The following is a 54922-nucleotide window of genomic DNA, read 5'->3' on the forward strand; positions in this document are numbered from 1 at the left end:
TGTTTGGCCAGGTCTACGCAGATGGTTTTGCAAAGCTCCACATCAGTGGAAGACAGGGAATCGTGTTTCGAACTATGCTTTTTCATGGTCTCGCCCTCGCTGCCGTTGGCTTCTTCGAACACCACCGTGGCACTGTGATGCCTCGGCGGGGGCGAGTCCATCGATTACACCTATCGAGGGTGGACATACATTGGTGATTGGGCACAGGCCGTCGTGTAGGAGCGGGTTCACCCGCGAAAGGGCTGGGCCTGCTGGCCAATTTCCACCCGCCGTTCAGCGTTGCCGCCGCTACCGTATTCGCGGGTAAACCCGCCCCTACACCTGATCAGGGTTGGACACACACCTTGGTGATCGGGCGCAGGCCGTCGTAGGTGCGGGTTTCCTCGCGAACACGGGCGAAGGCCGTGCTATCCACCGCGTTGTCTGTTTCGCCAACAAGCTCGCACGTTCCAGGATATGGCGGTCATTCGGCCGCCAACCGCCCCTTGTTCTGCCGGTCGGCCTTGTACTGCATGGCCACTGCCGGTGCCGGCTTGGCGGCACCGGTTTCCAGCCATTGACGCATGCGGCTGGCATCGGCGAAGTGGGTGTACTTGCCGAAGGCATCGAGAATGACCATGGCCACCGGACGGTTATCCATGCGAGTCAGCAATACCAGGCAGTGCCCGGCCTCGTTGGTGAAGCCGGTCTTGGTCAGCTTGATATCCCAGTTGCTTTTGTTCACCAGGTGGTCGGTGTTACGGAAGCCCAGGGTGTAGTTGGGCTTGCGGAAGGCGACGGTCTTTTCGCGGGTGGTCGACAGCTCGCTCAGCATGGGGTACTTGCGCGAGGCCATCAGCAGCTTGGCCAGGTCGCGGGCAGTGGATACGTTCTGCGTCGACAGGCCAGTCGGCTCAACATAGCGGGTGTGGGCCATTCCCAGGCTGCGGGCTTTGGCATTCATTGCCTTGATGAACGCCGGATAGCCGCCGGGGTAGGCGTTGGCCAGGCTATTGGCCGCACGGTTTTCCGACGACATCAGGGTAATCAGCAGGGTTTCGCGGCGGTCCAGCTGGCTGCCCAGGCGCACGCGCGAGTACACACCTTTCATCTCCGGGTTGTTGGCAATGGTCATGGTGAGCATTTCATCCATGGGCAACTTGGCATCCAGCACCACCATCGCCGTCATCAGTTTGGTCACCGAAGCGATCGGCACCACGCGGTCGGCATGGCTTGAATACAGCTCCTGGTTGCTGTTCAGGTCGATCAGCAGAGCGCTGCCTGAAGCCAGATGCAGTTTGGAGGGGTCACGTTGAACCTGGGCCGGGGGTTGTGCAGCAGCAGTCGACGGAAGGGTCGCGGTACCTGTGAGCAACAGCAGCAGGCTGAGGATGGACAGGGATGTTTTCACGTTGAGGCTCACTAAAAGTTGGTATGTCGTTGGCTGTGCAAGGGTTTTCCCCCTAAAAAACCGATGCATTTTGGAGTATGGCTGAATTGCTGTCGAATGCCTTATGCCTAAAGGGCGCAAAGTGAACGATATTTAATCCTGTACCCATTACGTTCTTTTCCAGCTTCGCCAGTTCCGTCCAATCGTTGGCAGAATTCAACCACTTGGCGTAGGTCGAGAGAAGCACCTGCACCGAGCGCCCAAGCTGCCAAGCAATGAACGCTGGATTCGTGGTGACGAGCCTGAAGGTTGGAAGATGAATGGCGACTCCGTCGAGACGCGGCGCTTCTGCTTCGAGCGGTATTGCGCGATCTCTCTGGCCCTTGCCAGTGCGCCAAAAGCCCGGCTGTTCAACATTACGGTGCGGGTGTATTTCGTCTTGGTCCGCTCGACTGCCTGCTTTTCAACCACGATCCGGCAGATGTGAGCCGTCTTTTTCTCGACGTCGACCCCATCCCCGGTGAGTTGGCAGAGGACTTGTTTGCGCTCAAGCAATGAGTGGCTGCATTCGACCTACATCTGCCTTTAAAAAAGGACAGCTAACGGCCAGAAGAGGACCGTCGAAGACATTACCTGATGGGCTGATTTGTGGAACGAGGCGGTCATCCATGTTCCGCTGCTAGCATTGATCTGAACTGAGAAATGAGCGCTGAAGATAATCCGGCACCTTCGAACACTGCGCAGGTGAAGCTAACGGGTGCAGGGCCTGGAGCAGTTATGATGCGGTCTGCAACCACAGCTACTGCACTGCTTCGATAGCGCGTGTGCCCGTCATAACCTACGGCATGTTTTTGCAGAAAGTCAGCGCTGTTCGAGGTATGAGGAACCGTGTCGAGTAGCCCGGCTCTCGCAAGTGCCAGCGTTCCACCACAGATGCCAGCAATTGTCGCTCCACTTGAACGACTAGCATGAAGAAAGTCTCGAATATCCGGAGCTTCTGTACGCTCCCAGACCATTCCTCCAATCACGACAACAACGTCCGGTTTCCAGTCCAGGCATTGTTGCAAGCCACTATCGACAGTTACAGCCAATCCGCCCTGCGAGTGGAGCGGCCCTGTAGTAGGTGCGAAAAACCTGACATCGATCCCATAAAATGGAGACGCAGTTCCAGCAATGAATGCGTATTCCCAGTCAGCAAAACCCGGTGTCAGTATCAAACCCACGCGTGCCATCAGCCAGATTCCTCCATGAATGCCGATAGCGTACGGCGGCTTCAAACAGACATCAAGGTTCAGCTAGCGGTGCTCATAGAAGGGAAGATGATGTTCCCGGTCGCGATATTGGATTCAATATCGAAATTAAGAATACTGTACTGCTGGCACCAGGACCTTAGAGCAATTTGAAATTTGTCAAGTGTCGGCAAGCTTGATTGACTACGATGATGAGGGCGAAAGCGAAGCTGACGCATCTTAGATAACACGCCATTGACTCCAGACCGCCGGGGGCATTTAGTGAGCCCCTCAGACTTTGTCTTCAGTAAGTGACCGCTTTTGGCCGATAACTGTTCTCCACGAAGGACAACAATGGGTCGGTTAGCGCCTCTGGATTGGGTTGACCATCCTTGTCCTACCTCACATGGAGGACAAGCCATGAACGCCATTACGACCAGCAGCCATCAGCCTTGGAACAAAGGAAAATTGGTCGGGCAGAAAGCTCCGCTCCGACTGAAAGATATCTGGGCCATTCGGGTAAGGCTCCAAATCGCGGAGGAAACTCGTGATTTAGCCCTTTTCGATCTGGCCATCGATAGCAAGCTACGAGCCTGCGATCTGACCAAGCTTCGCGTACGCGACGTTGCTCATGGGGAGCACGTGTCATCGCGGGCGATAGTGATGCAGCAGAAAACCCAACGTCCCGTACAGTTTGAAATTACAGAGCAAACGCGGCTGGCCCTACAGGCCTGGATGCATCAAGCCCAACTCCACAGCGAGGATTGTCTTTTCCCAAGCCGGCTACACGCCTCAGTGCATCTCTCCACCCGGCAGTACGCCCGAATCGTCAAAGCGTGGATAAAGTCTATTGGGCTAGATCCTGCTATGTACAAAGCTTGAAAGCACGGTGCGATACCTGGGCATTGAAGTCGATGACGCATTGGAGATGGCAGAGCAGACGGAGGTCTGACAGCGTCCAGCAACGGTCGAGGTATGACCGTCGCGATTCGACCCAAAGCTGTCCTTCGCAGAGGAACTCGCTTTCAGCATCGTGCATGCTGGAACAGGTTAGCCACATCAAACGGACTCGCTAGCTGAGGCCGCAATCGGCTAACTCGTGGCGAGCGAGTTCTATTGCCCAAACCTGACGCCCCTGAGCTTTCCAGGCGGATTGAAATGCACAGAGTTGTGCGTCGTTTAGGATCAGCGCGGGAACAGCAGCGTCACTGCAAAGCGAAAGCCCCAGCCTTCGGGGCCATTATCCGGTGAGTCGAGCCAATAACGCGGGCCCGCCTGGACGGTAATAGGGTGCCCACCCACTTTCAATAGTTGGGTCACCATCAGGTTGATCGGAATTGACCATTGTTTGGATTGCCAGTCGTAGGTCGACTCACTGTTGATGCCAAATGTGGTCAAGGTGCTGTTCGTGTAGGAAAGAAACGGCTGCATGAACGTCTGGTTGACCTTCTCCTTGCCATCTGCGGGGCTGCCTTCCAGCCCCCAGATATGATTAGCCAATATCCCGTGCGTCCACCCGTTGGACTGCTTCAAGGCCACCGCAGTTGGTCCGAGCCCCCATTGCTCACTGCTCAGCACGTCGTTGCTGCCTGTCGGTATCAGCAGCGCCGGCCCTGCGCCAAGGATCCAGCCGCTGGCAGTAGGTTGCTTAGGTGAGAAGAAAAAGCTCTGGGTCACATCGCCCACACCTGAGGTGTCCGCCGGGCCACCCAAGCCGTGTTGATCGATCACGGGCAGGATGGTCCTGGAGATCAGGTTCCAGTCATCATTCAGGCTGAACGGCAGCACTGGCTGGATATTGGTCAGGCTGCGCTTGCCATCGCCATCCGGGCCCAACTTCTGATCCCAGTTGTATTGCACTGGCAAGCTGTACATGGCCGCAACCGGGTTCAGCGCTTTCTTGGCAAGCTCCGCTGAGTCCTCGGCTTGCCCATGCTCGATGTGGGCCAGTAACGCAAGTGCGTAAAGCGCGTAGCATTTCCTTTCCAACATGGTATCTCCCCTCAACAGAAAGCAAAGTCTCCAAACCGGATCATTCATTCGGCTATCCGCTGTGTTTCGTCATATCAGGCTGCTTTGGCGGGAGTGGACCAATGAAGATGCGTTTAAGGCGATCGCGGCCAATGACGCGAGCCAGTTCAGCGATGACGCAATACATGAATATCAAGGTGATCAGCAAAATCTGAACAGCCCAGAAGCGAGGCCAGTTTATCGATGACCACAACATCGCATTCGCATCCACCAGGCCAGCCGCCTCTTTCCAATACTCGTACAGTCGCTCCAGGTAATGCACGATCAACGCGACCAAGGCATACATGAAGGTCTTCCAAGCGACATTCCAGATCAGCGGCTTGTCGGGGAAGCGATTGATGAAGGGCAGCATATCGGCCACCAGCACAGACTTGCCCAGTATCAGAGCGGCAATGAGCACCGACGCAGAGACAGGCAGTTCCACCCCCGACCCCTTGATCATGAGTGCGCGAATCAGCGCAACGATGTGCAAAATCACGAAAAAGAACACGGTGGGAGGAAGCACTTTCAGGAATTCATGTTTAAGCTTGAGCATGACCGTTTTCATCGGGGCATCCTTGAAACATCGAATCCGTGAATTAAATGCCGATGCCCCCTGACGTACAGCCACGACAGGGGGAACATGCGGGTTACTTTTTCAGTGCCTTGAATGAACTGACCATGTCCTTCGCCCAGCCATCGAGCACAGCACGTGCGTCCTTGGCCTGCATGATCTGCGAAGAGTTATCGAGCTCAGCGCCTGCACCCTTGCGCACCACTTCGGCCACCACTTCATTCGAGCTTCCGTCAATGAATGCGGCCTCGGTGGCGACACTGGTGTCCTGGTCGCGAATACCAGTAGCCGTACTGATGCCGGCGGCCACCAACGCGATCGGGATAACCTCATAGGGGCGTAGCCCTTTGGTTTTGGCGCTTACCCCGGTAATCGCCGGGCGCACCACCAGTACACCTGGCCCGGAGCTCGTCGCCAGCGGCAGCACGGTGGAAAATTGGTTTTTCAATGCCTGATCGTAATATTGGGTTATACCTTGCAAGGTTTGCTGCGGAATTTTTGCAGTGGGTTGCGGCTTGGGATAAAACTGGCTGGGTTCGACATAGACGCTGGTAAATTGGTTAGCCTTGATCCCAGGCTTGATCCAGCGCATCACCTCCGCGCCCGACGGTGATTTTTCCTCTTTGAGCTTGCTGTAGTCCTTCAGAAACCCGGAGTATTCATCAGGCTCCACGTATTTGCTCGCACAGCCATGCAGTAACAGCGATGCGAGGCACACGGTTGCAATAAACGACCTACTTTTCATGCAACTTCTCCTTCCAGGTTGAAGCGGTTATCAAGGATGAAATTAGAATCGCCACGTTGCGCCGCCGCCGATGATGTGCAAGGCGGCGTTATCGAAACTGCCTGATAACGTATCGCCGGAGCGTGCCTTGGTCTGCTCCACGTCCATATCGCCGAGCCAGACCAACGTGTAGGCCAGGTGCAGGTCCAACCCTTCTTCAATCTGATAGTTCACCCCGGTCGCGAAGCGCCACGTCTCGCCCATTGGGTTGTCCACCGTACGGTCCTTGTCATCGACAGCCGAGCTGTCATACCCCACCCCAACGCTCCAGCGCAGCTGGCGGGTCGCCTGGTACTGCGCGCCGACCGAGGCGTGCCAGGTGTCCTTGTACTGGCGATCGACCGTGCGGCTGACCCCGGCGGCGTTGGCATCCACCTCCACGCCGATATCACCGAATTCACTCCAGTCCTGCCAACCCAGGCTACCCAGCAGCGTCCACTGATCGTCCATCTGGTGGGCCACACTGAGTGTCGCGGTCTGCGGCACGTTCATGTCCAACTCCAGCGTGTCCACCGCCAAGCGGCTGAGGGCGGCGTTGATCAGGGGGTTGTTGATGTTGCTGACATGCGGGCTGTCCTCGAACTCCAGCTTCACCTTGCTGGTGTAGGCCAGGCCAATGCGCGTGCGGGGGGCGAGCTGGTAAAGCATGCCCAGGTTCACACCAATGCCGAAGTCGGTGTCCTTGTATTCAAGCTGGCCGTCGGGGCGCTCGACCAACCCCAGCAGGCTGTTGTTGATGGCCATCTCGGTGCGGTAATAGCCCAGCATCATGCGGGGGCCGATGCCCACCGTGAGGTCATCGGTGAACTTGTAAGCAAAGGTGGGTTGGAACGACACGCCGATCACGGCCGCTTCCTGGGTAAAGTAGCGCCCTGCCCAGTCATCGTCGTAGTCCAGTGCCAAGCCAAAGTTACCGTACATGCCAAATCCGATGGCCGAGCGCTCATCGAGCTGGTGGCTGATGAACAGGCTGGCGCCCGGCAAGTATTGCAGGGCATTGCCGCCCTCGTTGCCGTCGAACTGGTTGTTGCTGTCGCGTGAGTAACGCAAGTCGCCGAGGATGACCTGTGCGTTGGCGCTGATCTGCGTGCCAGGCAGCAGCGCAATGCCTGCAGGGTTGCTCATCAACACGCTGGGGTCGGTGGCGAGCGCCGCCGAGCCAGCGTTGGCCAAGCCGTTACTTTCCTGGCCGGCCTCATAAATGAAGATACCTCCAGCTGCCACGTTGCTGGTGTGGAACGCCAACAGAATTATTGCCGCGGGCATCCACCATCTCGCGTGTTCTATACGATCAGTCGCGGTCATAGTCCTTTACCCCACACTTTAAAAGAGCAGAACACCGATTGCTCGGTGTCCTGCTTGACGCAACCTGCGCCAAGGGAGCAATCAAGGTGTAACGATCGGGAACCAGAAGTCGAAGTTGTCCATGTAGCTCATCAGCTCCTCAAGCTTGCCTTCGGTACCCTCAACTTTCACATCGCCAGCGCTCACAGCATCCTTGAGTGTGGTTTCCTTGAGCATCAGCTTATTCAACGTATCCCGTGTGAGGCTGACCGTGGCATCGGCGTTGTCGGCTTGCGAACCTTCCGTGTGGTTGAGTACGCCATTGACCATTTCCACCAGGTATTTCTGCTTAAGGTCTGTGAAGTCGAAGTTAAGGGTAATGTGCTTGTCTTCGACCTCTGGTCCTTTCAGGCGCATGGCGAGGTAATCGAAGAACAGATCGAGGTCCATTGCCCGCACGGTATCAGGGCTAGCCGTGTCTGGCGTCGGCAACTGTTTCACCCCGTCGCGCAACTCCTTGGCACCCGTGAGGTAGAAGTTGCGCCATGGTCCACTTTCAGCCTGGTAACCCAATTGTTCCAGCGTGTCGGCCTGCAGGTTCTTAGCGGCCTGGTTGGTAGGGTCGGCAAAGACCACTTTGTTGACCACTTCGGCTACCCAGCGGTAGTCGCCTTTGTTGTAGTACTCCTTGGCCTTCTTCAGCACCGCGTCGGCGCCGCCCATCATCTCGACATAGCGCTTGGACGATTCTTCCGGCGGCAATTCATGCAACGTCGCCGGGTTGCCAATAAACCAGCCCAGGTACAGCACATACGTGGCCTTGACGTTGTGATTCAAAGAGCCGTAGTAGCCGCGGTTGGAGAACCGTGAAGCGATCGATTTCGGCAGTTTCACCTGCTCGGCGATTTCGGTCATGGTCAGACCTTTGTTAGCCAGGCGCAGGGTTTCATCGTTGATGTAGCGGTACATATCCCGCTGTGACGACAACTGCTCGTTGACCTCTTTGTTGCCCCACACAGGCCAATGGTGCATGGCATACATGACCTGGACGTCCTTGCCCCACATCTTCAGCGCTTGGTTGAGGTACTTGGACCACGGCAACGGCTCGCGAATCTTCGCGCCACGAAGTGAGTAAGTGTTATGCAGGGTATGGGTGGAGTCTTCAGCGGTATTGAGCGCTTTTTTCTCGTGGATGTAATAAAGCATCTCGGCTGGCGCCTCACTGCCCGGCGCATAGAGGAATTCGTACGTCAGCCCATCAATCGTGCGCTTCTCGCCGGTTTTCTCAATGATGTCGGTCGGCGGGATCAGGGTGACCGTGCCGGCAGAAGTCGTCGTCCCCAACCCTGCTCCCAGTTGGCCCGTTTCATTCGGCGGCAGCAGGTTGCCGTACATGTAACTGGCCCGGCGGCTCATGGCGGTACCGGCCATCACATTCTCGGCAACGGCGTGCTCCAGGAAGCCTTTGGGGGCATAGACCTTGACCTTGCCTGCCTTGACATCCTTCTCGTCGATCACACCTCGAACACCGCCATAGTGATCCACGTGACTGTGCGTATAGATCACTGCTACGACGGGCTTCTTCGGTCGATGTTGATAGTAAAGGTCGAGTGCGGCCTTGGCAGTTTCCGCCGAAATCAGCGGGTCAAAGATGGTGATGCCTTCCTTGCCTTCAACAATGGTCATGTTCGACAGGTCATAGTTGCGCACCTGATAGATACCATCGGTGACTTCAAACAGGCCAGAAATATTGATCAGTTGTGACTGGCGCCAGAGGCTGGGGTTGGTGGAAGCAGGTGCGGCCTCGCCTTCTTTGATGAAGTTGTACTTGGCCGGGTCCCAGATCAGGTTACCCGACGCGCCCTTGATCGGCTCTTTCGGCAGGGGCGCGATAAACCCTTTGTGGGCCAGTTCGAAGGACGTTTTGTCGTTGAACGGCAGCTCCTTGAGCAACGCATCGTTGGCTTCTTTCGTTGCAGCTGTTGCCGGTTTGGCTTTCTCTTCAGCCCAAGCCTGTGAAACCATTGCGATGGCAGTGGCTAAGAAAAAGGTAGAGCTAAGCTTCCAAATTCTCTCCGCCGAAACGGTGCGGCCTTTACTACTGAACCTTTTCATAAACACAGTCATTTGCCAGCTCCTTGTGACCAATGCGCTGTACCTTTGAGGCAACTGCCAGCTAGGGTTTCATGTCGCATAGAGAGCGTAGACGTGGATGAGAATATTTCCTCTAAATTTGATAAGTCTCATTAAATCAATCGGGTACGAGACCTCCGGTGGTGAGAGTGTGACCAGCCCGGAGGGTAAGAAGAGAAATGACAAGTTGATTCAGCGGGTACTGCAAACTCAGCGACATCGCTAAAGTCTCGTTTAGTCAACACCGCATCTATCACCCGTAGGCGCACTAATTATGCGAAGTGATTCGTCTATTCAGACAAAAATCCCTCGGACTCGACATCTGTATCAATCAACCAAAATGACGGCCAGGCTACTCTAGTAAAGATTTTCACCAGGCTCAGTCGCCCCACTTGCCCAGCCTTGCGCGCAGCGCACTGCGAGCATCTTCGTCATGAGCCATGAGGTGACCATTTGCCTGACCTGCGAAGTTCTTTTAGACGCGCTGGTCAACCGGGGCAAGCGCTAATACTGCGTCGGCACCCCAACTGCAGCGGTCTCGTTGAGGTTCAAGATAGTGGGTCAGCCAATCGGACTATACGGTGTACCTGTGAGAACCGTGCTCGCCGGCGATGGATAGCACCGGTTATGAATGTCTGCTTTGGGTCGTTAGCAGTCGCCCGCGACTGACCGCTTTCGACCCAAAGCAGACATCCCTCGATCGTATTGGTTACGGAGCGCTAGAATCGCAGCACTGGAAAAGCGGAGCGCACATGGACAAGCAGGCTAAAAATATACTTTTCAAAACATACTGGGGTAGCAATGGCTGGCTTCCTGCCCCGAAGACGGATCCTCAAGATTTCGCGTATGCAAAAGCGCAGGGCCTGATGTTTGAACCCGCCAGCATCGGCCATGACCAGTGCTTAGACGAGGTACTGGATATGATCATGCGAATCCCCCCAGCCAAGGCCGCCCGCGCGTTTGTAGCCAGCCTTTCCAGAAGAAGACTGGACTGGCGGTCTGGCGTGGCTTCATATCATCTCGCCTGCCAGATGGTTCCTCATCAGTACACGCCGACTGTTTGTGGTCACAGTTACCTCCCCGACGGTACGCTCACGACCACAAGCTATACGTGCGCGGTCTGCCGCGATGTGGTCCCCGGCCTCACGGTCGGGGAAGATCAATACACGGATGTGGACCTCAACGTCCTTAATTTCGAGCGCATAAAATGGGGCGGAGTCCGCCACGGCCAGTTGATCTACACATGGTTCGACCTCCAAGAACTGTTGCGTGACGACATCCCCAATCCGACGGAAGAGGATTTAGCAATTCTCCGAGCGATCCTTGGGATCATCGACCTAAGCAAACCTGGCGACCACGCCGGCAGCTTGGAGAAGCGGCTGGCAGACGTGGTGAAGTCTTCAAAGAACGAGCGGCGGGTGATTATCGACGTCCTGGCGCACTTGGGCGTGCTCAAACCAGCGTCTTTCGAACGGCCTATTCACAGCAGAAGCGACTGGTCGGAAGCGGCTGCATGCTGGCGTGGAGAGGACAAGTTTGATCACGAGGCCGTGTGCAAACATTTCGGCCGGTGGCTCCAGACGGAGGTCAATCATTAGCGACTGATTTCCGATAGTAGCCATTCGTGAACGGCCGGTATGGGGCGGAAGCTGCCGATCGCGATTGACGGCTTTCGACCCAAAGCGGTCTCTCGCCCAGGGCATAAATCGACCCAAAAGCTGCGAGGCAGTTCACGGCCAAAAGCGGCCCTTGATTATCTACGAAGTCAGGGCCCATTCAGTAGCCGTGGAAAGAAAGTCGGTGTTGGTTATCAGAAAATCCTGCAGGCAGCAGTTGCGGAATAGTCAGAGCCAGCGGCGAACCTCGGCCTTGTAGCGGCGGTAGTCGTCGCCGAACTTGGATTCGAGATAGCGCTCCTCGCGGGCGATTACCTGTCTCTGGATCACAATCAGCACCAATGGAAGCAAAGCCAAGGCGATTGCTCCGTCGAAGCCGACCGCAATGCCGGCATAGACAAGCGCCATGCCGAGATACATGGGATTGCGGGTCCACCGATAAGGGCCGGTCGTTGCGATGAGGGTCGTTGGTTGCGACGGCGGAATGTTGGTGCCCAGACGCCGGAACAGCCCCGCCGCCGCAAACATCATCACCGCGCCGGCAGCGAACAGCAGCGCGCCCGTCGCGACCAGCAACCACCGGTCGATGCCGAAGTAGCTCAGGGCGAGGAACCGATCCGCCGCCAGCCCCAACAGCAACGCTCCTAGATAGATGAAGGGCGGAGGTAAGCGCACCCCCGCGCTGTCCGGTTCGACGGCCATGTTCATTTCCTCTCTAAGCGCTCAAGCCAGCATCGACTGCTGGGCAAAAATACCCGCCATCGCGCCCTGCGATGATGCCTGGGTGACCGAGGGCAATATGGGCGTGGTGAGATCGCCGGCGGCATAGACGCCGGGTGTGCTGGTTTGGCGGCGTTCGTCGACCTTGAGGATAACGCCGGTTGGCGTATCCATCGTGGCGAGGCCCAGCGATTCATGCAGGTTTGCGGATGGCTTGTTGCGCGGATGAGCAAACAGAATGTCGACCGCAACAGTGGAGCCAGTGTCGAGATTGACAGTAGCGATATGCCCTTGGTGATGGGCGATCTCAACGATACGCCCGTCGATGACAGATATGTTGCGGTGAGCCAGATCGGCCTGGATATCAGGCGCAATGTCGTGACCATCGGCAAAGACAGTCAACCTGTCGGTCCAATCGAGGAACAGCCTGACCTGGTTGTGAGATTGCGGGCCGGACCACACGAGGCCCCAATGTTGCCCGGCGACTTCAAAGCCGTCGCAATAGGGGCAGGGGACGATGGACGTGCCCCAGCTCTCGGCAAAGCCTGGAACATCAGGCATCTGATCTGCGACGCCATAGCTTAGGATTACGCGGCGGGCCTTGAGGCTTTCGTGATCGTCAGTGACAACGCAGAAATCGTCGATTACGCCAGAAATTTTCTCCGCCCGGGCATTGACCAGCCTGACCGTTGGATAGCGCGCCAACTGCTGCCGCGCCGCGGCCAGGATTTCCAGCGGCGGTGTGTGATCGTGACCAAGCAGACCATGTGAACGGCCGGCAAAACGGTTACGCGGGCAGCCGGTATCGAGAACGATGACCTTGCGACGGGCACGGCCGAGCTGTAAAGCGGCGGCGAGACCGGCAAAACTTCCGCCGATGATGATGACGTCATTCATAGTGATGGGCTCCGCTGGAGGGTAGGTTCAAACCTAGGCTTTGGATTGCAAATTTAAGATACCGAGTGGTATCGTATACCTTAAATTAAGATACTGCAAAGTACCAATATCATGACTGAGACCATACAGGGCCGGCGCGGCCGGCCCACCAACGAGGCGCTTGCCCAAACGATACTCAACGCCGCGAGCGAACTTTTTGTGGAATTGGGTTTTCAAGCGACGACGTTGGACAAGGTCGCCCAGCGGGCGAAGATATCCAAGCTCAGCATCTATAGGCGCTTCGAGAACAAGGAGGCGCTGTTCAGCGCAGCCATCACGGCTGGTTGCCAGGCGTCGTTTGCACCACAGGCCCTGCTTGAAGGTGCCGAAGGTTCGGTCGAAGACCAACTTATGGCGGTGGGAACATCACTGCTGCGCACGCTGTTGAGACCAGACGTCAGCAGTATCGAAGCCATGGTCATGGCCGATAAAACGAGTCAAAACGCCTTGAGCAAGCGCCACTACGAAGCAGGCGCCGCCCATGTCATCGCCGACATCGAGATCCTGCTGCGCCAACTTCACGCGAAGGCGCTTCTCAACGTGCCCGATTCCCTCCAAGCCGCCCGCTTGTTTGCTGCGCTCTTCAAAGGGTCCGATCTACTGATGATCGCCCGCTTCGATCAGGCGAGAGCAGAGGACGAAAACGAAATCGAATCCTACTGCCGGTCGGCCGTCGCCATGTTCATAGCCGCGCACGGTCGCAGCGACCGCGCAAGTGGATAAGCATTTAATTGCTCCAGGGCAGCTTGGCCTAGGCTTGGTTTTGCGCTTCAGGATTCGCAGCGGAATCACAGGCTGCGTCCGATAACTACGCAGTACTGACGCAAGTGCTCAGCATCGCAGCCTGAATCGACCATAGACTCGGAGACTCCTTCAAGCTGCTGGCTGCTATTGACCGTTTGCTGTCCTTAGCGAGAGACCGCTATGGGTCGACAGCGGACTGTGGGAGGTGGGTGTAGCTGACGACCCAGGACGGATCTTGGTTGGCTGAACGCCTGGATGGGGGAATAAAGCTGTCTAAAACCGCCCGAAAGCGTCTCGGTTTTATTGGGCCAAAGTCGCTGAAACTGGCTGAACCCTATTAGACAGGCCAGATGCTCAGGCCGCTTGCGGTGCGGTCTGAGGCTAGATTCCCACGCTACTGCTGCATTGTCGGGATGTGCTGGATGGACGTACAGCCGGCGCGTACCAATTTTTGTACCAATGGCTATGTTTTTGAGTGGGATGCAGTTCAGCGAAAAGTCCCGGTATTGAGGTTCTCGCCCGTGTCCGGTGATCTGATATAAAACCTTTCTGGACAGGGTAAGCGCACACTTGATGTAGCTCAGAGCTTCTGAGCATTGAGAGGTGCGTATGACCATAGATAGGGATGGAATGGATTGTGATCAGCAGGCTATCAGGCCGGCTGAAAACAATGGTCCGCCAGGCAGTCAAGACTCGGAAGGTAAAAGGGAGCAGCCCGAGGATCGCGACGATTCCGCACATAATCGGCCCTTTCGAGGCAGGCAGAGACCAGGCCCGCCGGACCCATCGCGGGCATCCAATGCCGAGCGTTATAGTTATCACAAGCGCCCACTGGAGTAACTGCCAGTACAGTGTGTAAAGGCTGGCGGAAGTACTGTTCAGCCCAGCTGATAGAAGCCCAGCCCCGCGCTGGGCTTTTTGCATTCATGTGAGACGCCATGAGGGCGTGTGATAGCAGGGCTGGGCATCGACGTTCAGCGGTGGATGAGCGAGAGCTCGCTGATGATGCAGATCGAGCCGTCCTCGGCGGGCGTTGCGTCGGTGTAGTCGACCTGGTTGTAAACCCCGCCGTGGAACTCGAACAGGTGCGAAGCCCAGGTACTGTCGAGCTGCAAATCGCCCGACGAAGCGGATACCCCGTTGCATTCGGCCGTCACGGTTACCACGCCTTCAGACGTCGTGTGAATGCTGATGTGGAACGTCGCACCCAGTGGCACCCCCTTCAGGACTGTTGAATTCACCGGGTCGGTCTGGTTGAAGGTGCGTCGAAACCCCAGTGTGATGTTGCCCTTGTTCCAGAACACCTTTACTGGCGGGCCGTCATCCCCGCGTACGTGCATCTGGGCGATGACCACCTTCCGCGCCGAGTTGACCTTGGTCAGCGTCATGGTCTGGCGATTCCAGTGATCCTGGGCGCTGGCCAGTGTCCAGTTTTGCGTTTCTGTCCATTCGCAGCGTGTCCTGTGGGTGCTTTTGCTCGAAGCACCTTTGGTAGGGGCTGAGAACTGGATCGAGCCATCGCTGAGCACCGTCACGATGCTGGGAAAGCGGGCAATCGCTTCAGCACCGTTCAGCTCCAGAGCAACGGGGTTGGTTGAGGAGACGGGTACCGGCGTGGCGATGGTGAGGTGGCTGATATCTACGGCCATGGGGAACTCCTGGCGAAAAGGTTTAAGTGGCATAGCCGCCGGACAAGCGACGGCTGCACACAAAGTTAGCCCCGGGCTAAATATAGGTCAATAGCTGATAGCTAAATTAATTTCACTTCACGGGAAATTACCTACAGGCGAAATTTTCCGCAGTGGGGGCTTTACGCAGGATTTGGCGGTGAGCTAAGCTTTCGCTGAGCACTGTACGAATATACAGCTATCAGGATGAGAATATGGCAAGCCACATGAAGTCGGAACCTCAACAGCGCCAGGAAATGACCGGAATAGAGCGGCTTAGCCTGCGGGTATCGTCCATGATCAACCACCCGCTCGCACAGACGCAGCGCTGGGTAGTGGTGCATCGTCTGGATACCGACGGTGAAGCGGAATGGGAGGAGGTGATGGGCCAGCTGCTGGAAATGCCCGAGTTGCAGCTGACGTTCAATGATGACGCCAGCGTGACGGTGCGATGGGCGCGCAGTAGCGTGGAAGAGCGTGATGATTTTATCGTCGAGCGCGACTGCGAGGCTCAGGTCGAGGAGGCTGCACCGTTCTGAGCTTCAGCAAAAGCCCGCCGCTCAGGGCGGGCTTCGGTTTATACAAGATGGGCATTCCACACCAGCAGGACCCTGGCCTGTATGTAGGTCTCTTCCCGACGAATCATGCGGTCTTTGTGCCGCGAGTTGTCGGAGATCATCTCGAAGTGGTCCTCGTCCGCGATCTGTAGCCGCTTGATGTAGATGTGGTCGCCCCAGGAAAAGAAGTAGATGCCATCGCCGACGAACTCTCGGATGCTGACGTCGACGATCAGCGGGTCGCGGTGCCTGATGGTCGGCTCCATCGACTGGCCCCAGCCGGTCACCATCTTCAGGTGATGGTGCTCGCTGAACGTCACGCCCAGTTCGCGCAGGTGGCTGGGGCTGACGCGAACGTCCTTGAACATCTCGGGGTAGTCGTGGGGGATCTGGCCGCCGCCCATGGCTGCCCGTACGTCATAGTGGGCAATCCACACTTCGTCACCGACCAGGCCGGGGCGCAGCGGCTCGGCTTCCAGCAGCGTGGCATCTGCAGGCTCTTGCGCCGCAGCCAGCAGCCTTTGCCGGGTTTCTTCAGCGATACCTTTGCCGCTTCGGGCAAGCATCTGTTTGACCAGGTCGGCTGCAGAGAGCTTGTTGTCACCTGGCTCGACAGCCGCCTGTGCGTGTTCGCCTGGCGACAGCGCGTCGAACCAGCCCCGTGGCAAACCTTCGATGCCCTCGATGCGGCGGGCCACGTCATCGCCCAGGTTTTTCACGGTCTTGTCGGAAAGGATCTGGCTAAGGTGTGCAGGCGCCATTCCCCAGCGCTCTGCGCAGGTGCCCTTTCTCTGGCTGCCGATCAGCTTCACCAGGTTGTGCTTGCGAATTTGGTAGATGTCCATGGGGTGAAGCATGCCAGTGTTTAGCTTGCTGCTAAATGTGCGCATGGCTAAATCTACTCTTGTGGTGTGCTTAGCTGTAGGCTAAATTAAGCGCACGGACAAGGAAAGCTAGCGAGACATTTTTCTCCAGGGCTGATCACATCATCATCTGTAATGAGGTTCACATGGATCCGACCGACCTCGGCCCGGGCACCGTCACTTGGCTGGGCGGGACGGGGACTGTACTGCTGGGTGCGTTTCTGTGGCTGCGTAAATGGTTGTCGAGGGATGCAGTCGACCGCGCGATGGACAACGCTGAAATTGCTGTCATCCGCCACCTGACAGAGCTGCTGGACATTGAACGGGATGCCCGAAGGGAGGCGCAGGCAAAAGCTGAACTGCTCGCCAAGGAACGAAACGAGCTGGTGATGACCGTAGGCCAGCTGCAAGGCAAGGTCATGGTGCTGACCAGCAAGCTGGGCAGTAGCGGCCAAACATGAGGTGGCAGCCCGGGCGATCTGTGAAGAAAAAAAGCCCGCCAAATTGGCGGGCGACAAGGGCGTAGGGAGCAACGCACAACAAATTCGGTTCAGGCAGCCAAAGTACCTGGTTGCAATTGTTCGGCCAGTGCCTGGGCTGAAGCGAGCGTCGGCATCGGGCCGCTCACGGCTTCGCCGTTGCGAACCAGGTACCAGCACGCCAGCAGGCCCTGCTCACGCAGTGAGGCGGGAACGGCGCTACCGACAACGGACATGATCTGGATAGTGGCCATGGGGACCTCCTGTGAAACATGGCTCTACCATACGCAGCAGCCGGGATTGTTTGAAATCAACTTCCTCGATAGTGATCATTGCTCCTATCAACCATTACCAGCGCGGTGGCCCGTAATACACCGGTGGCGGCCCATAATAGGTGCGGTAGCCCGGTGGCGGCGGGGGAGGCGCGTAGTAGGGCTGGTAGTACACCGGCTGTGGAGGCGGTTGTACGTACACCGGCGGCGCGTAGTAGACCGGCTGGCGCTCAACATACACAGTACGGTCATGGCCGCCATAAACCGTCGCCCCAACCACGGCGCCGACCACTGCCGCACCCAGCAGTGGACCCGGCCCATACCAACCACCGTGCCCATGGCCGCCATAGCCGCCGTGAGCTGCTGCAGGCCCGCTGATGGCCAGGGCGCCGACCAGCAGGACGATTCCGGGAATGAGACGGTTCATAAAGCAACCTCGCAGGAAAACCCCACGTCCGGGGCCCTGTTACTATGACTCCGGTCTCTGTCAGCTGAGCACAGGGGAACGGTAAAGGTTGTGTAAGGGGCGACCAGTGGTTGACTCTGTTACGCTGAATAAACGTTTCAGTCATGACTAAGAGGCCTGTTATGCCGACAACTCCAAGCCGGGACACCGTGCTTTGCATCTCTCTGGCCGGTCGCCCCGGCACCTTCGGCGTGCGCTTTCACAACCACCTGTACCAGCAGTTGGGCCTGGACTTCTACTATAAGGCCATGCGCACCGATGACCTGCCGGCGGCGGTGGCAGGGATCCGCGCCTTGGGTATTCGCGGCTGCGGGGTGTCGATGCCGTACAAGGAAGCCTGCATGGCCTTGGTCGACGAAATCGATCCTTCGGCGGCGGCCATCGAGTCGGTCAATACCCTTGTCAATTGCAATGGCCACCTGAAGGCGTACAACACCGATTACCTGGCTGTGCGCCAGTTGCTCGTTCAGCACCAGGTCGATCCGGGCACTGCCTTTGCCCTGCGAGGCAGCGGGGGCATGGCCAAGGCCGTGGCCAGCGCCTTGCGCGATGCTGGGTTTGCCGAAGGCATCATCGTTGCACGCAACGAGCAGGCAGGGCGTCAGTTGGCGGATGTCTGTGGTTACCGCTGGGTGCCAGAGCCAGGCGACCTCTGCCCGCCGATGCTGGTGAATGTGACGCCGATCGGTATGGCAGGCGGGCAGGAGGCAGAAGAGCTGGCGTTTCCCGAGCACGCCGTCGCGGCGGCGGAGCGGGTGTTCGATGTGGTGGCAATGCCTGCGCAGACGCCGTTGATTCTCCGGGCTCAGGCGTTGGGCAAGCCGGTGATCACTGGGCTGGAGGTCATTGCGCTGCAGGCGCTGGAACAGTTCGTATTGTACACCGGGGTAAGGCCGTCGCAGGAGCAGGTGGATGCGGCGGTGGCATACGCGCGGGCTAGCTAGTTAATGCCACCCCCTTCACAGCTTCGGCGGCGAAGGGGGTACAGGCGAAACCCGGATCAGAACACCTCGTGCCCGTTATCCAGCTGCTTGTCGACCAGTGCCCGGCCATGGGCCAGCGACACACGCTGTGCATTCTCAAGGTCGGAGAAGAACTGCATGGGCATCGACATGCGCTTGCTGGTGTGCCCGTCAGGTGCCGTGATCAGGCAGCCGGCGGCATAGGGCAGGGGGGAGTCGGGATGGGGCATCACGCTGGCAGTGATGGTGTGCTCGCGGTATTCACAGTGAAGAGATTGCATCGTCCTTACCTCGCTGTGGCATGTGAAGCAGTTACCTTCATATACCACAGCAAGAGGCCGGGAGTTCCCGGCCCGACGAGCGCGCCGCGCCGAACGCTTAGCCTTCGAGCTCGGTTGGCTGGATCACTTCGACCCAATAACCGTCCGGGTCCTTGACGAAGGCCAGGTGGTTCATGCGGCCGTCCTGCAGGCGTTTCTGGAACGGTACTTCCAGTTCCTCGAAGCGCGCGCAAGCGGCGCGTACGTCGGGTACCGAAATGCAGATGTGGCCAAAGCCGCGCGGGTCGGTGTTGCCATTGTGGTAGGCGAACTCGGCATCGTTTTCGGTGCCATGGTTGTGGGTCAGCTCCAGCACGCCGGGGATCGCCTTCATCCACTGGTGGCGGGCGGTGTCATCAGCAGGGATCTGGGCAGGGTCGACCAGGGCCAGGAAGTACAGGCTGAAAGCGGCTTGAGGGAAGTCACGCTTGTCCACCAGGCGGAAGCCCAGCACGCGGGTGTAGAAGTCCAGTGACTTCTCGATGTCCTTGACCCGCAGCATGGTGTGGTTGAAGACGAACTGGGCGGTGGCGGCGTCAGGTTGCGCGGTGACGCCAGGCAGGGTTTGCAGATCGTGCAGGCTCATGGGAACTCCTGAGACGGGGCCGGGCGCAGGGCGCCGGCAAAACAGACAGGCTGGCCATGATACGGCAGTGCGCCGATTGCGCAAATGAAAGCGCCCTGCAAAGGCAGGGCGCTGAAATTAGAGGCCCGCATGTGCGGGCGCGTGATGGGGTCGCTAATCCTTTAGCTGTTTCGATACTGAGCCACGCCTTGTGAAAAAAGCGTGAAGCCTTTGTGGGCATTTCATCAGCGTACCCAGCTTTCTACCGTGGCGGCCCCATATTGTTCTTTCCAGGCCTTGAGGCCGCGGTGGTTGCCGCCTTTGGTCTCGATGCGTTCGCCGGTGTGCGGGTTCTGATAGACCTTAACCACCCGCGGGCGGCGTTGTTGCTTGGGGGGTGTGCTGGAGGCGCGGGCCACAGCCTTCGGGTCGAGGATGGCGATGATATCGCGCAGGCTCTTGTCATAGCTTTTCATCAGGCCGACTAGTTTCTGCTCGAATTCGATTTCGCGTTTGAGGCCGGCATCCTTTTTCAACGCTTCCAGTTGCGCCATCTGTTCCTGGAGCGCTTTTTCGGCAGCACGAAACTCTGCAAGTCTGGACACTGTAATCACTCCTGTACGTCGGTCGTGGCAGGGCGTGACGAACATTGAAGAAGAGTAAAAACGCCGGCCACGCAGGTGGGTTCCACTGTTCGCTGATATCGAGTGTAGTCATTCATGTCTACTGGGTAAACTGATAACTTTTTGCAAGTAAGCCGGGAACTTTCCTAGTTTTGCGTGCGCCATCTTGCGGTTTTTCTGCGGTTGCGCGACAGGGGGGCTAGACCATGGTCCAATGGCCCGCGCCAGAGCCTTTGCGCGATCATTTCAGATGATGGCCGACTCATGTTCGGACCTGCCGCAGTGCCGTGGCCAACCCGTGCCACAGGTTGTTAACTCGTCTTCATTCTGGATGTTTGCTTGCATGTTTTCCCCTTTCCCCCTCGCCCCCGGGCGCCGTGTAACCGGCCTGGTTCTATTGTGTGCCGGTGTCAACGCCCAGGCTGCCGGGTTTCTTGAAGACGGCAGTGCCAAGATCGAAGCACGCAATGTCTATTTCAACCGGGACTTCCGGGACGGTTACAGCAGTTCCAGCCAGGGCGCATCCAAGCGCGAAGAGTGGGCCCAAGGCTTCATCCTCAATGTGCAATCGGGTTATACGCAAGGCCCGGTAGGTGTTGGTGTGGATGCGCTGGGCATGTTCGGCTTCAAACTGGATTCCAGCCCGGCCGACAGTAACAGTGGATTGCTGCCCTCGTCTGGCCACGACCCCCGGCACTCGGCCGACCAGTATGCGAAGATGGGCCTGGCGGCCAAGGTCAAGGTCTCCAATACCGTGCTCAAGTACGGCTCAATGATGCCTGATGTGCCGTTGCTCAAGTACAACGATGGCCGTCTGCTGCCGACCCTGTTCCAGGGTGCCATGCTCACCTCTGAAGAACTGCACGACCTTAAGTTCACCCTGGCTCGCCTGGACAACTACACCGCTCGGGATTCCACCGACCGCCAGGACATCCGCGTGCACTGCAAGAACAAGCGTTATGCCTGCGATACCGAAGCCGACCACTTCGACCTGGCCGGTGTCGACTACCGTTTCAACGAGCGTTTCAGCGCCCAGTACCAAGTGGCCAAACTGGAGAATATCTACCGTCAGCACTTTCTCGGCCTGGTGGCCAGTCAGCCGCTGCCGGTGGGCAGCCTGTCGGCTGACATGCGCCTGATCAAGAGTGATGACATCGGCAATGCCCGTGCCGGTGAAATCGACCATCGCGCCTTCAGCGGCATGCTTGGCTACAGCCTCGGTGGCCACAAGCTCAGCGCCGGCTGGCAGCGCATGTATGGCAACAGCGCCATGCCGTACCTGGATGGTAGCAACCCATACCTGGTCAACTACGCCCAGGTCAATGATTTCGCCGCTGCACAGGAGCGCTCCTGGCAAGTGCGCTATGACTACGACTTCAAGGCGCTGGGTGTACCCGGCCTGACCTTCTTCACCCGTTATATCAACGGCGACAATATCAAGGTGCCGGGCAGCCGTGCCGAAGGCAAGGAGTGGGAACGCGACACCGAGTTCAAATACCAGGTGCAAAGTGGCTCTTTCAAGGATGTCAGCGTACGCCTGCGTAATTCCACTTACCGCAGCAACTATGAACAGTGGGCGCGTGACATGGATGAGACGCGGGTCATTGTCAGCTACAACTTCTCGATCTTCTAAGCGGCTGCTTTGCCAAATACCGGTAGCCGCCTGACAATGGTGGCGGGTTCCCGCAAAGGGCAGGGCAATGAAAGACCTGTTGTTGATCGGCATCGGCGCGGGTGACCCGCGCCAGGTCACCTATGAAGCAGTCGATGCGCTGCGATGCGCTAGCGTGTTCTTCGTGCTTGACAAGGGCGACGACAAAGATGAACTGGTACGCCTGCGCATGGCCATTCTGCAGCGCTACCGCCCCGAAGGTGGCTATCGCCTGGTGCCGGTGGTCGACCCGTTGCGCGATGTGCAGGCGGATGACTACCTGGGCGCGGTGCAGCACTGGCACCGGCAGCGTGCTGCGCTGTATGCGCGCCTGATCGAGGAGGAAATTGGCGACGGGGAAACAGGTGCCTTCCTGCTGTGGGGCGAGCCGACCCTGTACGACAGCACCCTGCGCATTCTCGACCTGGTCCGCGAACAGGGCGTGACGTTGCGCTTGCAGGTCATCCCTGGCATCAGCAGTGTGCAGGCGCTGGCGGCGCGGCACCAGGTGCCGCTCAACCGGATCGGCGAGCCCCTGACCGTGCTGCCGGGGCGACGCCTGGCCGGGCAGGGGCCTATCGACAATGTGGTGGTGATGCTCGACGGGCAGTGCGCCTTTGCCGGGCTCGATGACCCGGCGTTGACCATCTACTGGGGCGCTTACCTGGGGACCGAGGATGAAGTGCTGATCGCCGGGCCGTTGCAGGCGATGAAGGCACGGATACTGGAAGTGCGCGAGCGGGAGCGGGCGCGCAAAGGGTGGATCATGGATACCTATCTGCTGCGCAGAGAGCTGTGAGGTGGGTTGCCTGTGTCGGCCTCTTCGCGGGCAAGCGAAACAGGCAACGCCGTGCTCAAGGGTTACCCACAATGCCCACCACCGTGTCCCGCAACTGGTCGATGCTGAATGGCTTGCCGATCAGGTGCATGCCCTCCGGCACATTGAAACTGTCGGCGTAGCCGCTGGCGAACAGCACCGGTAATAGCGGCCGCAGTTCGCGCGCTTTTCCCGCCAGCTCCTCACCTCGCATGTCCGGCAGCCCCACATCGGTCATCATCAGTGCAAGCGCCTGGCCGGGGTCTTCAAGTACACGCAGGGCGGCTGTGGCGTCTTCTGCCTCGATGACCTTGTAGCCCAGGTCGTCGAGCACTTCGACTATCAGCATACGTACGATGTCGTCGTCTTCGACTACCAGAAGGTGCATGGTTCAAATCCTGTACAAATGAGTGTCTTTAATCTGTGCACCGCGCGGCATCAGAAGTTCCCGAGGATACCGCTCCCTGCAAATAGATGGAACGATTGCCGAAAGCAACCTTCAAATACTGGCTAAATGCCCTGCCAGACCTGTCAAAGCTGGTTAGACTCGCTTATCAGGACAGCGCAGTGGCAGATAACAATAACGACTGATCGGCCACTCTTTTCAATGGACTTTTCTAGCTCGGGCGTTTTCTCATGATTCAAGCAGCCTCGATGGACCAGCGAAGCTTTCGCAAGCTGTTGAGCCGTAACATCGGCCTTCCCCTGGGGGTTGGCCTGCTGGGGGCCGTGGCCTTCGTCGCGGTGATCAACTACCTGCTTTCGGCCATGCAGTGGGTCGAGCACACCGACCGGGTGATCGGCAATGCCAACGAAACGGTCAAGCTGTCAATCGACATGGAAACGGGCATGCGCGGCTTCCTGATCACGGGCGACGAGCGCTTCCTTGACCCTTACGAGGTGGCCAAGCCACGCATTCTCGGCAGCCTGCAAAGCCTGCGCAGCATGGTCGAGGACAACCCGCAGCAGGTTGACCGTATTGACCGGCTGATGGCCTTGCAGCGGGCCTGGAACGACTTCGGTAACGAGATGATCAGCCTGCGCCGCAGCCAGGGCGATTACCAGGCCTCGATCGGCAATGGCCGGGGCAAGCGCATCACCGATGAAATCCGCAAGGAGTTCGATGACCTGATCATTACCGAACAACAACTGCGCATGGCCCGTAACGAAAAAGTCAGTGCCGTCACTGTGACGGCGATTTCGGCTTTCGTGCTGTTCATTGTCGGCCTCAGTGCATTGCTGGCCTACCTGGGCCGTCGTGACCTGCTGGCACTTTCGGCCAACTACGCTGAAAACCTGCAAGCCCAGCAACGCTCGGCGCAGCGCCTGGAGCACCAGGCCTGGTTGCGCACCGGCCAGACCCAGCTGGCGCAGCAGGTGCTCGGGCAACTGACCTTGCCCATGCTTGGCGAGAACATCCTGCGCTTCTTTGCCTCTTATCTGGGCAGCGTGGTGGGCGCCGTGTACGTTCGCGACGAGCATGGCCGGCTGGTGCGCGTGGCCTGTTATGGCCTGAGTACCGAAGAGCAGGCCCGTGAGCAGATCGAGTCGGATCACCATGGCCTGTTGGCCCAGGCGGTCCGCGAAGGCCGCTTGCTGCGCCTGGAGGAACTGCCCGAAGATTTCTATCGCTTCAGTTCCGGCCTGGGCAGTGGCTTGCCGCGCAGTGCATTGCTGATGCCGGCGACCGAAGACGGGCAGATCAACGGGGTGATCGAGCTGGGTTTCCTGCGCCCCTTGCAAGAACGGGATGAAGAGCTGCTGGAGCGGGTCGGCGGCAACCTGGGCATGTCGATCGAGAGCGCCCGTTATCGCCAGCGCCTGCAGGAAGTGCTGGCCGAAACCCAGCAACTCAATGAAGAGCTGCAGGTGCAGCAGGAAGAACTCAAGACTGCCAACGAAGAGCTCGAAGAGCAGTCACGGGTGCTCAAGGAGTCTCAAGCCCATCTGGAAACCCAACAGGCCGAACTTGAGCAGACCAACGAGCAGTTGTCGGAACGCACCGATGCGCTGGACCGCAAGAACGATGAGCTGAGCCAGGCGCAGCTGGAGCTGCAGGCCCGTGCCGACGACCTGCAGCGATCGAGCAAGTACAAGTCCGAATTCCTCGCCAACATGTCCCATGAGCTGCGCACGCCGCTCAACAGCTCGCTGATCCTGGCCAAGTTGTTGGCTGAGAACGGTGAAGGCAACCTCAGTGAGGAGCAGGTCAAGTTCGCCGAATCCATCTACTCGGCCGGTAACGATCTGCTCAACCTTATCAACGACATTCTCGATATCGCCAAAGTCGAGGCCGGCAAGCTCGAAGTACGGCCCGAGACCACCCAGGTCGAGCGCCTGGTCGAAGGCTTGCGCGGCATGTTCCAGCCGCTTGCCGGTCACAAGGGGCTGGCCTTCGAGGTCAAGGTCGAGCCGCAGGTACCGGTCACGCTGTTCACCGACCGTCAGCGCCTGGAGCAGATCCTCAAGAACCTGCTGTCCAACGCCATCAAGTTCACCGAGCGTGGTCAGGTCAGCATGAACGTCAGCTTCCAGGCTGGCAGCGGTATCGTGTTTGCAGTCCGTGACACCGGCATCGGCATTGCGGCCGATCAGCAGCAGGCGATCTTCGGCGCCTTCCACCAGGTCGATGGCACCAGCAATCGCCGCTATGGTGGTACTGGCCTGGGGCTGTCGATCTCCCGTGACCTGGCGCATTTACTCGGTGGTCAGATCAATGTCGACAGCAGCCCTGGGCAAGGCAGCGTGTTCAGCCTGATTCTGCCGGAGCGCTACGCCGCCGAGGCCGAAGACGTCGAGCCGCAAAGTCTGCGCCCGGCCGTCGATGCGTTGCCGCCCGCACCGCAGGCGCCGTTGGCCGCCGCTGTCATGCGCCCGGCGCCGGCCTTTGCCGACGACCGCGAGCGGGCCCCTTTCGATACCCGATGCATTCTGGTGATCGAAGACGAGCCCAACTTTGCCCGCATCCTCTTCGACCTGGCCCATGAGCTGGGCTATAGCTGCCTGGTGGCCCATGGCGCCGACGAAGGCTTCGAGCTGGCGGCCCAGTACATTCCGGACGCGATCCTGCTGGACATGCGCCTGCCCGACCACTCGGGCCTCACCGTCCTGCAGCGCCTCAAGGAGCAGGCCAGCACCCGCCATATCCCGGTGCACATCATTTCGGTGGAAGACCGTGTCGAGGCGGCCATGCACATGGGGGCGGTGGGGTATGCGGTCAAGCCCACCAGCCGCGAGGAGCTCAAGGAGGTGTTCGCTCGCCTGGAAGCCAAGCTTACGCAAAAGCTCAAGCACATCCTGCTGGTGGAAGACGACGACCTGCAGCGCGAGAGCATCGCCCGGCTGATCGGCGACGACGATGTCGAGATCACGGCCGTGGCCATGGCCCAGGATGCCCTGGCACTGTTGCGCCAGAACATCTACGACTGCATGATCATCGACCTCAAGCTGCCAGACATGCTCGGCAACGAGCTGCTCAAGCGCATGACCGCCGAGGATATCCGCGCCTTCCCGCCGGTGATCGTGTATACCGGCCGCAACCTCACCCGCGAGGAAGAAGCCGATCTGCTCAAGTATTCACGCTCGATCATCATCAAGGGCGCACGTTCGCCGGAGCGCCTGCTCGACGAAGTGACGCTGTTCCTGCACAAGGTCGAATCGCAGCTGTCCAACGAGCGTCAGCGCATGCTCAAGACCGCGCGCAGCCGCGACAAGGTGTTCGAGGGCCGCAAGGTGCTGCTGGTGGATGACGATGTGCGTAATATCTTCGCCCTGACCAGTGCCCTGGAGCACAAGGGCGCCATTGTCGAAATCGGCCGCAACGGGCGCGAAGCCATCGAGCGCCTGGAGCAGCACGACGACATCGACCTGGTGCTGATGGACGTGATGATGCCGGAGATGGACGGCTTCGAGGCCACACGGCTGATCCGCCAGCAACCGCGCTGGCGCAAACTGCCGATCATCGCCGTGACCGCCAAGGCCATGAAGGATGACCAGCAGCGTTGCCTGCAAGCCGGTGCCAATGATTACCTGGCCAAGCCGATCGACCTGGACCGCCTGTTCTCGTTGATCCGTGTCTGGCTGCCGCAACTGGAGCGAATTTGACTAGCGAACGCAACACCGACATCGAGATCCGACTGCTGATCGAGGCGATCTACCTCAAGTACAGCTACGATTTCCGCAATTATTCCGGCGCTTCGATCAAGCGTCGGATCCTCCACGCGCTGCGTCAGTTCGATTGCCTGACGGTGTCGGCGTTGCAGGAGCGCGTCCTGCACGACCCGGGCATGTTCATGCAACTGCTGCAGTACCTGACGATCCCGGTCAGCGAGATGTTCCGTGACCCTGACCACTTCCTTGCCGTGCGCAACGAAGTGGTGCCGCTGCTGCGCACCTGGCCGTCGATCAAAGTCTGGATCGCGGGCTGCAGCACGGGGGAAGAGGTGTATTCCATGGCCATCCTGTTGCGTGAGGAAGGGCTGCTTGAGCGCACCATCATCTACGCCACCGACATCAACCCGCATTCGCTGGACAGGGCCAAGCAGGGCATCTACTCGATGCAGAGCATGCGCGAATACGAGGAAAACTACCGCCTGGCCGGTGGCCGCCGAGACTTCGCCGAGTACTACACCGCCGCCTATGGCAACGCCATCATGGACAGCAGCCTGCGCGACAATGTCACCTTCGCCGACCACAGCCTGGCCACCGACAGCGTGTTCTCCGAGACCCAGTTGGTGTCGTGCCGCAATGTGCTGATCTACTTCAACAAGGACCTGCAGGATCGGGCGCTGGGCCTGTTCCATGAGTCGCTCTGCCACCGTGGTTTCCTGGTGCTGGGTAGCAAGGAGTCGGTGGACTTTTCGGCCTACAGCGATCGTTTCGAGCCGCTGGTCAAGCCCCAACGGATCTTCCGTAAATCATGAGCGGTGTACGTGCAGTGGTGATCGGCGCCTCCGCCGGTGGCGTGGCGGCATTGTTCCAGGTGCTCGGCGCGCTGCCGTCGGCGTTCGCCATACCGGTGCTCTGCGTGCTGCACCTGCCGGACGACCGCCACAGCCAACTGGCTGGCGTGCTGCAGCGGCGGCTGCATCGGCCGGTATGCGAGGCACGTGACAAAGAGAAGATCAGCAGCGGGCAGATCTATGTGGCGGGGCCGGGTTACCACTTGTCGGTGGAGCGCGACCTGACGCTGTCGCTGAGCCAGGAAGAACCGGTGCATTTCTCGCGCCCGGCGATCGATTTCCTGTTCATCTCGGCGGCCGATGCCTATGGCGACAGCCTGCTGGGTGTGCTGCTTACCGGCGCCAACGAAGACGGCGCCAGGGGCCTTGCCTACATCAAGAACAATGGGGGGCGCACGATTGTCCAGGACCCTCGTGACGCACAGGTTGCCCTGATGCCGGAGGCCGCCCTGGCCCTGCACCAGCCCGACCATATTCTTACTCTGAGCGGTATCGGGCAGTTGCTCGCGACCCTGGAATACAGCGCATGCTAAGCCACACCATCGCCAAACTGCTGATTGTCGACGACTTGCCGGAAAACCTGCTGGCGCTCGATGCCCTGATCCAGGGCGAGGACCGCGAGGTGCACCAGGCACAGTCTGCCGAGGCTGCCTTGTCGTTGCTGCTCGAGCACGAGTTCGCACTGGCCATTCTCGATGTGCAGATGCCGGGCATGAACGGTTTTGAACTGGCCGAGCTGATGCGCGGTACCGACAAGACCAAGCACATTCCGATCGTCTTCGTCAGCGCGGCGGGTCGCGAGATGAATTATGCCTTCAAGGGCTACGAGAGCGGGGCCGTGGACTTTCTGCACAAGCCGCTCGACACCCTGGCGGTGAAAAGCAAGGTCTCGGTGTTCGTCGACCTGTTCCGCCAGCGCAAGGTGCTTGACCGGCAGCTGGAAGCCCTGGAGCAGAGCCGCCAGGAACAGGAGCTTCTGCTCAGCCAGCTGCAAGTGGCACGGTGTGAGCTGGAGCACGCCGTGCGCATGCGTGACGACTTCATGTCGATCGTCTCCCACGAGGTGCGTACGCCGCTCAATGGCCTGATCCTGGAAACCCAGTTGCGCAAGATGCACCTGGCACGGGGCAACCTGGACGCCTTCAGTGTCGACAAGCTGCAGGCCATGGTCGAGCGCGACGAACGGCAGATCAACAGCCTGATCCGCTTGGTCGAGGACATGCTCGATGTTTCGCGCATCCGTACCGGTAAACTGTCGCTGCGGCCCAAACTGTTTGACCTGGGCCAACTGGTGCGTGGGCTGGTGGAAAACTTCACGGCGCAGGCCATGGCCCTGGAAACACACATCGAATTGCAGCGTTGCGAAGCGCTGAAGGGGGAGTGGGACGAATTCCGGATTGAACAAGTAGTGGCCAACCTGTTGTCCAATGCAATGCGTTACGGCGAGCGCAAACCGGTGCAGGTACGGGTGTTCGAGCAGGGCGGCATGGCCTGGGTGCAGGTGCAGGACCACGGCATCGGTATCAGCGCCGTCAACCAGCAGCGGATCTTTCAGCAGTTCGAGCGGGTCGCTGCCCAGCAGGCCAGCGGAGGGTTGGGCCTGGGGTTGTACATCTCCGAGCAGATCGTCCAGGCACACGGTGGCCGGATACAGGTTGAAAGCGAGGAGGGCAAGGGTGCCACATTCACCCTGCAATTGCCGATGGCAATATTCAAAGAACAAAACGACCAGGCGCGGGCAACCTCTGTGTAAGCCTGGGGTCTGATGGCCAACTGTAAGTATTTCAAGGCGTTAACATGAGTGAAGATGCACAAGATGTGGTTCTGGTCGTCGAGGATGAACCGGCGATTCGCATGATTTTGCGCGATTACCTGGCGGGTGAGGGGTACCACGTCCTGGTGGCTGAGGATGGCGAGCAGGCGTTTGCCATCCTGGCCAGCAAACCGCACCTGGACCTGATGGTGACAGACTTCCGTTTGCCGGGGGGGATCTCGGGGGTGGATATTGCCGAGCCCGCGGTGAAATTGCGGCCCGACCTGAAGGTGATTTTCATCAGCGGCTACCCGGCGGAGATTCTCGAATCTGGCAGCCCGATCACCCGTAAGGCCCCTATCCTGGCCAAGCCGTTTGACCTGGATACCTTGCACGAGCAGATCCAGTCGCTGTTGCGCTGAGGCATCCGGCCTTTTCGCGGGGCAAACCCGCGAGGAGGCCGTTGCAGGCTATCGCAGCGTCCGCTCAATCCCGCCGACCAGCAAGTTTTCCATCAGCTCCAACCCTTGCGCTTCAGGCAGAGCTTTGAGCAACCCCGGCAGCTGGTTGAGAAACGTCGCCAGTACATGCGCTGTAGCGTCCAACGCTTGCCCCGGCAGTTTCGCTTGTGGTGCGATCAAGCGCAGCAAACCCGCCTCATAGCGCGTGCGCAACGATGCCAGGTGCGCCTGTTGCGCCTCACTCAAACAACACAGATCCCGCTCGGCCAGCCGAAACTGCAGCGGCCGTTCGGCATGCAGCTGCCAGTGCGCAGCAATCAGGCAGCTCAATGCCGATGTCCCCCGGGCCATGGCCCGGCGGGCCTGGTCCAGTGTGGCCTGCAGCTCTTCGTACAACTCTTCGATCAAGTCGTACAGCAGGTCCTGCTTGCTGGGAAAGTGATGGTACAGTGAGCCGGCGGTCAGCCCCACATGGGCTGCCAGCTCGCGCATGCTGACCTGGCCAAAGCCCTTCTCGGCAAACAATGCCATGGCCTGGTCACGTCGCTCCTCAAAGTTGGCACAGCGCATTGCGGCATTGACCGGGGGCATGGTGCTTGGTCCTCAGTAGGTGAAGAAACCGCGACCGCTCTTGCGCCCCAGCCAGCCGGCCGCGACCATTTCCTTGAGCAGCGGAGCAGGGCGGTACTTGCTGTCGTTGAAGCCTTCATGGAAGGCCTCCATGATCGCCAGCAGGGTGTCCAGGCCGATCAGGTCGGCCAAGGCCAGCGGGCCGATCGGCTGGTTGCAGCCCAGGCGCATGCCGGTGTCGATGTCCTCGGCACTGGCCAGGCCTTCCTGGCGCACGAAGATCGCCTCGTTGATCATTGGCACCAGAATGCGGTTGACCACGAAGCCCGGGCGGTTGCCGGCGGTGATCGGGGTCTTGCCGACTTTTTCGGTCACCACCAGCGCTTTGGCGTAGGTATGGTCGCTTGTCTGCAGGCCACGAATGATCTCCACCAGCGCCATCATCGGCACCGGGTTGAAGAAGTGCACACCAATGAAGCGCTCGGGGTGCTCGATGCTGGCGGCCAGTTGGGTCACCGACAGCGACGAGGTGTTGGTGGCGATCAGGCAGTCGGCGGCAACGTTGGCTGCCACCTGCTGCAGGATGCGCTGCTTGAGCTGCAGGTTCTCGGTCGCCGCTTCGATCACCAGGTGTGCAGCGCTGAGCTGGGTGTAGTCGGTGCTGGTGCGAATGCGTGCTTTGGCGGCTGCGGCCTTATCGGCGTCGAGGGTGCCTTTGCTGACCTGGCGCTCGAGGTTCTTGCTCAAGGTGGCCACGCCGCGCTCGAGCGCTGCGTCGGAAACATCCACCAGCAGCACCTGGTAGCCGGCAATGGCGCACACCTGGGCAATGCCGTTGCCCATGGTGCCCGCGCCGATCACGGCGATCTGTTCAATGCTCATGTGTCAGTCTCCCTCAGACGCGCTCGAACACGACAGCGATGCCTTGGCCGCCGCCGATACACATGGTGGCCAGCGCGTAGCGGCCCTGGATGCGCTGCAGTTCATGGATGGCCTTGGTGGCAATGATCGCGCCTGTGGCACCCACCGGGTGGCCCAGGGAAATGCCCGAACCGTTGGGGTTGACCTTTTCCGGGTCGAAGCCCAGCTCGCGGGCTACGGCGCAGGCCTGGGCGGCGAAGGCCTCGTTGGACTCGATCACATCCAGGTCTTGTAGGTTCAGGCCGGTTTTTTCCAGCACTTTGCGGGTGGCCGGAATCGGCCCCAGGCCCATCAGCTCGGGCTCCACCCCGGCGTGGGCATAGCCCACCAGGCGTGCCAACGGTTTCAGGCCCAGGCGGCGCACTGCGTCACCGGTGGCCAACACCAGGCCGGCGGCGCCATCGTTGATACCGCTGGCGTTGCCGGCGGTGACGGTGCCGTCTTTCTTGAATACTGGCTTCATACCGGCCAGTTGTTCGGCGGTCACATCAGCACGCACATGCTCGTCGACACTGAACTGCACGCTGCCTTTGCGGGTTTTCAGCTCCAGCGCAACGATCTGGCTGGCGAAGCGGCCCTCGGCAATGGCTCGCGCGGCGCGGCGCTGGCTGGTCAAGGCCAGTTCGTCCTGCATTTCGCGGGTAATGCCGTGCTTGGCCGAAACGTTCTCGGCGGTGATGCCCATGTGGAAGTGCTGGAGCGGGTCCTGCAGCACGCCGACGGTATAGTCGATGCCTTGCAGGTCACCCATGCGTGCACCCCAGCGCGCCTGTGGCAGCAGGTAAGGGCCACGGCTCATGGATTCGGCGCCGGCCGCGACGGCCACATCGGTGTCGCCCAGCAACAGGCCCTGGGCCGCAGAGACAATAGCCTGCAGGCCAGACCCGCACAGGCGGTTGACGTTGAATGCTGGCGTTTCCTTGGGGATGCCAGCGTTCATTGCCGCAACCCGTGCCAGGTAGGCGTCACGCGGTTCGGTGGGGATTACCGTGCCCATCACCAGGTGGCCGACTTGCTCGGCGGCCAGCCCCGAACGCTCGATGGCGGCGCGGGTCACGGCGCTGGCCAGGTCGGCCAGTGGCAGGTCCTTGAGGGAACCGCCGAAGCCACCAATGGCTGAACGGACGGCACTGACGACGTAGATTTCTGCGCTGCTCATGAGGGCTCCGATTGCGAAGGCGTGGCGGGACCGGGCCAGGCTCTGCGAGAATGGTGGGCGGCCCCGAAGTGGGATCGAGTCTAGGCAAAGGCTCTGTTGCCGCCTATGCCGGATCTGTTCAAACAACCTGGCACTTTTTGCCACTCAGCATAGACAGCGAAAACCGCCATGCGCGAAAGCGATTCAGTCGCCGTGTACTTCCTCAACGCCATGCTCCACGCCCTGCGCGACACGCCCGCCGAGCGTGATGCCCAGCTGCGTGCGGTGGGCATTGCCCCGCAGCTGCTCGATCAGCCTCAGGCGCGGGTGCCGGCCAAGGCGTTCGCCCAGCTGTGGCTGGCGTTGATCCAGCGCCTGGACGATGAGTTCTTTGGCCTCGACAGCCACGGCATGCCGCTGGGCAGTTTTGCCCTGATCTGCCGGGGTTTGATCCTCGAGCCGAACCTGGAAAAGGCCTTGCGCCAGTGCATGGGGGGCTTCGGCCTGTTCCTGCGTGACCTGCGTGGCAGCCTGACGGTACGTGGCGGGCGGGCGCTGATCAGCGTGCAGTCGAACATTGCCGACCCTTTGACCCGGGTCTATGCCGAGGAAACCTACCTGGTGCTGATGATCGGCATGCTGTGCTGGCTGGCCGGGCGGCGGATTGCCATCGACCGCACGGAGCTCGCGGTGTCGCGCCCGGCCCAGGAGGACGACTTGCTGCTGTGGGGGCCGGACCTGCGCCTGGGCAGCGGACGCACCGAGGTGGAGTTCGACAGCGCTTACCTGCGCCTGCCGGTGGTGCAGGACCGGGCGGCCTTGCAGACCTTCCTGCGCAGTGCGCCACAGGGCCTGGTGATCCGCTTTCGCAATCAGAACGGGCTGGTGGCTGAGGTGTATCGGCACCTGCGGGCATTGCGCTATGGACAGTGGCCGACATTGGCCGCGCTGGCGCAGCAGCAGGGGGTCAGTGCCAGTACCTTTCGCCGGCAGTTGGAGCGGGAGGGGCGTTCGTACCAGCAGATCAAGGATGAAGTGCGCCGGGCCATGGCCTTCGAGCGGCTGCGCGAAGGCGCGTTGAGCATTGCCGAAATTGCCGAGCAGGCGGGGTTTCAGGAGCCGAGTGCCTTCCACCGGGCGTTCAAGAAGTGGACCGGGCAGAGCCCAGGGAGCTACCGGGCGCGGCTGGCCGGCCTGCGTTCTACCTGTGGGAGCGGGCATGCCCGCGAAGAAACCAATGCGGTGGATGGCACCGGCTCTGCCGGTGTTCGCGGGTAAACCCGCTCCTACAGGGCACGCACAGAATTGTAGGAGCGGGCTTGCCCGCGAATAGGCCTGCACAGGCCACCCGAAAGGATCAGGCCGGCACCATGGCAAAGCCGACGCCGAACCGGTTCCAGGCATTGATGGTGGCAATCGCCAAGGTCAGGTTGGCCACCTCGGCCGGCTCGAAGTGTTCCTGCAGGGCTTCATATTGCCCCTGCGGCGCACCCTGTTCTGGCAAGCGGGTCAGGCTCTCGACCCAGGCCAGCGCAGCGCGTTCACGCGGCGTGAAGTAGCTGGTTTCCTGCCACACGCACAAGGTCTGCAGGCGTGCTTCGGTCTCACCGGCCTTGCGCGCATCGTTGGCATGCAGGTTGACGCAGTAGGCGCAGCCGTTGATCTGCGAAGCGCGCAGGCGTATCAGCTCCAGCAGCGAGTGTTCAAGGCCGCTGTTAGCCAGCGTCTGCTCCAGGCCGACCATGGCTTTGTAGGCTTGCGGCGCGTGTTTGGCCCATTCGATACGGTTGTGCATGTCAGTCTCCAGGCGTGTGGGGTGGATATGGCGCTACTGTAGCGCCGCTCATTGGCCACCCCGATAGCCAATTTTGCGCATAAGCGGGAGGCCAATCGTCCATTCAGGTGGCCACTGACCTGCATCCAATCTCTTCATTTCTGCCAAGCCAGCCGAGCCGGGATAATGGCCAGTTCCTGCTACAAGAGAACCGAATCACAATGAGCGCTGTACTGAACCTGTTGCTGGTGATCCTGCTGGCGTTGAACCTGCGGCCGATCCTGACCAGTATCGGCCCGTTACTCGAACCCATGCGCGCCAGCACCGGCCTGGGTTACCAGCAGGCTGCCTTGCTGACGGCGCTACCGGTGCTGTGCATGGGCGTGGTGCCCCTGTTGCAACCGTGGCTGCGACGCTGGGTCAGCGAGCACGGCGGCATGCTTGGGGGCCTGACCGCGATTGCCTTGGCCTGCCTGTGGCGCCTGCAACTGGACAGTGCCTGGGCGCTGATCGCCAGTGCGCTGGTCGCCGGCCTGGGCGTGGCGGTGGTGCAGGGGATGATGCCGGGGCTGGTCAACCGCTGGTTCCCTGGCCGTCTGGCCGGGGCGATGGGGCTGTACTCGGCGGCACTGATGAGCGGCGGCGGCTTGGCGGCAGTACTCGGTCCACACATCAGCGGCCATTTCGGTTACTGGCAGGCGGGCCTGGGCGTTTGGGCGATCCCGGCCGTGCTGGCGGTGCTGGCCTGGGCCGTGCTGCGGCCGAGGCAGGAGGCGCCAAAGCTGTCTGGGGCCGCAGGCGGGCACTGGTTCGGCACCCGCCGGGCGTGGTTGCTGGCCCTGTACTTCGGCCTGATCAACGGCGGCTACACCAGCATGGTGGCCTGGTTGCCGGCTTACCACATCGAGCACGGCGGCACCGCTCAGGGCGGTGCCGACCTGGTGGGCCTGATGACCGTCTTTCAGGTGCTCGGTGCGCTTGGCTTGCCGCTGCTGCTGCGACGTTGGGCCGACAGACGCCCGGGTTTGTGGCTGGCGCTGGCGATCCAGCTGGCGGGCTTCCTGGGGCTTTTGCTGGTACCTGCGGCGGCTTCCGGGCTATGGGTCGCCATGATCGGCTTTGGCTTGGGTGCCTGCTTCAGCCAGTGCCTGACGTTGACCCTGGAACACCTGAAAACGCCTGCCGAGGCCGGCAGCCTGGCGGCGTTCGTACAGGGTATCGGCTTTATCATCACCGGCATCGTGCCGTATATCACGGGTTGGCTGCGGGATTTCAGTGGCGACTTCCAGGCTTCGTGGACGCTGTTGACCGTGACCGTGATGGCAATGCTGCTGGTGACCGCGTGCTTCAACCCGCGCGGCTATGCGGCGGCTATCGCCCGGCCGGCCGCAACAGGCAAGGCCGCACCGGTCAACTGAGGCGTTGCAGGGTATCGCGTACCCGGTCCAGCGCCGGGTCGATGTCCAGCAGTTCGATGGCGCCGAAGCCCATCAATAGCCCCGGGCGGACCGGCGCCTCGCTGAAGAAGGGGGCCAGTGAATACAGGCCGACCTCTACCTTGCGCGCGAGGTTGGCCAACAGTTCCACATCCACTGCGGGCGTAGCCAAGGCACTGAGGTGGAAGCCTGCGCTGGCGGGGATGGCGCTGAACCACGGTGCCAGATCGCCGCCAAGGCGCGCCAGGATGCGCTCGCGGCGTGCACTGTAGACCTCGTGGCAGCGGCGGATGTGCTTGTTCAGGTGGCCTTCGCCAAGGAAGCGCGCCAGCGCCCACTGCAGCAGGGTAGGGCTGTGCCAATCGCTAAGGTGCTTGGCCACGCAAGCGGCCTGCAGTACGGCAGGCGGTAATACGGCATAGCCCAGGCGCAGCTCGGGCAGCAAAGTCTTGGAGAAGGTCCCGACATAGGCGACCAGCCCATGCCGGTCCAGACGCTGCAGCGCGTCCGAGGCTGGCCCGTGGTAGCGGAACTCACAGTCGTAGTCGTCTTCGATGATCAGTGCACCCAGCTCGGCGGCGCGCGCAAGCAGGGCATACCGGCGTGGCTCGCTCATCGGCATGCCCAGCGGGAACTGGTGCGAGGGGGTGACGTAGATCAGCCGGGTGCCGTCGGCGATCTGTTCCACGCACAGGCCCTCATCGTCCACCGGCACCGATTGCAGGCGTGCCCCCAGGGCCAGGAACAATTGCCGTGCCGGCGGGTAGCCAGGATCTTCCATGGCCACCTGGCAGCCCGGTTCGACCAGCACCCGGGCGATCAGGTCCAGCGCCTGCTGGGCGCCGTTGCACACCAGCAGATCGGCTGCGCTGCAGTGCACCCCGCGCGAGTAGGCGATGTGGTGGGCAATGGCTTCGCGCAGTTCCGGCAAGCCCTGGGCCGGGAATTGGCGCTCGGGGTGGCGCTGGCTGCGGCGCAGTGCGTAGTTCAGGCAACTGCGCCACTGGTCGAAGGGGAACTGTGCCTTGCTCGAAGCACCACCGACGAAGTCATAGCGCGATGGCGCCTGCACCTGGCGTTGGCTGAGCACGGTGGCGCGCTGCTGCCAGCGCTCGAGGGAGGCGGCGCCGGCCAGGGGTATGGTGGCTGATTCGTTACTGCGCAGCGGATGGCGCGGGGTGACGAACGTGCCACGGCCGACCACGCCGCTGAGCAGGTTATCGTAGGTCAGCCGCGAATAGGCCTCGGCCACTGTCTTGCGCGATACGCCCAGTTGTTCAGCCAGCAGACGGGTGGGCGGCAGTTGGGTGCCGGCGGCCAGGTGGCCGCTGTCGATACCGTCGCGCAGTTGCTGGTAAAGCTGGTCGGCCAGGCCTTTGCGGCCCTCCAGGCGAATGTGCAGTTCCATGGGCGGGTCCGGAGCGGAGGATTGCTCAGGATAGCGGATCGGCTGCGACTCAGGTGCTTGTCACAGGCTACGATGATGCCAAGCCAACCGCTCAGAGCCGGGCGGTGCTGACAGTGATATAGCCTTTTTCTGCCAGGGCAATGCGTATCACGGTTTCATCCTCCGGCGCGTTGCGGTTGCGCTTGATGCGCACGCCTTCAACCGCCGACGCCTTCATATGCTCTGAAATGGCCCGCCCGTTCGCGTCGAAGAACACCTCGCTGGCCAGCAACTCGATGCGTTCGATCAATTGCCGGGAATGTTCATCGGTGGCGCAGAAGAACATGACCCCCGACAAGTGCGGGTCATTGTCGGGGTTGGTCATGTCATGGGCCAGCATTTCGCGCAGGCTGCTGCGCAGTTCGGCGATGGGGCGGGCGTACGGGTGCATGCGGAGCCTCCTCTGGATCGCGACCTTGCGTCCTCCAGTGCCGATCATGTTTTCTGTGGGCAGAGGCAGCAAGTAGGGCGCTTCTGAGGGCGGCGTAGGAAACGTCTTAAGATGCTGGGCGGTGGTCGAACCCCAGGGTCTACAAGGCAGCAGCCCCCGCCTTGGCCACCTGGGCATCCTGTTCGGATTTGACACCGGATACACCAATGGCGCCCACCACCTGGCCTTCCACCCGCAGCGGCACGCCACCTTCAAGGCTGGTCAGCAGGGGCGCGGTCACGAAGGCCGTGCGGCCGCCATTGACCATCTCTTCATAATCCCGCGTCTCTTTGCGCCCCAGTGCGGCGGTGCGGGCCTTTTCCATCGCGATGTAGGCACTGGCCGGTGCGCAGCCGTCCAGGCGTTCCAGGGCCAGCGGGTGGCCGCCGTCGTCGACCACGGCGATGGTCACGCTCCATTGTCGGGCCTGGGCTTCCTGGCGGGCGGCGGTCAGTACGCGGGCGATTTCGGTCTGGCCGATAACGAATTTGCTAAGCATGGGCGGGCTCCGGGTTCAAGGCGGCTTCGACGATTTCGATCCAGTGGCGCACGGGTGTGCGTCCAGCCCCATCGAGGTGGGCCTGGCAGCCTATGTTGGCCGTGGCAATGACGTGCGGTTTACCGCTTTCCAGCGCGTTCAGACGGTTGTCGCGAAGTTGCAGTGACAGTTCAGGTTGGGTCAGCGAATAGGTACCTGCCGAGCCGCAGCACAGGTGGCCATCGGGCACCGAGGTCAGGGTAAAGCCAAGCCGTGTCAGCAGCGCCTCTACCGCGCCGCCCAGCTTCAGTGCGTGCTGCAGGGTGCATGGGCAGTGGAAGGCCAGGCGCTGTTCGGCGCACAGGGCTAATTGTTCGATCGGCTCATCGCGCAGGATTTCCACCAGATCGCGGGAAAGTGCACTGACCCGTGCCGCCTTGGCAGCGTAATAGGGGTCTTTCTCCAGCAGATGGCCATAGTCGCGGACAAACGCGCCGCAGCCGCTGGCGGTCTGCACGATCGCCTCGGCACCCGCTTCGATGGCGGGCCACCAGGCGTCGATATTGCGCCGTGCCCGCTGCAGGCCTTGCTCCTGAGCATTCAGGTGATAGTCCACCGCGCCACAGCATCCGGCCTGCAGGATGGGTTGCACACTGATGCCCAGGCGGTCGAGCAGCCGCGCAGCCGCGGCATTGGTATTGGGTGACAGGGCTGGCTGCACGCAACCTTCCAGCATCAGTACCCGGCGCGCATGGCGCACTGCCGGACGCTGGCCGGGTGTGGTCACCTGCGCCGGCAACTTGCGTTTGAGTGAGGCCGGTAGCAGCGGGCGCAGCGCCTGGCCGCTGCGGGTCAGGGCCTTGAACAGTGCCGGGCGCGGCACCACCGCACGCAGGCCCAGGCGCAACAGGCGCTGGCCGAGTGGGCGTGGCACCTGCTGCTCGACCACTGCGCGGCCGATGTCCAGCAGGTCGTGGTACTTCACCCCCGATGGGCAGGTGGTTTCGCAGTTGCGGCAGGTCAGGCAGCGGTCCAGGTGCAATTGGGTGCTGGCGGTGACCGGCTCGCCTTCGAGCATCTGCTTGATCAGGTAGATGCGCCCGCGCGGGCCGTCCAGTTCGTCGCCCAGCAACTGGTAAGTGGGGCAGGTGGCGGTGCAGAAGCCGCAATGTACGCAGGTGCGCAGGATGCGCTCGGCTTCGTCGGCGCGGGCCAGGCGGCGCGAGGTTTCGCTAAGGTTGGTTTGCATGGGCTGGCCTCACAGGTCCGGGTACAGGCGACCAGGGTTGAACACCCCCTGGGGATCGAGCTGCTGCTTGAGGGCGCGGTGATAGCGCATCAGTGCAACCGGCAGCGGCGGGCTGCTGGCTGCACCGGGGGCGTAGCAGGTGGCGTGGCCGCCCACCCTGGCGACCTGGTCGCGAATGGCCTGCGCCGGTGCGCAGGTCTTGAGCCAGCGCTGGGCACCCCCCCAGTCGATCAGTTGCTGGCCGGGCAGGTCCAGCTCGCCGGTGACGGTGGGTACGGACAGGCGCCACAGGGGGGCGGCGTCGGCAAAGAACGCCAGGCGCTGCTCGCGCAGGTCGCGCCAGAAGCGGTTATCGAGCGTTTCGCCCCCCAGCCGCTGGCGTGCCGACTGCACCGACCCTTCGCCGCCTTCCAGGCGCAGGTACAGCGTTTCGCCGTCATGGCAGGCGGCGCTGATCGGGAGCGGTTGCTGGCCCCATTCGGCCAGCTCGGCCAGCGCTTCATTGCGGCCCATCGGCAGGCGCAGGCTCAGGCACAGGCGCGACCGTGGCAGCACTTTCAGCGAAACCTCGGTCAGCAGCCCCAGGCATCCGAAGCTGCCTGCCATCAGGCGTGACACATCGTAGCCGGCGACGTTCTTCATCACCTCGCCACCAAAGCGCAGCAGCTTGCCGTGGCCGGTGATCACCCGTGTACCCAGTACAAAGTCGCGCACCGACCCGGCCCACGGCCGTCGCGGGCCAGACAACCCGGCCGCGACCATGCCGCCCAAGGTGGCCTCGGGGCCCAGGTGAGGTGGTTCGCAGGGCAGCATCTGGCCGGCCTCGTGCAGGGCGGCCTCGATCTCGCGCAGGGGGGTACCGGCGCGGGCCGTGAGTACCAGCTCGGTGGGGTCGTAGCTGACAATGCCGCGGTGGGTGCGGGTGTCGAGCACTTCGCCGGCCACCGGGTTGCCGAGCATCGCTTTGCTGTTGCTGCCCTGGATACGCAGCGGCGTACCTTCGTTCAGCGCCTGGTTGACCTGCTCCAACAGCGTCTGGCTCATGTCGCGGTCCATGCTCATCAGAAGCGCTCCAGCTCGGGGAAGGGCAGTTGCCCCTGGTGCACGTGCAGGGCGCCGAATTCGGCGCAGCGGTGCAGGGTGGGAATGTTCTTGCCGGGGTTGAGCAGGCCCTGGGGGTCGAAGGCGGCCTTCACCGCGTGGAACAGGGTAATTTCGTCGCTGTTGAACTGCGCGCACATCTGGTTGATCTTCTCGCGCCCTACGCCGTGTTCACCGGTGATGCTGCCGCCCACCTTCACACACAGTTCCAGAATCTTGCCGCCGATCGCTTCGGCACGCGCCAGCTCGCCGGGCAGGTTGGCATCGAACAGGATCAAAGGGTGCATGTTGCCGTCGCCGGCATGGAACACATTGGCGACCCGCAGGCCGTACTCCGCGGACAGGTCGCTGATGCCCTTGAGCACCCGTGGCAACTCGCGGCGCGGGATGGTGCCGTCCATGCAGTAGTAGTCCGGGGAGATGCGCCCCACGGCCGGGAAGGCGTTCTTGCGCCCGGCCCAGAAGCGAACACGCTCGGCTTCGTCGCAGGCCAGGCGCACCTCGCGGGCCCCGGCTTGGGTCAGCACGGCGGCGACGCGCTCGCAGTCATCGTGAACATCGGCTTCCACGCCATCCAGTTCGCACAGCAGGATCGCCGCCGCGTCCACCGGGTAGCCGGCATGGATGAAGTCTTCAGCGGCGCGGATCGCCAGGTTGTCCATCATCTCCAGGCCGCCGGGAATGATGCCGGCAGCGATGATGTCGGCGACTGCCCGGCCAGCGTCCTCGACGCTGTCGAAACTGGCCAGTATCACCCGCGCCACCTGGGGCTTGGGCAGCAGCTTGACGGTGACTTCGGTGACGATACCGAGCATGCCTTCGGAGCCGGTGAACAATGCCAGCAGGTCGAAGCCGGGGCTGTCCAAGGCATCGCTGCCGAGGCTCAGGCGTTCGCCCTCGACCGTAAGGATGTCCACCTTGAGCACATTGTGTACGGTCAGGCCGTACTTGAGGCAGTGCACGCCACCGGCGTTTTCGGCGACGTTGCCACCGATCGAGCAGGCAATTTGCGAGGAAGGGTCGGGTGCGTAGTACATACCATGGGGTGCGGCGGCCTGGGAGATGGCCAGGTTGCGTACACCCGGTTGCACGCGGGCGTAACGCCCCTGCGGATTGACCTCGAGGATACGGTTGAAGCGTGCCATCACCAGCAGGATGCCCTTGGCCAGCGGCAGGGCACCGCCAGACAGGCCGGTACCGGCGCCACGCGCAACCACCGGTACGCCGCGCTGGTGGCAAAGCTTCAACAGCGTCTGCACCTGCTCCAGGCGCTCGGGCAGCGCCACCAGCAATGGCACGGTGCGGTAGGCCGACAGGCCGTCGCATTCGTACGGTTTGAGGTCTTCATCGCGGTGCAGGATTTCAAGATCCGGCAGGGCATCGCGCAGCGCCTGCAACAGGGCGGCCAGGTCCACGTTGGGCAGCGCGCCATCGACGCGTTCGTCGTACAGGATATTCATTGGCTCACTCGCAACGGTTTTTGTTGTTGTTGGCGAAGCGGTCACCGATGCAGCGTGCGCGTGCTAGCGTTTGGGGTCGAGTGAGATGTTGACTGGTCCTACCAGTTTCTTCGGGCAGTACTGTTTATTCACGGTTCTATCTGGCTAGATTGGCGCTATAAGTCAAAGTGGTCCTACCAGCAGGGGTGTACGCAGTGGGTACTGAAGGCAAGGCCAAGGTCGCCGACCAGGTGGCCGAACGGGTCGAGCGGCTTATCGTCGAAGGCGTGCTCAAGGTGGGCCAGGCGCTGCCGTCGGAGCGGCGGCTGGTGGAAAAGCTTGGCTGTTCACGTTCGGCCTTGCGCGAAGGCCTGCGCATTCTGCGTGGGCGCGGCATCATCGACACTGAACAGGGGCGGGGTTCGTTCGTCGCCGATCTCACCGGGCAGGCGGGTGCTACGCCTTTGATGCACCTGTTCAGTTCGCAACCGCGCACGCTGTTCGACCTGCTGGAGGTCAGGGCGTTGCTGGAGGCTGAGTCGGCGCGGCTGGCGGCGTTGCGGGCTACCGACGTCGACCGCCTGCTGATCCGCCGGCGTTACGAAGAAATGCTGGCTGCGCACGAGGCTGCGCAGGCGCTCGATGCCCGTGAGCATGCCCGCCGTGACCATGCCTTTCACCGGGCGATCAGCGAGGCGTCGCATAACCCGGTGCTGGTGCATACCCTGCAATCGCTCAGTGACCTGACGTTGAGCACGGTGTTTGCGTCGGTCAACAACTTGTACTGCCGGCCAGCGCAGAAACGCCAGATTGATCGGCAGCATGCGCGGTTGTATCGCGCAGTCATGGAGCAACTGCCCGAGCAGGCGCAGCGGGCGGCGCGTGAGCATATCAACGGCATACGCGACAGTTTGCGGGAGATCGAGCAGGAAGAGCAGCGCCTGGTCAGGGCGACCATGCGTATGGATGGCTGGGCGTGAAGCGGCCTTGTATCGGCCCTCTCGCGTCGAACCGCCGCGAAAGGGCCGGTACAGGTTTACTCAATGGTCAGCCACAGGGTCATCTTGCGACAGGATGGCCCGGGCCAGCTCTTCGTCGTTGGCCTGCAGCCCAGGATGGTCCTTGCGGGCCTGTTCAAGCGCCGACTCCACATAGGCGCCGCGGATGGCACCGCCGCTGGCGACGAACGCTGAAAGTTCGTCACGGGCCGGGATGATCCGTTTGTCATCCTTGAAGGTCGAATACAGCGAAGCGGAAATACCGGCCGAGGTGGCGACGTCGCCCGCATCGACGCGGGCCAGGGCAGCACCGGCAGGCACCAGGAGCAGCAGCGCAGGGGCGAGCAGTAGGTGGCGCATGTCGTGTTCTCCAGTAACGTGAAGCACAGGGAAATAAACCACTCAGTGTCTAAGACGGTTGAGGCGTTCGGGTAGTTCCCTTCTGCTGGCAGGAGCGTGGCGGGGATGAAGGTGCACCTGCCGCTGACGATATGGCTGAACGCACGGTTTTCAAGGTGTCGACGGAGCGCGTCATGGATTGACCGCGTCGGGACGCGCATGATTTGCTTGGGTGGAGGGGCTTCGCGGGCAAACCCGCAGAGCGCCCTGCCGATCATTCAAAGGAAACTGAAGGTTCGCTCATGTCCGACTACAGGCTGCATTGCTTCGCCGAATCCGGCAACGCCTACAAGGCTGCGCTCATGCTTGAACTCACCGGCCAGAACTGGCAGCCGGTGTTCGTCGACTTCTTCCATGGCCAGACGCGTGAGCAAGCCTGGCGCGATGAGGTGAATGAGCAGGGCGAGGTGCCGGTGATGGAGCATGCTGGCAAGCGCTTCACCCAGTCTGCGCTGATTCTGGAATACCTTGCCGAACAGACCGGCCAGTTCGGGCCCCGTGATGAAGATGAAAAGCGTGAGATCTGGCGCTGGATGCTGTTCGACAACCATAAGTTCACCAGCTATTACGCTGCGCTGCGCTTTCTGTTTTGCCTGAAGAACACCGGCGAAACCGATGTCACGCGGTTCCTGCGCGAGCGTGCCACGGCGGCTTACCGTATTGTCGACGCGCACCTGGCGAAGACGCCATTCATGGTCGGTGGCCGGTTGACCATTGCCGACCTGTCGTTGGCGGGGTATGTGTTCATGCCAGAAGACACCGGTATCCCGTTGACAGCGTTCACGCACATCGAGGCCTGGAAAGCCCGGATCCAGGCGCTGCCGGGGTGGAAACACCCGTATGAGCTGATGCCGCGCACGGCATCCTGACTCATTCACGACTAAAGCCGCCTGCACAGCGGCTACGCCAAATCATGTGTGTGGCACACCCCGAGTGGGTGCGCCGCCCGCATACTCCGGCTTCAGGTGCCCTTGCTCATCCAGCAGATAAGCATCCATCACTTCCCGCACCACCGGCCCTGCGACCCGGCCTCCAGCCTCACCGTTCTCGATCATGACCGCCACCACCACACTGGGGTGCTCAGCCGGAGCGAAGCCGACAAACAGGGCGTTGTCGCGGTGGCGCTCCAGGGTCTTGTTGCGGTTGTAACGCTCACCCTGCTTGATCGCCACCACCTGCGCGGTACCACTCTTGCCGGCGATCCGATACTGCGCGCCTGCCGCTGCGGCGCGGGCAATGCCGCGCGGGTCGTGCATGACCATCTGCATGCCCTGGCTGACCTGGTCCCAGGCATGCTTGTCGTGCAGCACGATGTCGGGCATGGGGTTTGGGTCGATCGGCGTATCGCCACCCACGGTCATGGCCAGGTGCGGGCGGTGCCACACGCCCTTGCTTGCCAGCAGGCTGGTGGCCTGGGCCAGCTGCAGGGGGGTGACCTGCATGTAACCCTGGCCAATGCCAAGGATCAGCGTCTCGCCCGGGAACCAGGCCTGGCGTCGTGTGGCGCGCTTCCACTCGGCCGAGGGCATCAGCCCGGAGGCTTCCTCGAACATGTCCAGCGACACCTTCTGGCCCAGGCCGAACTCAGCCATGTAGTCGTGCAGGCGGTCGATGCCCAGCTTGTGCGCCAGGTCGTAAAAGTAGGTGTCGTTGGAGCGCATGATGGCGGTGTACATGTCCACCCAGCCGTCGCCGCTGCGGTTCCAGTTGCGGTACTTGTGGTCATAGTTGGGCAGTTCGTAGTAGCCCGGGTCGAACACCCGGCTGCCAGGGGTGATCACCCCGCTGTCGAGGCCAGCGATGGCCACTTCAGGCTTCACGGTCGAGCCAGGCGCATACAGGCCGCGCAGGACGCGGTTGAACAGTGGGCGGTCGATGGAGTCGCGCAGCGCGGCATACTGCTTGAAGCTGATACCCTTGACGAACAGGTTGGGGTCGAAGCTGGGGTTGCTGACCATCGCCAGTACGTCACCATTGGCCGGGTCCAATACCACCACCGAGCCACGGCGGTCACCCAGCGCTTTTTCTGCGGCTATCTGCAAATGGGCGTCCAGGGTGAGGACTATATCCTGCCCAGGGGTCGGGTCCTTGTGGTTGAGCACGCGCATCACCCGCCCCTGAGCGTTGGTCTCGACCTCTTCGTAGCCCACGTGGCCATGCAGCTGGTTTTCGTAAAAGCGCTCGATGCCGGTCTTGCCAATCGATTGGGTGCCGCGGTACTCCGTGCTGTCGAGCGTCTTGGCTTCTTTCTCGTTGATGCGTCCCACATAGCCCACTGAATGCGCGAAATGCCCGGCCAGTGGATACTCGCGGATGAACTGCGGCTCCACCTCCAGGCCCGGCAGGCGGAACTGGTTCACCGCTACCAGGGCGATCTGCTCCTCGCTCAAGCCCACCATAAGGGTCACGGGCTCGAACGGTTTGCGGCCACGGCGCAGGTCCTTGTCGAACTGCTTACGGTCGTCTTCGGTCAGGCCCAGCACCTGCGTCAGGGTGTCGAGCACCTTGGCCGAGTCGCCGCCTGATCGCTCGCGGGTCATGGTCAGGTCGAAGCTGGGCTTGTTGTCGGCCAGTACCACGCCGTTGCGGTCATAGATCAGCCCGCGTTCGGGGGCGATGGGCAGCACGTGCACGCGGTTGTTTTCCGACACGGCCGTTTGTTGGTCGTGCTGCAGCACTTGCAGCACATAGAGCCGGCCCACCAGGACAGCGCACAGGCTGAACACCATGGCAGCGCAGGCCAGAAGCCGACGGTTGACCAGGTGCTTTTCCTTTTCGTGGTCCTTTAGCGGGATGGGTTGCGGCATCTGTGAATCGATCCTGAGGGGTGGCAATACGCGCGCGATCGGGCCGCGGATGCTACGCAACCCGTACCGCACCCTCAAGGCGAGTCCCGGCTGCCGGCTGGCTGGCATCGGCTGTGCGCCCCATGATCAGGGCGCTGAGGGGGAACATGAAGATTTGTTCATTGCGTAGTCATGGTGGTGAGTCAAAGGGTGGTTTTTGATGGTTTGTGGATCCACAATTCGATTGTGTTCGTTAATCGAACATCAAGTTTCTTTGGTTGTAAATTTATAACCTATTGAATTTAATAATAAAAAATATGATTTTGCCTAACGATGAGCTGAGGTTGGTCGCGCCTGATTGATAGGCAGTGCTTTCGTAACGTTGTCTGTGGATCCATTATCTGGTTGATTAGCGCCTGACAACGGCCGGAGCCCTCCTGCCGTATGCGATAACAATTACAAAAAGGGTCCAGTCATGAATGGCTATCCAGCGGCACTGAACCGTCAAGGTTCCTCCCGTTGCGCCTGCGCGTGCGCATCGTTCCTCTCGCCTGTGGCCAAGCCTGGCCGGCAGGTGACCCCATGAATACCGATCTCAAGCAACGTCTGGACAACGACCCGATGGGGCGCTTTCAGTGCCTGGCCATTGGTATTTGCATCATCCTCAACATGATCGATGGCTTCGACGTGCTGGTCATGGCCTTCACCGCCGCCTCGGTGTCTGCCGAGTGGAACCTGAATGGGGCGCAGGTAGGGCTTCTGCTCAGTGCCGGCTTGTTCGGTATGGCGGCCGGGTCATTGTTCATCGCGCCGTGGGCTGACCGCTTTGGCCGACGCCCGCTGATCCTGTTGTGCCTGGCGCTGTCCGGTATCGGCATGCTGCTCTCGGCACTGAGCCAGAGCCCGTTGCAACTGGCGCTGCTGCGTGGCCTGACCGGGCTGGGCATCGGTGGCATCCTGGCCAGCAGCAATGTGATTGCCAGTGAATATGCCAGCAAACGCTGGCGCGGCTTGGCGGTGAGCCTGCAGTCCACTGGCTATGCGCTGGGTGCGACCCTGGGCGGTTTGCTGGCGGTATGGCTGCTGGGGCATTGGGGCTGGCGCTCGGTATTTCTGTTTGGCGGCATCGTCACCGTACTGGTGATCCCGCTGGTACTGCTGTGGTTGCCAGAGTCGCTGGACTTTCTGCTGGCACGCCGGCCGGCCAATGCGCTGGCCCGGGTCAACCGCCTGGCCGTGCGCCTCGGCCAGCCGGCATTGGCGCAACTGCCGGCTGGTGCCGCACGGGCAGAAGGTGCCAGCAGCGGTTTCAAGCAGCTGCTGGCGCCGGCCATGCGCCGCACCACGCTGGTGATCTGGTTGCTGTTCTTCCTGGTCATGTTCGGCTTCTACTTCGTCATGAGCTGGACGCCGAAACTGTTGGTGGCCGCCGGCTTGTCGGCCCAGCAAGGCATCACCGGCGGGGTGCTGCTGAGCGTGGGCGGCATCCTTGGCGCGGCGCTGATCGGCGGCCTGGCTTCGCGCTGGCCACTGACGCGCGTGCTGGCGTTGTTCATGCTCATTACCGCCGCGCTGCTGGTGCTGTTCGTGGCCAATGGCGCGTCGGTCACTGCGGCGCTGGCGTTGGGCCTGCTGATCGGGCTGTTTTCCAACGGCTGCGTGGCTGGGCTGTATGCCTTGTCGCCGGTGGTCTATGACGCATCGGTACGTGCCACCGGTGTGGGTTGGGGGATCGGCATCGGCCGCATGGGCGCAATCCTGTCGCCGACCGTGGCTGGCGTGCTGCTCGATGGTGGCTGGCAACCCCTGCATCTGTACGGCGTGTTTGCCAGCGTGTTCGTGCTTGCCGCGGGTTGCCTGCTGCTGTTGCGCCCCACGACCAAGCCTGCGTCCGCCTTGCCTGCTGATGCACTGAGCCACTGAGTGCAACCCGGCTTTGCCGGGTATCTGAATGCAACTTGCTGCTCCGGGTCATGCTGGCCTGGGGCGGTCTGCTGCGCCTATTGAACGTGGAGAACAATAATAATGATGGACACAACTTGCACGCTGGCCCGTTCGGCCCTGGCAGTTTCGCTGGCGTTTGGCCTTGGTTTGCCGGCCTGGGCGCAAGAGGGGGGCTTCTTTGAAGATGCCAAGGGTGGGCTGACACTGCGCAACTACTACTTCAACCGCGATTTCCGCGACCCGGGGGCCCCCAAGGGCAAGGTTGAAGAGTGGGCCCAGGGTTTCATCTTCAAGTTCAGCTCGGGCTACACCCCGGGGCTGATCGGTTTTGGCCTGGACGGTATCGCCCTGTTCGGCGTGAAGCTGGACAGCGGCGGCGGGACCAGCGGCTCTGAACTGTTGCCGGTGCACGATGACGGGCGGGCGGCCGACGACTACGGTCGAGCCGGGCTGGCGGCGAAGCTGCGTATGTCCGCGACCGAACTGAAGGTCGGGGAGTTGTTGCCGGATATTCCACTGCTGCGTTACGACGATGGCCGCCTGCTACCGCAGACCTTCCGTGGTGCCATGCTCGACTCGCGGGAAATCGAAGGCCTGAGCCTGCAGGCCGGCCAGTACCGTGAGGTGAGCCTGCGCCACTCTTCGGACATGCAGGACCTGTCTGCCTGGGCCGCGCCCGGGGTCACCTCGGACGGCTTCAACTACGCCGGCGCCGAGTACCGCTTCAACCAGCAGCGAACACTGATCGGCGCCTGGCACTCGCAGTTGGAGGACATCTACCAGCAGAGCTACTTCAACCTGCTGCACAGTCAGCGGGTAGGGGAGTGGACGTTGGGGGCCAACCTTGGCTACTTCATCGACCGGGATGACGGGCAGGCGCGCATCGGCGACATCCAGAGCCGCACCGGCTACGCCTTGTTGTCAGCTTCGCACAGTGGCCACACGCTGCACCTGGGGTTGCAGAAGGTCAGTGGTGACAGCCAGTGGATGTCGGTGTACGGCAGCAGTGGGCGAACCCTGGGCAACGACATGTTCAACGGCAACTTCAGCAATGCTGACGAGCGTTCGTGGCAAGTGCGTTATGACTACAACTTTGCCGCGCTCGGTGTGCCAGGGCTGCTGGCCATGGTGCGGTACGGGCATGGCGAGAACGCCACCACGGCGGCGGGCAGCAATGGCAAGGAGTGGGAGCGCGATACCGAGGTGAACTACACCTTCCAGAGCGGGTTTTTGAAGAACCTCAACATCCGGCTGAACAACGCGACCAACCGGCGCAGCTTCAACAGCGACTTCGACCAGACGCGACTGATCGTCAGCTACCCGCTGACCTTGTAGGAACGGGTTCAGCCGCGAACACCGGCGCAGCCGGTGCGATGTTCCGCGTCGCCTGCTTCGCGGGTAAACCCGCTCCTACATCTACGGCGCATGTCTTGCGCCCGGTTGGTTTCTTGGCACGCGCCCCCCCGTAGGAGCGGGTTCACCCGCGAACACCGGCAAAGCCGGTGCCATGTTCCGCGTCGCCTGCTTCGCGGGTAAACCCGCTCCTACATCTACGGCGCATGTCTTGCGCCAGGTTGGTTTCTTGGCGCGCGCCCCCCGTAGGAGCGGGTTCACCCGCGAACACCGGCAAAGCCGGTGCCATGCCTCGCGTCGCCTGCTTCGCGGGTAAACCCGCTCCTACACAGGTCAGCAACAACCCCACGGCTTGCGCTAAGATGCCCGCTCATGTCTTTGGAAGTCGCCTGGATGAGCAAACCCGGTCAAATGGTGCTGGTTGCGTTGCGCAAGATGATCGCTTCGGGCGAGCTGGCGGCCGGCGAGCGCTTGATGGAAGTCCCAACCGCCGAACTGTTCGGCGTTTCACGCATGCCGGTGCGCATGGCATTTCGCACCCTCGAACAGGAAGGCCTGCTGGTGCGTTTTGGTGGCCGGGGGTTTCAGGTGCGTTCGGTCAGCGCCGATGACATCGCGGGTGCGGTCGAGGTGCGCGGTGTGCTGGAGGGGTTGGCGGCGCGTCAGGCTGCAGAACGTGGCTTGTCGGTGCAAGCACGCGCTGCGCTGCAACAGTGCCTGGTCGACGGCGATCAATTGTTCGACAAGGGCTTTGTGAGCGAAGACGACTTGCAGGTCTATCACGACCTGAACATGCGCTTTCATCAGGTGATCATCGACGCCAGCCACAACCCGGCCATTGCCGTTGCCTTGGCGCGCAACGATCACCTGCCATTCGCCTCGGTCACCGCACTGGCGGTGGACCGCCATGACCTGGCTCGCGAGTACCGGCGCTTCAACTTCGCCCATATGCAGCACCACGCCGTGTTCGACGCCCTGGTCAACCGCCAGGGTGCCCGCGCCGAAGCGATCATGCGCGAGCACGCCAATGCCACCTTGCGCTATGCCGAAACCTTTGGTGGGGCAGCGGCGGACGTGAGCATGAAAGTCATCCTGCCCTCGTCGTAAGCCGGGTCAGATGTCCAGCACCAGCAGCGGCGTCTTCGAGCGCGAGCAGCAGGGCGTGAACTGATCGTTCAGGGCCTGTTCCTCTTCGGTGAGAAACAGATCGCGATGGTCCGGTGTGCCCTGCAGCACGCGTGTCAGGCAGGTGCCGCAAATACCCTGCTCGCACGACATGGCGATCTCGATACCGTTGTCTTCCAGCACCTGCACCACGGTCCGGTCGGCTGGCACCTCGAACACCTGGCCCGTGCTGCCCACCTGCACCGAGAAACTGCCATCGTTGCTGGCATCCACCGGTGCTGCGGCGAAGTACTCGCGGTGCAGGTTGGCCTCCTGCCAGCCCAACCCCTTCGCGCTGTCCAGCACATGCTGCATGAACCCGCCGGGCCCGCATACATACAGGTGCACATCAGCTTGCGGGTTGCCCAGCACCTGGGCGATGTCCAGCGCCGTTTCCGGCTGCTCGTCAAAATGCACGAACAGCCGATCGGCGAACGGCGCGCTGCGAATCCGCTCGACAAACGCCGCTCGCTCGCTGGAGCGGGCACAGTAGTGCAACTCGAAGGCCTGGCCGCTGTGGGACAGCTGCTCGGCCATGCACAGGATTGGGGTAATGCCGATGCCGCCAGCGAACAGCACACTGCGCTGCGCACCCTCGGCCAGCGGGAACAGGTTGCGTGGCGCACTGATACGCAGCCGGGCACCGGCCTGTACCTGCTCGTGCAGGCTACGTGAGCCGCCCCGCGAAGCCGGGTCGTTGAGCACGCCTATCAGATAGCGATGGCGTTCTTCGGGGTGGTTGCACAGCGAATACTGGCGCACCAGCCCGTCGGGCAGGTGCACGTCGATATGGGCACCGGCGCTGAACGCCGGCAGCAGGCTGCCATCTGCCGCTGCCAGCTCGAAGCTGCAGATACCCTGCGCTTCATCGTTACGGGAGACCACTACGGCATCGATCATGTCGGCTGTTCCTCAGGCAGGGGTGGCGCTGGTGGCGATCAGTTGCGGCTGCGGCGCCCGCTCTTTGGCGATGATCCGCTCCAGCACTTTGCGTGACTGCACGCCGCCGGCATCGATGTTCAGCTTCAGCAAGTTGCGCTCGGGGTAGGCCAGCAGGTTCTGCTGCTGGCGTTCGAGCATTTCCAGGTCTTCGCTGAAAATCTTGCCCTGGCCCTCACGAATGTTGTCGGTCAGGGTCTGGTCGTGCGCAGCGAAATTGCGCGCCATGCCCCAGAAGTACCAGATAGAGGTATCGCTTTCCGGAGTGATGAAGTCGACCACGATGCTCGATGCCTTGTGCTGTGCCTCGGCGTGATAGCCGCCCTTGCCGGCATGCGCTACACCCACCTCGATCAGCACATGGCTAGGTGGGGTGAAACGGCAGATCTGCCAGCGGTCCACCGGTACATCGTCGGCCAGGCCGTTGCCACGCAAGGCCATGCGCCAGAACGGCGGCGCCATGATGTTTTCCATGTGCCGGGCGGTGACCACTTCGTCGCCGGTGACGGTGGTGACCGGCGGTGCCTCGTCGATCTCCTTCTGACCGATGCTGGACGCGTGCACATAGGTTTCATGGGTGAGGTCCATGAGGTTGTCGATCATCAGGCGGTAGTCGCAACCGATGTGGAACAGCCCGCCGCCGTAGGCCCACTCATCATTCACCGCCCATTCCAGATGCGGAATCAGCGCCGGGTCGGCCTGCGCCTGGTCACCGGGCCAGACCCAGATGAAGCCATAGCGCTCGACGGCCGCAAAGGTCTTGTTGCAGGGGAAGCCACGCACCCGTTGGCCCGGCATCGACACGGTCTTGCCGTCGCAACCCATCACCAGGCCGTGGTAGCCGCACACCAGGTTGCCGTCCTCGACATAGCCCAACGACAACGGTGCGCCGCGGTGCGGGCAGAAGTCCTCGACGGCGGCGATTTGATTCTCTCGGGCGCGGTAGAACACGATTTTTTCCCCGCAGATCTGCCGGCCCAGGGGTTTGGTGGCGATTTCGTCGGGGGTGCAGGCGACGTACCAGGTGTTTTTAGGGTACATGGGAGGCTCTCCGGGGTTTTGTTTTTATTTAATGGATCCATTAAGGCCGCGACTGGCATGCAGGTCAATGAGTTTTGCTTGGTAGCTACGGATTCTGTGCGATTATCGGTTTTTAGTGGATCCATTGATAGGGCGCCCTTGCGATTCGAGGGGGCGTCTGCAGCAGCACGTCGTCTGAACAGGAAGGCACCGCGAGATCGATCAAAGCGGCCAGTGCAGGAGCAGGCTTGGCCGAACCTGCTATGCCTAAAGGGACACCCCACCCATCAAGGCCACTCGATGCTAGCCATCGAACAACTCTACAAATCATTCCCCACCCCCCAAGGCCCGCTTCCCATATTGCAGGGGGTAGACATGCGCCTGGCGCGGGGCAGCAGCCTGGCGCTGATGGGCGAGTCGGGCAGCGGCAAGAGCACTTTGCTGCACCTGTTGGCTGGCCTGGACCGAGCGGACAGCGGCCGTATTCTGATCGACGATGTGCCGCTCGATGGCCGTTCGGAAGCGTCGCTGGCGCAGTGGCGACGGGAGGGGATCGGCCTGGTGTTTCAGCAGTACAACCTGATCAGCAGCCTGGACGTGGGCCTGAACCTTACCTTCCAGGCACGTCTCGCCGGGCGGCATGACCCGCAGTGGGCGGCTTACCTGGCGCAGCGCCTGGGCCTGGCGGACCTGCTTGAGCGTTACCCGGAACAACTGTCTGGCGGCCAGCAGCAGCGCGTCGCCATCGGCCGTGCGCTTGCCGGGCGCCCGGCCTGGCTGTTGGCTGACGAACCGACCGGCAGCCTCGATGAAGCCAGCAGTGACGAGGTGCTGAGTTTGTTGCTGCAGTTGGTCGCCGAAGCCGGCAGCGGGGTACTGATGGTGACCCACAGCCCGCGGCTGGCGGCACGTTTGCAGCATCGTTGCTACCTGCAGGCCGGCCGTGTGCGGCCCGAGCAGGGCTGATGAAGCTTTTGTCGCTGGCCCTGTTGGCGCTGCTCAGCCACTGGCGGCGCCATCGTGTGCAGTGCTTCAGCATCTTCACTGGCCTGTGGCTGGCCACGGCGCTGTGGACCGGTGTGCAGGCGTTGAACAGCCAGGCACGCAGCGACTATGCCCGGGCCAGCGCGGTATTGACCGGGCCGCTGCAGGCGCAACTGATCGCGCGCAATGGCGAGCGCTTCGATCAGGCGTTGTACGTGCAACTGCGCAGGCAGGGCTGGGCTGTTTCGCCGGTACTGGAAGGGCGCTTGCGCTTGCCGGGCGAGCCCGCACGCAGTGTGCGGCTGATCGGCATCGAACCGTTGAGCCTGCCGCCTGCCGGCAGCATTGCCGGGGTGCAGGTGCAGGCATTCGACCTGCAAGCGTTCATCGGCACGCCCGGGCAAGCCTGGGTTGGGCCAGATACCTTGCGTCAGCTGGACACCAGCCCTGGGCAGCCGACCCGCGACAGTGAAGGGCAGTTGCTGCCGCCTATGGTTTTGCAGCCTGCGTTGGCACCCGGGGTCATCGTGGTGGACATCGGCCACGCGCAGACGTTGCTGAACGCACCGGGCCAGTTGTCTCGTCTGCTGCTGGCTGATACGCCCGGGCCGTTGCCTGCGGATATTGCCCGCCACCTTGAACTGCAGCCGCGGCAGGACGATGGCGGCTTGCAGCGCCTCACCGACAGTTTCCACCTCAACCTGACCGCCCTCGGCCTGCTGGCGTTCGTTGTCGGCTTGTTCATCGCCCACGCCGCGATCGGTCTGGCGCTGGAGCAGCGCCGTGGGCTGATCCGCAACCTGCGCGCGTGCGGCATCAGCCTGAAGACCCTGCTGGGTGCCCTGGTGCTGGAGCTGGGCCTGTTCGCGGCAGTGGGTGGGCTGGCCGGGGTGGCCAGTGGTTACGCATTGGCCGCGTGGCTGTTGCCCGACGTGGCCGCCAGCCTGCGTGGTCTGTATGGCGCCCAGGTCGCCGGCACGTTGAGCCTGCCGGCGGGGTGGTGGCTGCTGGGTGTGCTGGTAAGTGTACTCGGGGCATTGCTGGCCGGGCTGGAGAGTGTAATGCGTGCTGCCCGGTTGCCTTTGCTGGCGCTGGCGCAACCCCAGGCCTGGCGACTGGCGCAGGGGCCGTGGTTGCAACGGCAGGCTTGGCTAGCGGGCCTGCTGCTGTTGCTGGCCTTGGGCTGTGGTGTATTCGGGGCTGGCCTGCTTAGCGCGTTCGGCATGCTGGCAGGGTTGCTGCTGGCGGCGGCGCTGCTGTTGCCGGTCTTGCTCGATCGGGTACTGGCCTGGCTGGCGCGTCGTTGCCACCGGCCCTTGGCGCAATGGTTCGTGGCTGACAGCCGCCAGCAACTGCCAGCCTTGAGCCTGGCGCTGGTCGCCCTTTTGCTGGCGCTGGCTGCCAGTGTTGGCGTGGGCAGCATGACCGAGGGTTTTCGCAAGACGTTTGTCGGTTGGCTTGATCTGCGCCTCTCCGCCGACCTGTATGTCACCCCACGGGATACGGCCCAAGGCTTGCAGATAGTCGAGTGGCTCA

Annotated in this window: 53 protein-coding genes and 1 pseudogene (1 of these 54 cut by a window edge); 23 read left to right on the forward strand and 31 right to left on the reverse strand. The window is 61.4% G+C overall.

The window, feature by feature from the left end; translation table 11 throughout:
• Positions 1 to 463: 463 nt before the first annotated feature.
• Positions 464 to 1390, reverse strand: coding sequence for a D-alanyl-D-alanine endopeptidase (gene pbpG / locus ACF8Q6_RS26155; RefSeq protein ID WP_012051929.1), 927 nt, complete (start codon positions 1388 to 1390; stop codon positions 464 to 466).
• 295 nt (positions 1391 to 1685) lie between these two features.
• On the opposite strand from pbpG, the gene ACF8Q6_RS26160 reads away from it, so the two are divergent.
• Complete coding sequence (locus ACF8Q6_RS26160) at positions 1686 to 1856, forward strand: hypothetical protein (RefSeq protein WP_392494107.1); 171 nt, start codon at positions 1686 to 1688, stop codon at positions 1854 to 1856.
• Positions 1857 to 2031: 175 nt separating this feature from the next.
• Here the strand turns inward: ACF8Q6_RS26160 and ACF8Q6_RS26165 are convergent, their stop codons facing one another.
• Positions 2032 to 2601: a DJ-1/PfpI family protein gene (locus ACF8Q6_RS26165; RefSeq protein WP_392494108.1), complete on the reverse strand. Its 570-nt coding sequence runs from the start codon at positions 2599 to 2601 to the stop codon at positions 2032 to 2034.
• 417 nt (positions 2602 to 3018) lie between these two features.
• On the opposite strand from ACF8Q6_RS26165, the pseudogene ACF8Q6_RS26170 reads away from it, so the two are divergent.
• A pseudogene (locus ACF8Q6_RS26170) lies at positions 3019 to 3550 on the forward strand (tyrosine-type recombinase/integrase).
• Between the two features lie 233 nt (positions 3551 to 3783).
• Here ACF8Q6_RS26170 and ACF8Q6_RS26175 read toward each other — a convergent pair.
• From ACF8Q6_RS26175 to ACF8Q6_RS26195, 5 genes are all read right to left on the reverse strand, one after another.
• Entirely contained in the window at positions 3784 to 4590 is an 807-nt protein-coding gene (locus tag ACF8Q6_RS26175) for a transporter (protein ID WP_392494109.1), read from the reverse strand.
• Positions 4591 to 4642: 52 nt separating this feature from the next.
• Positions 4643 to 5176, reverse strand: a complete 534-nt coding sequence (locus ACF8Q6_RS26180; protein WP_392499722.1) for a hypothetical protein — start codon at positions 5174 to 5176, stop codon at positions 4643 to 4645.
• A gap of 82 nt (positions 5177 to 5258) precedes the next feature.
• Positions 5259 to 5927 carry a DUF3313 domain-containing protein gene (locus ACF8Q6_RS26185; protein WP_392499724.1) on the reverse strand — a complete coding sequence of 223 codons (669 nt, stop codon included), beginning with the start codon at positions 5925 to 5927 and terminating at the stop codon, positions 5259 to 5261.
• A gap of 42 nt (positions 5928 to 5969) precedes the next feature.
• Positions 5970 to 7232 (reverse strand): OmpP1/FadL family transporter, encoded by a 1263-nt coding sequence (locus ACF8Q6_RS26190; protein WP_392492428.1) that lies wholly within the window; start codon positions 7230 to 7232, stop codon positions 5970 to 5972.
• A 120-nt stretch (positions 7233 to 7352) separates the two neighbouring features.
• Complete coding sequence (locus ACF8Q6_RS26195; RefSeq protein WP_392499726.1) at positions 7353 to 9398, reverse strand: alkyl/aryl-sulfatase; 2046 nt, start codon at positions 9396 to 9398, stop codon at positions 7353 to 7355.
• A 737-nt stretch (positions 9399 to 10135) separates the two neighbouring features.
• Here ACF8Q6_RS26195 and ACF8Q6_RS26200 point away from each other — a divergent pair.
• Positions 10136 to 10981 (forward strand): hypothetical protein, encoded by an 846-nt coding sequence (locus ACF8Q6_RS26200; protein ID WP_392492431.1) that lies wholly within the window; start codon positions 10136 to 10138, stop codon positions 10979 to 10981.
• 246 nt (positions 10982 to 11227) lie between these two features.
• Here the strand turns inward: ACF8Q6_RS26200 and ACF8Q6_RS26205 are convergent, their stop codons facing one another.
• Together ACF8Q6_RS26205 and ACF8Q6_RS26210 are read right to left on the reverse strand one after the other, a co-directional pair.
• Complete coding sequence (locus tag ACF8Q6_RS26205; protein ID WP_392492433.1) at positions 11228 to 11701, reverse strand: methyltransferase family protein; 474 nt, start codon at positions 11699 to 11701, stop codon at positions 11228 to 11230.
• A 21-nt stretch (positions 11702 to 11722) separates the two neighbouring features.
• Entirely contained in the window at positions 11723 to 12616 is an 894-nt protein-coding gene (locus ACF8Q6_RS26210; RefSeq protein ID WP_392492434.1) for an NAD(P)/FAD-dependent oxidoreductase, read from the reverse strand.
• 111 nt (positions 12617 to 12727) lie between these two features.
• Between ACF8Q6_RS26210 and ACF8Q6_RS26215 the strand changes: the two genes are divergently transcribed.
• A complete protein-coding gene (locus tag ACF8Q6_RS26215) occupies positions 12728 to 13378 on the forward strand; it encodes a TetR/AcrR family transcriptional regulator (protein ID WP_392492436.1) in 651 nt (216 codons plus the stop codon).
• A gap of 995 nt (positions 13379 to 14373) precedes the next feature.
• On the opposite strand, the gene ACF8Q6_RS26220 is transcribed toward ACF8Q6_RS26215, so the two are convergent.
• Entirely contained in the window at positions 14374 to 15048 is a 675-nt protein-coding gene (locus ACF8Q6_RS26220) for a polysaccharide lyase family 7 protein (protein WP_392492437.1), read from the reverse strand.
• A gap of 233 nt (positions 15049 to 15281) precedes the next feature.
• Here ACF8Q6_RS26220 and ACF8Q6_RS26225 point away from each other — a divergent pair, with 233 nt between their 5' ends.
• A complete protein-coding gene (locus ACF8Q6_RS26225) occupies positions 15282 to 15605 on the forward strand; it encodes a DUF1654 domain-containing protein (RefSeq protein ID WP_019751051.1) in 324 nt (107 codons plus the stop codon).
• 38 nt (positions 15606 to 15643) lie between these two features.
• Here the strand turns inward: ACF8Q6_RS26225 and ACF8Q6_RS26230 are convergent, their stop codons facing one another.
• Positions 15644 to 16468 (reverse strand): S24 family peptidase, encoded by an 825-nt coding sequence (locus ACF8Q6_RS26230; protein WP_019751052.1) that lies wholly within the window; start codon positions 16466 to 16468, stop codon positions 15644 to 15646.
• Between the two features lie 164 nt (positions 16469 to 16632).
• Here ACF8Q6_RS26230 and ACF8Q6_RS26235 point away from each other — a divergent pair, with 164 nt between their 5' ends.
• The gene (locus ACF8Q6_RS26235) at positions 16633 to 16947 is read left to right on the forward strand and encodes a hypothetical protein (protein WP_003256195.1); all 315 of its coding nucleotides are present in this window, start codon (positions 16633 to 16635) and stop codon (positions 16945 to 16947) included.
• Positions 16948 to 17036: 89 nt separating this feature from the next.
• On the opposite strand, the gene ACF8Q6_RS26240 is transcribed toward ACF8Q6_RS26235, so the two are convergent.
• Both ACF8Q6_RS26240 and ACF8Q6_RS26245 read right to left on the reverse strand, forming a co-directional pair.
• Positions 17037 to 17219 carry a hypothetical protein gene (locus tag ACF8Q6_RS26240; RefSeq protein ID WP_003256194.1) on the reverse strand — a complete coding sequence of 61 codons (183 nt, stop codon included), beginning with the start codon at positions 17217 to 17219 and terminating at the stop codon, positions 17037 to 17039.
• Between the two features lie 94 nt (positions 17220 to 17313).
• Complete coding sequence (locus tag ACF8Q6_RS26245; protein WP_392492439.1) at positions 17314 to 17664, reverse strand: hypothetical protein; 351 nt, start codon at positions 17662 to 17664, stop codon at positions 17314 to 17316.
• A gap of 161 nt (positions 17665 to 17825) precedes the next feature.
• Here ACF8Q6_RS26245 and ACF8Q6_RS26250 point away from each other — a divergent pair, with 161 nt between their 5' ends.
• The gene (locus ACF8Q6_RS26250; protein ID WP_392492440.1) at positions 17826 to 18647 is read left to right on the forward strand and encodes a shikimate 5-dehydrogenase; all 822 of its coding nucleotides are present in this window, start codon (positions 17826 to 17828) and stop codon (positions 18645 to 18647) included.
• 56 nt (positions 18648 to 18703) lie between these two features.
• Here ACF8Q6_RS26250 and ACF8Q6_RS26255 read toward each other — a convergent pair whose 3' ends face one another.
• From ACF8Q6_RS26255 to ACF8Q6_RS26265, 3 genes are all read right to left on the reverse strand, one after another.
• Positions 18704 to 18946 (reverse strand): hypothetical protein, encoded by a 243-nt coding sequence (locus tag ACF8Q6_RS26255; protein ID WP_003256190.1) that lies wholly within the window; start codon positions 18944 to 18946, stop codon positions 18704 to 18706.
• 97 nt (positions 18947 to 19043) lie between these two features.
• Entirely contained in the window at positions 19044 to 19571 is a 528-nt protein-coding gene (gloA, locus tag ACF8Q6_RS26260) for a lactoylglutathione lyase (protein ID WP_392492441.1), read from the reverse strand.
• A gap of 224 nt (positions 19572 to 19795) precedes the next feature.
• Entirely contained in the window at positions 19796 to 20155 is a 360-nt protein-coding gene (locus ACF8Q6_RS26265; RefSeq protein WP_010954596.1) for a histone-like nucleoid-structuring protein, MvaT/MvaU family, read from the reverse strand.
• Positions 20156 to 20516: 361 nt separating this feature from the next.
• Here ACF8Q6_RS26265 and ACF8Q6_RS26270 point away from each other — a divergent pair, with 361 nt between their 5' ends.
• Positions 20517 to 21806 (forward strand): OprD family porin, encoded by a 1290-nt coding sequence (locus ACF8Q6_RS26270; protein WP_017148255.1) that lies wholly within the window; start codon positions 20517 to 20519, stop codon positions 21804 to 21806.
• Positions 21807 to 21873: 67 nt separating this feature from the next.
• A complete protein-coding gene (gene cobF / locus ACF8Q6_RS26275) occupies positions 21874 to 22623 on the forward strand; it encodes a precorrin-6A synthase (deacetylating) (RefSeq protein ID WP_392492443.1) in 750 nt (249 codons plus the stop codon).
• 55 nt (positions 22624 to 22678) lie between these two features.
• Here cobF and ACF8Q6_RS26280 read toward each other — a convergent pair whose 3' ends face one another.
• On the reverse strand, positions 22679 to 23029 hold the full coding sequence (locus tag ACF8Q6_RS26280) for a response regulator (protein WP_392492444.1): 351 nt from the start codon (positions 23027 to 23029) through the stop codon (positions 22679 to 22681).
• A gap of 248 nt (positions 23030 to 23277) precedes the next feature.
• On the opposite strand from ACF8Q6_RS26280, the gene ACF8Q6_RS26285 reads away from it, so the two are divergent.
• The 5 genes from ACF8Q6_RS26285 to ACF8Q6_RS26305 are packed head-to-tail and all read left to right on the forward strand — an operon-like array spanning position 23278 to position 29777.
• The gene (locus tag ACF8Q6_RS26285; protein ID WP_221100469.1) at positions 23278 to 26745 is read left to right on the forward strand and encodes a response regulator; all 3468 of its coding nucleotides are present in this window, start codon (positions 23278 to 23280) and stop codon (positions 26743 to 26745) included.
• Positions 26742 to 27563: a protein-glutamate O-methyltransferase CheR gene (locus tag ACF8Q6_RS26290; RefSeq protein ID WP_010954591.1), complete on the forward strand. Its 822-nt coding sequence runs from the start codon at positions 26742 to 26744 to the stop codon at positions 27561 to 27563. Before ACF8Q6_RS26285 ends, ACF8Q6_RS26290 begins: the two co-directional genes overlap by 4 nt.
• Positions 27560 to 28135 (forward strand): chemotaxis protein CheB, encoded by a 576-nt coding sequence (locus ACF8Q6_RS26295; protein ID WP_392492446.1) that lies wholly within the window; start codon positions 27560 to 27562, stop codon positions 28133 to 28135. Before ACF8Q6_RS26290 ends, ACF8Q6_RS26295 begins: the two co-directional genes overlap by 4 nt.
• Positions 28129 to 29355, forward strand: coding sequence for an ATP-binding protein (locus ACF8Q6_RS26300; RefSeq protein ID WP_392499734.1), 1227 nt, complete (start codon positions 28129 to 28131; stop codon positions 29353 to 29355). The genes ACF8Q6_RS26295 and ACF8Q6_RS26300 overlap by 7 nt, the downstream gene beginning before the upstream one ends.
• Before the next feature lie 44 nt (positions 29356 to 29399).
• A complete protein-coding gene (locus ACF8Q6_RS26305; RefSeq protein WP_003256176.1) occupies positions 29400 to 29777 on the forward strand; it encodes a response regulator in 378 nt (125 codons plus the stop codon).
• 48 nt (positions 29778 to 29825) lie between these two features.
• Here ACF8Q6_RS26305 and ACF8Q6_RS26310 read toward each other — a convergent pair whose 3' ends face one another.
• From ACF8Q6_RS26310 to ACF8Q6_RS26320, 3 genes are read right to left on the reverse strand one after another with little or no spacing between them, the layout of a single operon-like run.
• Complete coding sequence (locus ACF8Q6_RS26310; RefSeq protein ID WP_392494500.1) at positions 29826 to 30407, reverse strand: TetR/AcrR family transcriptional regulator; 582 nt, start codon at positions 30405 to 30407, stop codon at positions 29826 to 29828.
• A 12-nt stretch (positions 30408 to 30419) separates the two neighbouring features.
• Positions 30420 to 31268 (reverse strand): 3-hydroxybutyryl-CoA dehydrogenase, encoded by an 849-nt coding sequence (locus ACF8Q6_RS26315; protein WP_221100472.1) that lies wholly within the window; start codon positions 31266 to 31268, stop codon positions 30420 to 30422.
• A 13-nt stretch (positions 31269 to 31281) separates the two neighbouring features.
• Positions 31282 to 32466, reverse strand: a complete 1185-nt coding sequence (locus tag ACF8Q6_RS26320; protein WP_392494499.1) for an acetyl-CoA C-acyltransferase family protein — start codon at positions 32464 to 32466, stop codon at positions 31282 to 31284.
• Between the two features lie 168 nt (positions 32467 to 32634).
• On the opposite strand from ACF8Q6_RS26320, the gene ACF8Q6_RS26325 reads away from it, so the two are divergent.
• The gene (locus ACF8Q6_RS26325; RefSeq protein ID WP_004576025.1) at positions 32635 to 33723 is read left to right on the forward strand and encodes an AraC family transcriptional regulator; all 1089 of its coding nucleotides are present in this window, start codon (positions 32635 to 32637) and stop codon (positions 33721 to 33723) included.
• 79 nt (positions 33724 to 33802) lie between these two features.
• Here the strand turns inward: ACF8Q6_RS26325 and ACF8Q6_RS26330 are convergent, their stop codons facing one another.
• Positions 33803 to 34240: a carboxymuconolactone decarboxylase family protein gene (locus ACF8Q6_RS26330; protein WP_392493105.1), complete on the reverse strand. Its 438-nt coding sequence runs from the start codon at positions 34238 to 34240 to the stop codon at positions 33803 to 33805.
• Positions 34241 to 34440: 200 nt separating this feature from the next.
• Between ACF8Q6_RS26330 and ACF8Q6_RS26335 the strand changes: the two genes are divergently transcribed.
• Positions 34441 to 35637 carry a CynX/NimT family MFS transporter gene (locus ACF8Q6_RS26335; protein WP_392493104.1) on the forward strand — a complete coding sequence of 399 codons (1197 nt, stop codon included), beginning with the start codon at positions 34441 to 34443 and terminating at the stop codon, positions 35635 to 35637.
• Here ACF8Q6_RS26335 and ACF8Q6_RS26340 read toward each other — a convergent pair.
• From ACF8Q6_RS26340 to glcD, 6 genes are all read right to left on the reverse strand, one after another.
• Complete coding sequence (locus tag ACF8Q6_RS26340) at positions 35630 to 37063, reverse strand: PLP-dependent aminotransferase family protein (protein WP_392493103.1); 1434 nt, start codon at positions 37061 to 37063, stop codon at positions 35630 to 35632. The two genes, ACF8Q6_RS26335 and ACF8Q6_RS26340, sit on opposite strands and share 8 nt — an antisense overlap.
• Before the next feature lie 91 nt (positions 37064 to 37154).
• Positions 37155 to 37493, reverse strand: a complete 339-nt coding sequence (locus ACF8Q6_RS26345) for a hypothetical protein (protein WP_004576022.1) — start codon at positions 37491 to 37493, stop codon at positions 37155 to 37157.
• A gap of 139 nt (positions 37494 to 37632) precedes the next feature.
• The gene (locus tag ACF8Q6_RS26350; protein ID WP_020192880.1) at positions 37633 to 38031 is read right to left on the reverse strand and encodes a heme-binding protein; all 399 of its coding nucleotides are present in this window, start codon (positions 38029 to 38031) and stop codon (positions 37633 to 37635) included.
• Positions 38024 to 39259 (reverse strand): glycolate oxidase subunit GlcF, encoded by a 1236-nt coding sequence (gene glcF, locus ACF8Q6_RS26355; RefSeq protein ID WP_392499739.1) that lies wholly within the window; start codon positions 39257 to 39259, stop codon positions 38024 to 38026. The genes ACF8Q6_RS26350 and glcF overlap by 8 nt, the downstream gene beginning before the upstream one ends.
• 9 nt (positions 39260 to 39268) lie before the next feature.
• Positions 39269 to 40321 (reverse strand): glycolate oxidase subunit GlcE, encoded by a 1053-nt coding sequence (glcE, locus tag ACF8Q6_RS26360; protein WP_392490111.1) that lies wholly within the window; start codon positions 40319 to 40321, stop codon positions 39269 to 39271.
• Positions 40321 to 41820, reverse strand: coding sequence for a glycolate oxidase subunit GlcD (gene glcD / locus ACF8Q6_RS26365; protein ID WP_017148258.1), 1500 nt, complete (start codon positions 41818 to 41820; stop codon positions 40321 to 40323). The genes glcE and glcD overlap by 1 nt, the downstream gene beginning before the upstream one ends.
• Before the next feature lie 194 nt (positions 41821 to 42014).
• On the opposite strand from glcD, the gene glcC reads away from it, so the two are divergent.
• Complete coding sequence (gene glcC / locus ACF8Q6_RS26370; RefSeq protein ID WP_392491455.1) at positions 42015 to 42779, forward strand: transcriptional regulator GlcC; 765 nt, start codon at positions 42015 to 42017, stop codon at positions 42777 to 42779.
• A gap of 60 nt (positions 42780 to 42839) precedes the next feature.
• Here glcC and ACF8Q6_RS26375 read toward each other — a convergent pair whose 3' ends face one another.
• On the reverse strand, positions 42840 to 43157 hold the full coding sequence (locus ACF8Q6_RS26375; RefSeq protein WP_017148260.1) for a DUF2388 domain-containing protein: 318 nt from the start codon (positions 43155 to 43157) through the stop codon (positions 42840 to 42842).
• Positions 43158 to 43438: 281 nt separating this feature from the next.
• Here ACF8Q6_RS26375 and ACF8Q6_RS26380 point away from each other — a divergent pair, with 281 nt between their 5' ends.
• Positions 43439 to 44065 carry a glutathione S-transferase family protein gene (locus ACF8Q6_RS26380; protein WP_392491456.1) on the forward strand — a complete coding sequence of 209 codons (627 nt, stop codon included), beginning with the start codon at positions 43439 to 43441 and terminating at the stop codon, positions 44063 to 44065.
• Between the two features lie 42 nt (positions 44066 to 44107).
• Here the strand turns inward: ACF8Q6_RS26380 and mrdA are convergent, their stop codons facing one another.
• A complete protein-coding gene (gene mrdA, locus ACF8Q6_RS26385) occupies positions 44108 to 46003 on the reverse strand; it encodes a penicillin-binding protein 2 (protein ID WP_392491457.1) in 1896 nt (631 codons plus the stop codon).
• A gap of 561 nt (positions 46004 to 46564) precedes the next feature.
• On the opposite strand from mrdA, the gene ACF8Q6_RS26390 reads away from it, so the two are divergent.
• From ACF8Q6_RS26390 to ACF8Q6_RS26400, 3 genes are all read left to right on the forward strand, one after another.
• Complete coding sequence (locus ACF8Q6_RS26390; RefSeq protein WP_392491458.1) at positions 46565 to 47905, forward strand: MFS transporter; 1341 nt, start codon at positions 46565 to 46567, stop codon at positions 47903 to 47905.
• Positions 47906 to 48007: 102 nt separating this feature from the next.
• Positions 48008 to 49261, forward strand: coding sequence for an OprD family porin (locus ACF8Q6_RS26395; RefSeq protein ID WP_392491459.1), 1254 nt, complete (start codon positions 48008 to 48010; stop codon positions 49259 to 49261).
• 411 nt (positions 49262 to 49672) lie between these two features.
• Positions 49673 to 50386 (forward strand): GntR family transcriptional regulator, encoded by a 714-nt coding sequence (locus ACF8Q6_RS26400; protein ID WP_392494147.1) that lies wholly within the window; start codon positions 49673 to 49675, stop codon positions 50384 to 50386.
• Between the two features lie 6 nt (positions 50387 to 50392).
• On the opposite strand, the gene ACF8Q6_RS26405 is transcribed toward ACF8Q6_RS26400, so the two are convergent.
• Both ACF8Q6_RS26405 and ACF8Q6_RS26410 read right to left on the reverse strand, forming a co-directional pair.
• Positions 50393 to 51343 carry a PDR/VanB family oxidoreductase gene (locus ACF8Q6_RS26405; RefSeq protein ID WP_392494140.1) on the reverse strand — a complete coding sequence of 317 codons (951 nt, stop codon included), beginning with the start codon at positions 51341 to 51343 and terminating at the stop codon, positions 50393 to 50395.
• Positions 51344 to 51355: 12 nt separating this feature from the next.
• The gene (locus ACF8Q6_RS26410) at positions 51356 to 52423 is read right to left on the reverse strand and encodes a Rieske 2Fe-2S domain-containing protein (RefSeq protein ID WP_392494141.1); all 1068 of its coding nucleotides are present in this window, start codon (positions 52421 to 52423) and stop codon (positions 51356 to 51358) included.
• Positions 52424 to 52702: 279 nt separating this feature from the next.
• Here ACF8Q6_RS26410 and ACF8Q6_RS26415 point away from each other — a divergent pair, with 279 nt between their 5' ends.
• Together ACF8Q6_RS26415 and ACF8Q6_RS26420 are read left to right on the forward strand one after the other, a co-directional pair.
• Complete coding sequence (locus tag ACF8Q6_RS26415; RefSeq protein ID WP_392494142.1) at positions 52703 to 53368, forward strand: ABC transporter ATP-binding protein; 666 nt, start codon at positions 52703 to 52705, stop codon at positions 53366 to 53368.
• A protein-coding gene (locus ACF8Q6_RS26420) for an ABC transporter permease (RefSeq protein WP_392494143.1) crosses the window boundary here: on the forward strand, positions 53368 to 54922 show its 5' portion. Its footprint extends 905 nt past the window's final position; only the first 1555 of its 2460 coding nucleotides appear in the window; the start codon lies at positions 53368 to 53370; its stop codon lies off the right edge, out of view. Before ACF8Q6_RS26415 ends, ACF8Q6_RS26420 begins: the two co-directional genes overlap by 1 nt.

This window comes from Pseudomonas sp. GLN_2 (assembly GCF_043106005.1).
Classification (GTDB): Bacteria; Pseudomonadota; Gammaproteobacteria; order Pseudomonadales; family Pseudomonadaceae; genus Aquipseudomonas; species Aquipseudomonas alloputida.

What these genes read in the sequence shown, in the direction of transcription:
- glcD (WP_017148258.1), bottom strand. Translation starts at nt 41,820, where the DNA reads ATGAATATCCTGTACGACGAACGCGTCGATGGCGCGCTGCCCAACGTG.
- ACF8Q6_RS26225 (WP_019751051.1), top strand. Translation starts at nt 15,282, where the DNA reads ATGGCAAGCCACATGAAGTCGGAACCTCAACAGCGCCAGGAAATGACC.
- ACF8Q6_RS26345 (WP_004576022.1), bottom strand. Translation starts at nt 37,493, where the DNA reads ATGCACCCGTACGCCCGCCCCATCGCCGAACTGCGCAGCAGCCTGCGC.
- ACF8Q6_RS26250 (WP_392492440.1), top strand. Translation starts at nt 17,826, where the DNA reads ATGCCGACAACTCCAAGCCGGGACACCGTGCTTTGCATCTCTCTGGCC.
- ACF8Q6_RS26410 (WP_392494141.1), bottom strand. Translation starts at nt 52,423, where the DNA reads ATGTACCCTAAAAACACCTGGTACGTCGCCTGCACCCCCGACGAAATC.
- ACF8Q6_RS26315 (WP_221100472.1), bottom strand. Translation starts at nt 31,268, where the DNA reads ATGAGCATTGAACAGATCGCCGTGATCGGCGCGGGCACCATGGGCAAC.
- ACF8Q6_RS26340 (WP_392493103.1), bottom strand. Translation starts at nt 37,063, where the DNA reads ATGGAACTGCACATTCGCCTGGAGGGCCGCAAAGGCCTGGCCGACCAG.
- ACF8Q6_RS26400 (WP_392494147.1), top strand. Translation starts at nt 49,673, where the DNA reads ATGAGCAAACCCGGTCAAATGGTGCTGGTTGCGTTGCGCAAGATGATC.
- ACF8Q6_RS26280 (WP_392492444.1), bottom strand. Translation starts at nt 23,029, where the DNA reads ATGCACCTTCTGGTAGTCGAAGACGACGACATCGTACGTATGCTGATA.
- cobF (WP_392492443.1), top strand. Translation starts at nt 21,874, where the DNA reads ATGAAAGACCTGTTGTTGATCGGCATCGGCGCGGGTGACCCGCGCCAG.
- mrdA (WP_392491457.1), bottom strand. Translation starts at nt 46,003, where the DNA reads ATGCCGCAACCCATCCCGCTAAAGGACCACGAAAAGGAAAAGCACCTG.
- ACF8Q6_RS26380 (WP_392491456.1), top strand. Translation starts at nt 43,439, where the DNA reads ATGTCCGACTACAGGCTGCATTGCTTCGCCGAATCCGGCAACGCCTAC.
- ACF8Q6_RS26335 (WP_392493104.1), top strand. Translation starts at nt 34,441, where the DNA reads ATGAGCGCTGTACTGAACCTGTTGCTGGTGATCCTGCTGGCGTTGAAC.
- ACF8Q6_RS26175 (WP_392494109.1), bottom strand. Translation starts at nt 4,590, where the DNA reads ATGTTGGAAAGGAAATGCTACGCGCTTTACGCACTTGCGTTACTGGCC.
- ACF8Q6_RS26255 (WP_003256190.1), bottom strand. Translation starts at nt 18,946, where the DNA reads ATGCAATCTCTTCACTGTGAATACCGCGAGCACACCATCACTGCCAGC.
- ACF8Q6_RS26215 (WP_392492436.1), top strand. Translation starts at nt 12,728, where the DNA reads ATGACTGAGACCATACAGGGCCGGCGCGGCCGGCCCACCAACGAGGCG.
- ACF8Q6_RS26330 (WP_392493105.1), bottom strand. Translation starts at nt 34,240, where the DNA reads ATGCACAACCGTATCGAATGGGCCAAACACGCGCCGCAAGCCTACAAA.
- ACF8Q6_RS26185 (WP_392499724.1), bottom strand. Translation starts at nt 5,927, where the DNA reads ATGAAAAGTAGGTCGTTTATTGCAACCGTGTGCCTCGCATCGCTGTTA.
- ACF8Q6_RS26235 (WP_003256195.1), top strand. Translation starts at nt 16,633, where the DNA reads ATGGATCCGACCGACCTCGGCCCGGGCACCGTCACTTGGCTGGGCGGG.
- ACF8Q6_RS26390 (WP_392491458.1), top strand. Translation starts at nt 46,565, where the DNA reads ATGAATACCGATCTCAAGCAACGTCTGGACAACGACCCGATGGGGCGC.
- ACF8Q6_RS26270 (WP_017148255.1), top strand. Translation starts at nt 20,517, where the DNA reads ATGTTTTCCCCTTTCCCCCTCGCCCCCGGGCGCCGTGTAACCGGCCTG.
- ACF8Q6_RS26210 (WP_392492434.1), bottom strand. Translation starts at nt 12,616, where the DNA reads ATGAATGACGTCATCATCATCGGCGGAAGTTTTGCCGGTCTCGCCGCC.
- ACF8Q6_RS26320 (WP_392494499.1), bottom strand. Translation starts at nt 32,466, where the DNA reads ATGAGCAGCGCAGAAATCTACGTCGTCAGTGCCGTCCGTTCAGCCATT.
- ACF8Q6_RS26415 (WP_392494142.1), top strand. Translation starts at nt 52,703, where the DNA reads ATGCTAGCCATCGAACAACTCTACAAATCATTCCCCACCCCCCAAGGC.
- ACF8Q6_RS26325 (WP_004576025.1), top strand. Translation starts at nt 32,635, where the DNA reads ATGCGCGAAAGCGATTCAGTCGCCGTGTACTTCCTCAACGCCATGCTC.
- ACF8Q6_RS26240 (WP_003256194.1), bottom strand. Translation starts at nt 17,219, where the DNA reads ATGGCCACTATCCAGATCATGTCCGTTGTCGGTAGCGCCGTTCCCGCC.
- ACF8Q6_RS26190 (WP_392492428.1), bottom strand. Translation starts at nt 7,232, where the DNA reads ATGCCCGCGGCAATAATTCTGTTGGCGTTCCACACCAGCAACGTGGCA.
- ACF8Q6_RS26300 (WP_392499734.1), top strand. Translation starts at nt 28,129, where the DNA reads ATGCTAAGCCACACCATCGCCAAACTGCTGATTGTCGACGACTTGCCG.
- ACF8Q6_RS26305 (WP_003256176.1), top strand. Translation starts at nt 29,400, where the DNA reads ATGAGTGAAGATGCACAAGATGTGGTTCTGGTCGTCGAGGATGAACCG.
- ACF8Q6_RS26375 (WP_017148260.1), bottom strand. Translation starts at nt 43,157, where the DNA reads ATGCGCCACCTACTGCTCGCCCCTGCGCTGCTGCTCCTGGTGCCTGCC.
- ACF8Q6_RS26230 (WP_019751052.1), bottom strand. Translation starts at nt 16,468, where the DNA reads ATGGACATCTACCAAATTCGCAAGCACAACCTGGTGAAGCTGATCGGC.
- ACF8Q6_RS26180 (WP_392499722.1), bottom strand. Translation starts at nt 5,176, where the DNA reads ATGAAAACGGTCATGCTCAAGCTTAAACATGAATTCCTGAAAGTGCTT.
- ACF8Q6_RS26200 (WP_392492431.1), top strand. Translation starts at nt 10,136, where the DNA reads ATGGACAAGCAGGCTAAAAATATACTTTTCAAAACATACTGGGGTAGC.
- ACF8Q6_RS26165 (WP_392494108.1), bottom strand. Translation starts at nt 2,601, where the DNA reads ATGGCACGCGTGGGTTTGATACTGACACCGGGTTTTGCTGACTGGGAA.
- ACF8Q6_RS26220 (WP_392492437.1), bottom strand. Translation starts at nt 15,048, where the DNA reads ATGGCCGTAGATATCAGCCACCTCACCATCGCCACGCCGGTACCCGTC.
- gloA (WP_392492441.1), bottom strand. Translation starts at nt 19,571, where the DNA reads ATGAGCCTGCACGATCTGCAAACCCTGCCTGGCGTCACCGCGCAACCT.
- ACF8Q6_RS26245 (WP_392492439.1), bottom strand. Translation starts at nt 17,664, where the DNA reads ATGAACCGTCTCATTCCCGGAATCGTCCTGCTGGTCGGCGCCCTGGCC.
- ACF8Q6_RS26160 (WP_392494107.1), top strand. Translation starts at nt 1,686, where the DNA reads ATGAATGGCGACTCCGTCGAGACGCGGCGCTTCTGCTTCGAGCGGTAT.
- ACF8Q6_RS26405 (WP_392494140.1), bottom strand. Translation starts at nt 51,343, where the DNA reads ATGATCGATGCCGTAGTGGTCTCCCGTAACGATGAAGCGCAGGGTATC.
- glcE (WP_392490111.1), bottom strand. Translation starts at nt 40,321, where the DNA reads ATGAGCATGGACCGCGACATGAGCCAGACGCTGTTGGAGCAGGTCAAC.
- ACF8Q6_RS26395 (WP_392491459.1), top strand. Translation starts at nt 48,008, where the DNA reads ATGATGGACACAACTTGCACGCTGGCCCGTTCGGCCCTGGCAGTTTCG.
- ACF8Q6_RS26205 (WP_392492433.1), bottom strand. Translation starts at nt 11,701, where the DNA reads ATGGCCGTCGAACCGGACAGCGCGGGGGTGCGCTTACCTCCGCCCTTC.
- glcF (WP_392499739.1), bottom strand. Translation starts at nt 39,259, where the DNA reads ATGCAAACCAACCTTAGCGAAACCTCGCGCCGCCTGGCCCGCGCCGAC.
- ACF8Q6_RS26295 (WP_392492446.1), top strand. Translation starts at nt 27,560, where the DNA reads ATGAGCGGTGTACGTGCAGTGGTGATCGGCGCCTCCGCCGGTGGCGTG.
- ACF8Q6_RS26350 (WP_020192880.1), bottom strand. Translation starts at nt 38,031, where the DNA reads ATGCTTAGCAAATTCGTTATCGGCCAGACCGAAATCGCCCGCGTACTG.
- ACF8Q6_RS26285 (WP_221100469.1), top strand. Translation starts at nt 23,278, where the DNA reads ATGATTCAAGCAGCCTCGATGGACCAGCGAAGCTTTCGCAAGCTGTTG.
- ACF8Q6_RS26310 (WP_392494500.1), bottom strand. Translation starts at nt 30,407, where the DNA reads ATGCCCCCGGTCAATGCCGCAATGCGCTGTGCCAACTTTGAGGAGCGA.